55 protein-coding genes (2 of these 55 cut by a window edge) are annotated in these 54,562 nt (G+C 69.5%); 30 read left to right on the top strand and 25 right to left on the bottom strand.

The features are described 5' to 3' along the window. Positions 1-678 carry the 3' portion of a LysR family transcriptional regulator gene (locus I8E28_RS14270; protein ID WP_239027245.1) on the top strand. 225 nt of this gene lie to the left of the window's left edge, so 678 of the gene's 903 nt are visible here — the last part of the coding sequence; its start codon lies beyond the left edge, outside the window; it ends in the stop codon at positions 676-678. Between the two features lie 6 nt (positions 679-684). Here the strand turns inward: I8E28_RS14270 and I8E28_RS14265 are convergent, their stop codons facing one another. Next, on the bottom strand, positions 685-1,725 hold the full coding sequence (locus I8E28_RS14265; RefSeq protein WP_200788707.1) for a PxKF domain-containing protein: 1,041 nt from the start codon (positions 1,723-1,725) through the stop codon (positions 685-687). A 316-nt stretch (positions 1,726-2,041) separates the two neighbouring features. Here I8E28_RS14265 and I8E28_RS14260 point away from each other — a divergent pair, with 316 nt between their 5' ends. From I8E28_RS14260 to I8E28_RS14230, 7 genes are all read left to right on the top strand, one after another. Continuing rightward, positions 2,042-3,550, top strand: a complete 1,509-nt coding sequence (locus I8E28_RS14260) for a UbiA family prenyltransferase (RefSeq protein WP_200788706.1) — start codon at positions 2,042-2,044, stop codon at positions 3,548-3,550. An 8-nt stretch (positions 3,551-3,558) separates the two neighbouring features. Further along, a complete protein-coding gene (locus tag I8E28_RS14255; protein ID WP_338050786.1) occupies positions 3,559-3,960 on the top strand; it encodes a GtrA family protein in 402 nt (133 codons plus the stop codon). Next, a complete protein-coding gene (locus I8E28_RS14250; protein WP_200788705.1) occupies positions 3,957-5,246 on the top strand; it encodes an FAD-binding protein in 1,290 nt (429 codons plus the stop codon). The genes I8E28_RS14255 and I8E28_RS14250 overlap by 4 nt, the downstream gene beginning before the upstream one ends. Next, complete coding sequence (locus tag I8E28_RS14245; RefSeq protein ID WP_200788704.1) at positions 5,243-5,980, top strand: SDR family oxidoreductase; 738 nt, start codon at positions 5,243-5,245, stop codon at positions 5,978-5,980. Before I8E28_RS14250 ends, I8E28_RS14245 begins: the two co-directional genes overlap by 4 nt. After that, positions 5,977-7,563, top strand: a complete 1,587-nt coding sequence (locus tag I8E28_RS14240) for a hypothetical protein (RefSeq protein WP_200788703.1) — start codon at positions 5,977-5,979, stop codon at positions 7,561-7,563. Before I8E28_RS14245 ends, I8E28_RS14240 begins: the two co-directional genes overlap by 4 nt. Before the next feature lie 515 nt (positions 7,564-8,078). Next, positions 8,079-8,435 carry a SpoIIAA family protein gene (locus tag I8E28_RS14235; RefSeq protein WP_200788702.1) on the top strand — a complete coding sequence of 119 codons (357 nt, stop codon included), beginning with the start codon at positions 8,079-8,081 and terminating at the stop codon, positions 8,433-8,435. A gap of 181 nt (positions 8,436-8,616) precedes the next feature. Further along, entirely contained in the window at positions 8,617-9,558 is a 942-nt protein-coding gene (locus tag I8E28_RS14230) for a Tim44 domain-containing protein (RefSeq protein ID WP_200788701.1), read from the top strand. A gap of 43 nt (positions 9,559-9,601) precedes the next feature. On the opposite strand, the gene I8E28_RS14225 is transcribed toward I8E28_RS14230, so the two are convergent. Continuing rightward, the gene (locus tag I8E28_RS14225) at positions 9,602-10,498 is read right to left on the bottom strand and encodes a LysR substrate-binding domain-containing protein (protein WP_200788700.1); all 897 of its coding nucleotides are present in this window, start codon (positions 10,496-10,498) and stop codon (positions 9,602-9,604) included. A 223-nt stretch (positions 10,499-10,721) separates the two neighbouring features. Between I8E28_RS14225 and I8E28_RS14220 the strand changes: the two genes are divergently transcribed. Both I8E28_RS14220 and I8E28_RS14215 read left to right on the top strand, forming a co-directional pair. Further along, a complete protein-coding gene (locus I8E28_RS14220) occupies positions 10,722-11,303 on the top strand; it encodes a nucleotidyltransferase family protein (RefSeq protein ID WP_200788699.1) in 582 nt (193 codons plus the stop codon). A 44-nt stretch (positions 11,304-11,347) separates the two neighbouring features. Continuing rightward, positions 11,348-11,572, top strand: coding sequence for a DUF3820 family protein (locus tag I8E28_RS14215; protein WP_200788698.1), 225 nt, complete (start codon positions 11,348-11,350; stop codon positions 11,570-11,572). 12 nt (positions 11,573-11,584) lie between these two features. On the opposite strand, the gene I8E28_RS14210 is transcribed toward I8E28_RS14215, so the two are convergent. Continuing rightward, a complete protein-coding gene (locus tag I8E28_RS14210) occupies positions 11,585-11,857 on the bottom strand; it encodes an SWIB/MDM2 domain-containing protein (protein WP_200788697.1) in 273 nt (90 codons plus the stop codon). A gap of 173 nt (positions 11,858-12,030) precedes the next feature. Here I8E28_RS14210 and I8E28_RS14205 point away from each other — a divergent pair, with 173 nt between their 5' ends. Next, positions 12,031-12,489, top strand: coding sequence for a protein-tyrosine phosphatase family protein (locus tag I8E28_RS14205; RefSeq protein WP_200788696.1), 459 nt, complete (start codon positions 12,031-12,033; stop codon positions 12,487-12,489). 61 nt (positions 12,490-12,550) lie between these two features. Here I8E28_RS14205 and I8E28_RS14200 read toward each other — a convergent pair whose 3' ends face one another. Then, the gene (locus I8E28_RS14200; protein WP_200788695.1) at positions 12,551-13,924 is read right to left on the bottom strand and encodes an NAD-dependent succinate-semialdehyde dehydrogenase; all 1,374 of its coding nucleotides are present in this window, start codon (positions 13,922-13,924) and stop codon (positions 12,551-12,553) included. A gap of 174 nt (positions 13,925-14,098) precedes the next feature. Between I8E28_RS14200 and I8E28_RS14195 the strand changes: the two genes are divergently transcribed. From I8E28_RS14195 to I8E28_RS14185, 3 genes are read left to right on the top strand one after another with little or no spacing between them, the layout of a single operon-like run. Next, a complete protein-coding gene (locus tag I8E28_RS14195) occupies positions 14,099-14,992 on the top strand; it encodes a reductase (RefSeq protein WP_200788694.1) in 894 nt (297 codons plus the stop codon). Positions 14,993-15,051: 59 nt separating this feature from the next. Beyond that, the gene (locus I8E28_RS14190; protein WP_200788693.1) at positions 15,052-15,309 is read left to right on the top strand and encodes a hypothetical protein; all 258 of its coding nucleotides are present in this window, start codon (positions 15,052-15,054) and stop codon (positions 15,307-15,309) included. Positions 15,310-15,314: 5 nt separating this feature from the next. Continuing rightward, positions 15,315-15,917, top strand: coding sequence for a DUF938 domain-containing protein (locus tag I8E28_RS14185; RefSeq protein WP_200788692.1), 603 nt, complete (start codon positions 15,315-15,317; stop codon positions 15,915-15,917). A 5-nt stretch (positions 15,918-15,922) separates the two neighbouring features. Here the strand turns inward: I8E28_RS14185 and I8E28_RS14180 are convergent, their stop codons facing one another. Beyond that, positions 15,923-16,210: a hypothetical protein gene (locus I8E28_RS14180; protein ID WP_200788691.1), complete on the bottom strand. Its 288-nt coding sequence runs from the start codon at positions 16,208-16,210 to the stop codon at positions 15,923-15,925. A gap of 179 nt (positions 16,211-16,389) precedes the next feature. On the opposite strand from I8E28_RS14180, the gene I8E28_RS14175 reads away from it, so the two are divergent. After that, positions 16,390-16,827, top strand: coding sequence for a PACE efflux transporter (locus I8E28_RS14175; RefSeq protein ID WP_200788690.1), 438 nt, complete (start codon positions 16,390-16,392; stop codon positions 16,825-16,827). Between the two features lie 4 nt (positions 16,828-16,831). Here I8E28_RS14175 and I8E28_RS14170 read toward each other — a convergent pair whose 3' ends face one another. Further along, positions 16,832-17,698: a hypothetical protein gene (locus I8E28_RS14170; protein ID WP_200788689.1), complete on the bottom strand. Its 867-nt coding sequence runs from the start codon at positions 17,696-17,698 to the stop codon at positions 16,832-16,834. Between the two features lie 17 nt (positions 17,699-17,715). After that, positions 17,716-18,882, bottom strand: a complete 1,167-nt coding sequence (locus I8E28_RS14165; protein WP_200788688.1) for a lipid A deacylase LpxR family protein — start codon at positions 18,880-18,882, stop codon at positions 17,716-17,718. 119 nt (positions 18,883-19,001) lie between these two features. Between I8E28_RS14165 and I8E28_RS14160 the strand changes: the two genes are divergently transcribed. Further along, entirely contained in the window at positions 19,002-19,508 is a 507-nt protein-coding gene (locus I8E28_RS14160; RefSeq protein WP_200788687.1) for a M15 family metallopeptidase, read from the top strand. A gap of 95 nt (positions 19,509-19,603) precedes the next feature. Here the strand turns inward: I8E28_RS14160 and I8E28_RS14155 are convergent, their stop codons facing one another. The 4 genes from I8E28_RS14155 to I8E28_RS14140 form a co-directional block, all read right to left on the bottom strand. After that, a complete protein-coding gene (locus I8E28_RS14155) occupies positions 19,604-19,987 on the bottom strand; it encodes a cupin domain-containing protein (RefSeq protein WP_200788686.1) in 384 nt (127 codons plus the stop codon). A gap of 121 nt (positions 19,988-20,108) precedes the next feature. Beyond that, positions 20,109-21,059 carry a CAP domain-containing protein gene (locus I8E28_RS14150; RefSeq protein ID WP_200788685.1) on the bottom strand — a complete coding sequence of 317 codons (951 nt, stop codon included), beginning with the start codon at positions 21,057-21,059 and terminating at the stop codon, positions 20,109-20,111. 52 nt (positions 21,060-21,111) lie between these two features. After that, complete coding sequence (gene fghA / locus I8E28_RS14145) at positions 21,112-21,945, bottom strand: S-formylglutathione hydrolase (RefSeq protein WP_200788684.1); 834 nt, start codon at positions 21,943-21,945, stop codon at positions 21,112-21,114. After that, positions 21,945-23,054: an S-(hydroxymethyl)glutathione dehydrogenase/class III alcohol dehydrogenase gene (locus I8E28_RS14140; protein WP_200788683.1), complete on the bottom strand. Its 1,110-nt coding sequence runs from the start codon at positions 23,052-23,054 to the stop codon at positions 21,945-21,947. Before I8E28_RS14140 ends, fghA begins: the two co-directional genes overlap by 1 nt. 127 nt (positions 23,055-23,181) lie before the next feature. On the opposite strand from I8E28_RS14140, the gene I8E28_RS14135 reads away from it, so the two are divergent. Further along, positions 23,182-24,627, top strand: a complete 1,446-nt coding sequence (locus I8E28_RS14135; protein ID WP_200788682.1) for an RNB domain-containing ribonuclease — start codon at positions 23,182-23,184, stop codon at positions 24,625-24,627. Positions 24,628-24,712: 85 nt separating this feature from the next. On the opposite strand, the gene I8E28_RS14130 is transcribed toward I8E28_RS14135, so the two are convergent. Both I8E28_RS14130 and I8E28_RS14125 read right to left on the bottom strand, forming a co-directional pair. Then, positions 24,713-25,030, bottom strand: coding sequence for an RNA recognition motif domain-containing protein (locus tag I8E28_RS14130; protein WP_200788681.1), 318 nt, complete (start codon positions 25,028-25,030; stop codon positions 24,713-24,715). A 185-nt stretch (positions 25,031-25,215) separates the two neighbouring features. Beyond that, positions 25,216-26,850 (bottom strand): ABC1 kinase family protein, encoded by a 1,635-nt coding sequence (locus I8E28_RS14125; protein WP_200788680.1) that lies wholly within the window; start codon positions 26,848-26,850, stop codon positions 25,216-25,218. A 161-nt stretch (positions 26,851-27,011) separates the two neighbouring features. Here I8E28_RS14125 and I8E28_RS14120 point away from each other — a divergent pair, with 161 nt between their 5' ends. Beyond that, a complete protein-coding gene (locus I8E28_RS14120; RefSeq protein WP_200788679.1) occupies positions 27,012-28,532 on the top strand; it encodes a methyl-accepting chemotaxis protein in 1,521 nt (506 codons plus the stop codon). On the opposite strand, the gene I8E28_RS14115 is transcribed toward I8E28_RS14120, so the two are convergent. After that, a complete protein-coding gene (locus tag I8E28_RS14115; RefSeq protein ID WP_200788678.1) occupies positions 28,520-29,803 on the bottom strand; it encodes a hypothetical protein in 1,284 nt (427 codons plus the stop codon). The genes I8E28_RS14120 and I8E28_RS14115 overlap by 13 nt on opposite strands. Before the next feature lie 231 nt (positions 29,804-30,034). Between I8E28_RS14115 and I8E28_RS14110 the strand changes: the two genes are divergently transcribed. Then, on the top strand, positions 30,035-31,132 hold the full coding sequence (locus I8E28_RS14110) for a hypothetical protein (protein WP_200788677.1): 1,098 nt from the start codon (positions 30,035-30,037) through the stop codon (positions 31,130-31,132). 6 nt (positions 31,133-31,138) lie between these two features. Here the strand turns inward: I8E28_RS14110 and I8E28_RS14105 are convergent, their stop codons facing one another. Both I8E28_RS14105 and I8E28_RS14100 read right to left on the bottom strand, forming a co-directional pair. Further along, the gene (locus tag I8E28_RS14105) at positions 31,139-31,438 is read right to left on the bottom strand and encodes a hypothetical protein (RefSeq protein WP_200788676.1); all 300 of its coding nucleotides are present in this window, start codon (positions 31,436-31,438) and stop codon (positions 31,139-31,141) included. 10 nt (positions 31,439-31,448) lie between these two features. After that, on the bottom strand, positions 31,449-32,723 hold the full coding sequence (locus I8E28_RS14100; protein WP_338050785.1) for a TIGR03862 family flavoprotein: 1,275 nt from the start codon (positions 32,721-32,723) through the stop codon (positions 31,449-31,451). A 265-nt stretch (positions 32,724-32,988) separates the two neighbouring features. Here I8E28_RS14100 and I8E28_RS14095 point away from each other — a divergent pair, with 265 nt between their 5' ends. Both I8E28_RS14095 and copM read left to right on the top strand, forming a co-directional pair. After that, complete coding sequence (locus I8E28_RS14095; RefSeq protein WP_200788675.1) at positions 32,989-34,131, top strand: N5-glutamine methyltransferase family protein; 1,143 nt, start codon at positions 32,989-32,991, stop codon at positions 34,129-34,131. Between the two features lie 44 nt (positions 34,132-34,175). Beyond that, positions 34,176-35,615 carry a CopM family metallochaperone gene (gene copM, locus I8E28_RS14090; RefSeq protein WP_200788674.1) on the top strand — a complete coding sequence of 480 codons (1,440 nt, stop codon included), beginning with the start codon at positions 34,176-34,178 and terminating at the stop codon, positions 35,613-35,615. On the opposite strand, the gene I8E28_RS14085 is transcribed toward copM, so the two are convergent. Together I8E28_RS14085 and I8E28_RS14080 are read right to left on the bottom strand one after the other, a co-directional pair. Beyond that, positions 35,612-36,274: a hypothetical protein gene (locus I8E28_RS14085; protein ID WP_239027243.1), complete on the bottom strand. Its 663-nt coding sequence runs from the start codon at positions 36,272-36,274 to the stop codon at positions 35,612-35,614. The genes copM and I8E28_RS14085 overlap by 4 nt on opposite strands. Beyond that, complete coding sequence (locus I8E28_RS14080; RefSeq protein WP_200788673.1) at positions 36,271-37,674, bottom strand: selenium-binding protein SBP56-related protein; 1,404 nt, start codon at positions 37,672-37,674, stop codon at positions 36,271-36,273. Before I8E28_RS14080 ends, I8E28_RS14085 begins: the two co-directional genes overlap by 4 nt. Positions 37,675-37,830: 156 nt before the next feature. On the opposite strand from I8E28_RS14080, the gene creB reads away from it, so the two are divergent. From creB to I8E28_RS14045, 6 genes are all read left to right on the top strand, one after another. Further along, the gene (creB, locus tag I8E28_RS14075) at positions 37,831-38,550 is read left to right on the top strand and encodes a two-component system response regulator CreB (RefSeq protein ID WP_200788672.1); all 720 of its coding nucleotides are present in this window, start codon (positions 37,831-37,833) and stop codon (positions 38,548-38,550) included. Continuing rightward, entirely contained in the window at positions 38,547-39,992 is a 1,446-nt protein-coding gene (creC, locus tag I8E28_RS14070) for a two-component system sensor histidine kinase CreC (protein ID WP_338050784.1), read from the top strand. The genes creB and creC overlap by 4 nt, the downstream gene beginning before the upstream one ends. A gap of 194 nt (positions 39,993-40,186) precedes the next feature. After that, positions 40,187-42,223 (top strand): VIT and vWA domain-containing protein, encoded by a 2,037-nt coding sequence (locus I8E28_RS14065; protein WP_200788671.1) that lies wholly within the window; start codon positions 40,187-40,189, stop codon positions 42,221-42,223. A 15-nt stretch (positions 42,224-42,238) separates the two neighbouring features. Continuing rightward, the gene (gene xrtQ, locus I8E28_RS20745; protein WP_239027242.1) at positions 42,239-43,723 is read left to right on the top strand and encodes an exosortase Q; all 1,485 of its coding nucleotides are present in this window, start codon (positions 42,239-42,241) and stop codon (positions 43,721-43,723) included. A gap of 98 nt (positions 43,724-43,821) precedes the next feature. Continuing rightward, positions 43,822-45,060: a biosynthetic peptidoglycan transglycosylase gene (locus I8E28_RS14050; protein WP_239027241.1), complete on the top strand. Its 1,239-nt coding sequence runs from the start codon at positions 43,822-43,824 to the stop codon at positions 45,058-45,060. 50 nt (positions 45,061-45,110) lie between these two features. After that, positions 45,111-45,824: a spermine/spermidine synthase domain-containing protein gene (locus I8E28_RS14045; RefSeq protein WP_200788670.1), complete on the top strand. Its 714-nt coding sequence runs from the start codon at positions 45,111-45,113 to the stop codon at positions 45,822-45,824. Here I8E28_RS14045 and I8E28_RS14040 read toward each other — a convergent pair. The 6 genes from I8E28_RS14040 to I8E28_RS14015 are packed head-to-tail and all read right to left on the bottom strand — an operon-like array spanning position 45,821 to position 51,729. Next, entirely contained in the window at positions 45,821-46,585 is a 765-nt protein-coding gene (locus I8E28_RS14040; protein ID WP_200788669.1) for an enoyl-CoA hydratase-related protein, read from the bottom strand. The genes I8E28_RS14045 and I8E28_RS14040 overlap by 4 nt on opposite strands. Continuing rightward, on the bottom strand, positions 46,582-47,805 hold the full coding sequence (locus tag I8E28_RS14035) for a CaiB/BaiF CoA transferase family protein (RefSeq protein WP_200788668.1): 1,224 nt from the start codon (positions 47,803-47,805) through the stop codon (positions 46,582-46,584). Before I8E28_RS14035 ends, I8E28_RS14040 begins: the two co-directional genes overlap by 4 nt. Beyond that, positions 47,802-48,722 carry an alpha/beta hydrolase gene (locus I8E28_RS14030; protein ID WP_200788667.1) on the bottom strand — a complete coding sequence of 307 codons (921 nt, stop codon included), beginning with the start codon at positions 48,720-48,722 and terminating at the stop codon, positions 47,802-47,804. Before I8E28_RS14030 ends, I8E28_RS14035 begins: the two co-directional genes overlap by 4 nt. Before the next feature lie 4 nt (positions 48,723-48,726). Then, a complete protein-coding gene (locus I8E28_RS14025; protein WP_200788666.1) occupies positions 48,727-49,524 on the bottom strand; it encodes an enoyl-CoA hydratase in 798 nt (265 codons plus the stop codon). Between the two features lie 5 nt (positions 49,525-49,529). After that, a complete protein-coding gene (locus I8E28_RS14020) occupies positions 49,530-50,747 on the bottom strand; it encodes an FAD-dependent monooxygenase (protein ID WP_200788665.1) in 1,218 nt (405 codons plus the stop codon). A gap of 7 nt (positions 50,748-50,754) precedes the next feature. Beyond that, positions 50,755-51,729, bottom strand: coding sequence for a tripartite tricarboxylate transporter substrate binding protein (locus tag I8E28_RS14015; RefSeq protein WP_200788664.1), 975 nt, complete (start codon positions 51,727-51,729; stop codon positions 50,755-50,757). Between the two features lie 94 nt (positions 51,730-51,823). Here I8E28_RS14015 and I8E28_RS14010 point away from each other — a divergent pair, with 94 nt between their 5' ends. Then, positions 51,824-52,597 carry an IclR family transcriptional regulator gene (locus tag I8E28_RS14010; RefSeq protein ID WP_200788663.1) on the top strand — a complete coding sequence of 258 codons (774 nt, stop codon included), beginning with the start codon at positions 51,824-51,826 and terminating at the stop codon, positions 52,595-52,597. A gap of 10 nt (positions 52,598-52,607) precedes the next feature. Here the strand turns inward: I8E28_RS14010 and I8E28_RS14005 are convergent, their stop codons facing one another. After that, on the bottom strand, positions 52,608-53,366 hold the full coding sequence (locus I8E28_RS14005; protein WP_200788662.1) for an IclR family transcriptional regulator: 759 nt from the start codon (positions 53,364-53,366) through the stop codon (positions 52,608-52,610). A gap of 95 nt (positions 53,367-53,461) precedes the next feature. Here I8E28_RS14005 and I8E28_RS14000 point away from each other — a divergent pair, with 95 nt between their 5' ends. Continuing rightward, positions 53,462-54,256: an enoyl-CoA hydratase gene (locus I8E28_RS14000; RefSeq protein ID WP_200788661.1), complete on the top strand. Its 795-nt coding sequence runs from the start codon at positions 53,462-53,464 to the stop codon at positions 54,254-54,256. Further along, positions 54,253-54,562, top strand: the 5' portion of a protein-coding gene (locus I8E28_RS13995) for an acetate--CoA ligase family protein (protein WP_200788660.1). The gene runs 1,790 nt beyond the window's last position; 310 of the gene's 2,100 nt are visible here — the first part of the coding sequence; it begins with the start codon at positions 54,253-54,255; its stop codon lies beyond the right edge, outside the window. Before I8E28_RS14000 ends, I8E28_RS13995 begins: the two co-directional genes overlap by 4 nt.

Here is a 54,562-nt window from a genome sequence, read left to right as displayed (position 1 = left end):
TTGAACGAGACCTTGGCCAACGTGCTGAGCGGCACCGCACCGCGTGGCGGGACCGTCACGTTGGCATGCATCCCGTCGGCGGGGAGCCAGTTCCTGCCGCCACTGATTGCCGGCTTCAACCTGGAGCATCCGACGGTGCGCATCGACCTGCGCGACGCGATGACGGAGAACCGCGAAATCGTCCGCATGGTGCGCGCGGGGGACATCGACTGCGGCGTCGCCAGCGCGATGCCGGATGCGGCCGAGCTGCAGTTCCGGCACCTGTACGACGACGAGCTCGTCGCGATCGTGCCCGCCGCCTACGGTGACGACAGCCTCACCCGGCTCACGTGGAAGGACTTCAGCGCCTTGCCGCTCGTGGGCATGGCGACCAACAGCTACGTGCGGCTGCTGGTGGACCAGACGTTCGCGGCCATCGGCGTGTCGAAGCGGCCGGTGGCCCAGGTCAGCCTGATCACGACCGCCATCGGCATGGCGCGTGCCGGCATCGGTGCCACCGTGTTGCCACTGCGCGCTGCGCGCGCGTGCGACCTGTCAGCTGTCAAGACGTTGGCGCTCGTGGAGCCGACGGTGCGCCGACCGATCGGGTTCCTCTACCGCTCGATGGCCGAACTGTCGCCGGCCGCGAAGCTGTTCCTGAGGTACGTGCTCCAGCACCCGCCGGCGCCGGTGGGCTAGGCGCCGCTACCGAAACTGGAACCTCGCCCGCTGCGTGCTCCCGTCCTTGAAACGCAGCACGAGCTGCCGGCAGGAATTCGCCCAACTCGCTTCGGTCTGCCACAAGTACGTGTACTGCGTGGTGCGCGGGTCGTAGCGAAGCGCCGACTGTCCGGGGCTTGCAGCGGATTCGACGGCAGGGACTGGTGTCGCCGCTGCGTCGCAGTCGGTGGCCACGGACGACGGCGCGGCGCTGAAGATGTCGAGCCCCTTGTCGGCGCCGAAGCTGAACTTCACGGGAAGCGCCGCGCCGGCCTGCAACCGGTTGATCGCCGGCCACGCTTTGACGGGCGGCAGGAAGCCGCTGAACGTCCACGCGGCTGTCGGCACCACGTAGGTCTTGAACCGCATCCGGTAGCCGAACAAGTCGCTCTGTGATCCCTGGTAGGTCATCAGGACCAGCCAGTTGTCGGGCGTGGGGTCCCTGTTGCCGTTGAAATCCCCGAACCAGTTCTCGCCGGCAGATGCAGGCACAGCGTTGGCCAGCGCGATGCTGTACTCCTCGCCCGCGGTGAGGTCGACGTTCGAGCCGCTGAGGTCGAACGTCACTTCGGCTTGCGCGTTGCCAGCCAGGTCGCCGGCGCCCGGACATTGCGCAGAACCCCACAGGGGGCTGGTCGCCCGCGGCACTTGCGCCGTGGCGATGACAGGGGCCAGGAATGCGGCCGTGCGCCGGACCTGGAGGACGGTGCTGCCCGACGTGCCCGACACGCACAGATTCAAGGAGACTCGCGCCAGCCGCCCGCTGGCGATGGCCTTGACGGGCTGCAGGATGGAGGGGGGATTGAGCGGGTCGTTGAGATACGTCGACAAGTAGCCGTAGGGCGCGGTCGCGGGCCAGTGGGCCGCGTCGAGCGTCGCATCGGCGGCCAGCACCTGGGCTCGTGCGACGGTGAACGTCGCCGCCGGCTGGCTTTCAGCCGGACCGCCGTCGCCGCCTCCACACGACACCAAGGCGGCGCACGCGGCCACCGCCAGACAGTCCCGTCGCATGCTGAACTTCCACATACCGACCTCCTGCTCGATGGGAGGTCCATGCTGGCGCAAGCTGCGCTTCGGCGCCCGGTAGATCCGTCCTGTCCTGCAGGGGCGAAGTGCCCTGCGCCGGTGGGATGCGCGTGCGATCGGCCGCGTACGGCTGAGGCAGCAGGACGGCACGGCAGGACACCAGTACAAGTCCGGGACCTTCATCCTATGGACCTGCTCGGGGGCGCCCCTAGCATGGCTCGATGCTTCCCGAGCGCTCCGTGTTCAATCGACGTCGTGCCGACCTGGCCCTTGGTGCCCGGCAGCGCGTCGCGACCCCGATCCCTGCGGCGGTCCCATGAAGGCCGACTTCCAGGAGCTGGATGCGACCGCCGGGCAGGCCGCCTACGGGCCGGGGCTCGCAACGGTGCTGGTCGTGGACCTGGACGGGACCCTGACGTTCACGGACACCCTGCATGAGCTCGCGATCGGCCTGCTGAAAGACAAGCCGCTGCTCGTGTTCGCATTGCCGCTGTGGCTGGCGATGGGCAAGGCCGCGCTGAAGGCGAGGCTGGCCGCCACGACGTCCATCGACGCGTCGACCCTGCCGTACAACGACCAGCTGCTCGCGTGGCTGAAGACGGAGAGGGCCAGCGGCCGCAGCATCGCCCTGTGCACGGCCGCGGATCGCCGCGTCGCGCAGCAGGTCGCCGACCACCTGCAGGTGTTCGACGAAGTCATTGCCAGCGACGGTTCCGTCAACGTCACCGGCAAGGCCAAGCGCGCGGCGCTCGAGGCCAAGTTCGGCTCCCACGGGTACGACTACGCCGGCAATGCGTCCGCCGACGTTGCGGTGTGGGCCGGTGCGAGGCGCGCCATCCTGGCCAATGCGCGTCCGTCCGTTGCCGCGCAGGCGGCGAAGGTGGCCGACGTCGCCAAGCAGTTTCCGCGCGAGCGCGCCGACCTGCGCCAGTGGGTCAAGCTCATTCGCGCGCACCAGTGGCTCAAGAACCTGCTGCTGTTCGTGCCGCTGCTGGCCGCGCACCAGCTGGGCGACCTGGCCACGGTCGGGACGCTGGCCCTGGCGTTCGTGGCCTTCAGCCTGTGCGCCTCCGCGGTCTACGTGACCAACGACCTGCTCGATCTCGAGAGCGACCGCCGGCATCCGAGGAAGCGGCACCGTCCGCTGGCCTCCGGCGCCGTGCCCATCGCGCAGGGGGCGGCCCTCGTCCCGGTGCTGCTCGCACTGTCCGTGCTGGTCGGTGCGTTCGTCGGCGCCGATTTTCTCGGGTGGCTGGGCCTGTACTTCGTCGTGACCACCCTGTACTCGCTGCACCTCAAGCGCATTCCGCTGGTCGACTGCCTCACTTTGGCGGCGCTCTACACGCTGCGGGTCATCGCCGGCGGCGAGGCGGCGGAGATCGAGTTGTCGTTCTGGCTGCTGGCCTTCTGCGTGTTCATCTTCCTGTCGCTTGCCTTCGTCAAGCGGTACGCCGAACTGCAGGTCGAAGCGCAGGCGCACGGCAAGCGGGCGCACGGGCGTGGCTACGAGGTGGCCGACGCCAACCTGCTGCAGACGCTGGGCATCGCAGCGGGCTACGCGTCGGTCATGGTGCTCGCGCTCTACCTGAACAGCGATACCGTCGCCGCGATGTACGAGCACCCGCGCGTCATCTGGCTGGCGATCCCGCTGATGCTGCTCTGGGTGAGCCGCGCGTGGATGAAGGCGCACCGGGCCGAGATGCACGACGATCCGGTGGTGTTCGCCATCAAGGACCGGGGCAGCCTGGCCATCGTGGCCATGATCGCCCTGGCTTTCGTGCTGGCCGCGGGAACGGCGGACTGGGTATGGCAGGGCGTGCGCTGAGCATCGCCGTGCTTTACACGTTGTTCGCGGCGATCTCCACTGCGATCAACCTCGGTGCCCAGATGGCCAGCATGTGGATCTACGGCGGCCCCCGCGCGGTGGAAGTGTCGATCCTAGTGGGAACCGCCGCGGGCCTGCCGCTGCGCTACGTGCTGGAGAAGCGCTTCATCTTCGATTTCAGCAGCCGCAGCCTCGTGCACGACGGCCAGCTGTTCACGCTCTACAGCTTCATGGGCGTGTTCACCACGCTGATCTTCTGGAGCGTGGAGTACGCCTTCCATCTGGCCTTCGGCAGTGCCTCGATGCGCTATGCCGGTGCCGTCGTCGGCCTGGGGATCGGGTTCTACGTGAAGTACCAGCTGGACAAGCGCTACGTCTTCGTGAGCGCGCCGGCCGCGAGGTTCCCATGATGATCAGCGGCTGGGGCGGCTATCCGGTCCAGGACGCCCGCGTCCTGCAACCGCTGGCGCTCAGCGGCTTCCGCGAGTGCCTGGAGGAGCCCTTCATCGCCCGCGGCATGGGCCGCAGCTACGGCGACAGCGCCACCGCCGCGACGGTCGCGCAGACCGGCCACGTCGACCGCTTCATCGCATTCGACGAAGGCACGGGCCTGCTCACCGGCGAAGCGGGCCTCACGTTGCGGGACATCCTGCGGCGGGTCGTGCCCAGGGGATGGTTCCTGCCGGTGACGCCCGGCACCAGCTACGTCACGCTGGCAGGCGCGGTCGCGAGCGACGTGCATGGCAAGAACCATCACGTGGCCGGCACGTTCGGCCAGCACGTGGTGGGCCTCACCTTGATGCTCGGCACCGGCGAGGTCGTGACGGCGTCGCCCAGCGAGCACGCGGACCTGTTCCATGCCACTTGCGGCGGGATGGGCCTGACGGGCGTGATCCTCACGGTCACCGTCCGGCTGATCCCGATCCGGTCCGCGCAGATCCGCCAGTCGACCCTCAAGGCGACGTGCCTCGAACACGCTTGCGAACTGCTCGACGCGCACGCCGGCTCGACCTACAGCGTGGCCTGGATCGATTGCCTCGCCAGCGGCAAGAGCCTGGGCCGGAGCGTGCTGGCGCTGGGCGAGCATGCCGAGGAGGGCGGGCTGGCGTTCCAGCTGCCGGAGCCCGCCGACGTGCCCTTCCACGCGCCGTCGCAGGTCCTGAACAAGGTGACGATGCGCGCGTTCAATGCGGTGCATTACGGCAGCGCGCGCCCGGGCATGGCCAGCGTTCCCTTCTTCCCGTTCTTCTATCCGCTCGACGCCGTCGGGCAGTGGAACAGGCTGTACGGCCGGCGCGGCTTCGTGCAGTACCAGTTCGCGCTGCCGCGTGCGGGCGGGCTGGCCGTCATGCGGCGCGTGCTCGAAGAGATCGCCGGCAGCGGCCGTGCGTCCTTCCTGGCGGTGCTGAAGCAACTGGGTCCGCAGAACGACAACCTCCTGTCGTTCCCGATCGAGGGCTACACCCTGGCCCTGGACTTTCAGCTGACCGCGACGACCGTCGCCTTCCTGCGCGGCCTGGACGACCTGGTCACCGCCGCGGGCGGACGCATCTACCTGGCCAAGGACGCCGTCATGGCGGAATCCACGTTCAAGGCCGGCTATCCGCGCTGGCGACAGTTCGAAGCGGTGCGGGAGAAGTACGGCGCGATCGGCCGGTTCCGTTCCGCGCAATCACGAAGGTTGGGCTTGCAATGAAGCGGATCCTCGTCATCGGCGCGACCTCGGCGATCGCCGAGCAGTGCGCGCGGCTGTGGGCCGAGCGGGGCGACGCGCTGCTGCTGGTCGGGCGCAACGAGGAGCGGCTCGCGGCCATGGCCGGCGACCTCGACGTGCGCGGCGCGTCCAAGGTCGCGACGGTCGTGCTCGACCTCAACGACTTCGGCAAGCACCAGGCCGTGCTGGACGAGGCGGATCGCGTGCTCGGCGGCACCGACGTGGTGCTCATCGCGCACGGCACCTTGTCCGACCAGAAGGCTTGCGAGCGCGACGTGGACCTGACGATGGCCGAGATCCGGACCAACGCGCTGTCCACCATTGCGCTGCTGACGCTGGTGGCCAATCGGCTGGAAGCGCAGCGCAGCGGGACCATCGCGGTCATCTCGTCGGTGGCCGGAGACCGGGGCCGGGCGAGCAACTACGTGTACGGGTCGGCGAAGGCGATGCTGACGGCGTTCGCGTCCGGCCTGCGGCAACGGCTGCACAAGTCGAACGTGGCGGTCGTGACGCTGAAGCCCGGACTGGTGGACACGCCCATGACCGCGGGCTTCAAGAAGGGCCCGCTGTGGGCCCGGCCGTCCGCGGTGGCGAAGAAGATCGTGAAGGCCGTCGACTCCGCCAACGGCGAGGTCTACCTGCCGGGATTCTGGCGCACGGTGATGCTGGTCATCCGGTCGATCCCCTCGCCATGCTTCGTGAGGTTGAAGATATGAACACCATCGTCATGCCTCGGCCGGCCAGCATGCCGGTCCTGGTGTCCAGGGCCTTGACCGCCACGCTGGCGCTGCTGTTCCTGCTCGCCTACCTGTACACGATCCCGGCCGAAGACGCGGTCATCCTGTACGACTACGCGAAAAATCTCGCCAGCCGGGGGATCATCACCTACAGCGTCCACGCGATGCCGATCGAAGGTGCCACGGACTTCCTGTGGATGGTGGTCATCGCCGGCTTGAAGGCGATGGGGGTGGACGAGTTCGCGTCCGCGATGGTCCTGAACGCCGTCGGGGTCCTGCTGGTGCTGCACGCCTTCCGCGAGCCGAAGGAGCGCATCCTGGTCGGCGTCGCGCTGCTGCTCACGCCTTACCTGTACGCGAGCCTCAACGGCTTCAGCGCGATCTTCTTTTCCGCCTGGTACGTGCTCGTCCTGCGCTGGACGCTGACCGGGAGCCGCTACGTCTACCTGTCGGTCCTGGTCCTGTGCCTCATCCGGCCCGATGGCGTCGTGTGGGGTGCGGGCTGCCTGCTCTATCGCGCCATCACGGGGTCGGGGGAGCGGCGCCTGGGCGACGAGATCCGGAATGCGCTGCTGTGCCTGGTCCTGCCGGGCGTGCTCTATTTCGCGTGGCGCTGGTGGTACTTCGGTGAATTCCTGCCCTTGCCCTTCCTCGTCAAGGCCGCGGCGCCGCGCGACCTGCTGCTCTTCTATTCCGATTCGGTCCGCGACGTCCTGATGGTGCTGCTGCCCGGCGCGCTTGCCATCCTCCTGTCCAGTCGCCGCAAGCGACTCGCCGTCGAATTCCTGGCGCTGTTCATCCTGCCCGCCGCCTTCTATTCGGCGATGCGGCTCGAGCAGAACATCGGCAACCGGTTCCTGGCGCCCATGTTCGCCGGCATCGCCTTCGTGCTGGCGCAAAGCGACACGGAGCGGCGTGCCTTCCTGGCGTTCCTGGCGCTCGCGATCGTCGCGCAGTTCAAGTTGACCGTCGTCACGTTCGCGGAGCTGGCCTCGTCGCGGCAGGAGAACATCTACGGCGTGTCGAAGGACCTGGGCGGATTGCAGGGACGCATGCTGGTCACCGAGGCCGGCCGGCTGGCCTACTACAGCAACTGGTTCGCCGAGGACAGCTGGGGACTCGACACGCCGCGGTATGCGCATGCCCTGATCACGCCGCAGGACGTCTCGCAGGGCCACTACGACCTGATCGTGGCGCATTGCGAACTGGCGATGCTGCGCCCCGGCACCGACCTGGCGCACGATCGCTCGCGGACGTGGCACAACCAGTGCCGGAGCATGGCGGCGGCCATTCGCGAGGGTCCCTTCGACGTCTACCTGGTGCCGTTCTACGACGGGATCACGATGCGCGAGCGCGTGAAGCTGTGGATGAAGAGGGATGCCGCGACCGCACCTTGCCTGCGGCACGACATTTATGCCGTTTCGAAGCATTACGCGCAGGCCGGACGGCTGGAAAGCATCCTCGCGAGGTACGGCGCCCGCAAATACGATCCTCGCCTCGAGGTGCAAGAGGACATGGTGTGCGGAGGGGCGGGGCAGTCCGCCGGTGGTCCGTCGCTCTGATGGCAGGGAATCCCGCCTGCGGGCTCCTGGGAACTGGCTGCAGTCGTCCGTGAGGAGAGCGACGGCCGCTCAAGGGGGCGCAGCGCCTCCATCACCGCGCGACGCAGCCGCAGCTGGCCCCAGCTGCCCCGCAGTCGACTGGCCCTCTTCACGATGCACCGGCGCGCGGACGTTCCGGGCGCGGGCGCGCTGCGCGCTGATGAGGGCGGTTGCCGCGGCCCGTGCGCTCTTGGGATTGCAGACATGCGCGACCAGTTCGGCGTGGCCGATCAGCAATTCGACGTAGCCGTGCGTGAAGGATGAACGGAACGAGCACAGAGCGCGCAGCCGTTGGATCTGATCCCCCAACCGCGCGAGCACCGGGAACTGGGAGGCAGCGCTGGACGCAGCAAGTTCATCGAGCGCTTCCAGGTACGCGTCGATGGCAGCATCAAGTTCTTGGGAGAGGGCAGCCCTGGAGGACGCCCCGGAATCGGACCAGTGGGAACCATCGACCGAACATCTACACTGGTTCCATGCTCCTCAGCTTCAATGTGCACGAGAACGCGGCGTTTCTGCACTGCGAGACGGCGGGAAAGGCGACTCTGCAGGACATGTTGGCGAGTGTGGATTTCATCAAGTCCCTTGCGGCCGGTCGGCGCCATAGGCGGGTGCTCATGGACATGCGGGCAGTCGAACACGATCTTCCGTTCACGGAGCATCTGCAGCTGGGGAGCTATCTCGTGGATCACCTTTCCGACATCGAGCGGTTGGCCTCCGTGGTCCGTCCCGGCCGGCTTGTCGGCGTCGCTGCCAAGGTTGCCCAAAAGCTCGGCGTCGAGGTGCGCACGTTCGACGACCAGGCCGAAGCGGAACGCTGGCTGACGTCGTGAGTTGCTGACTGCCTGGACGCAGGGGGCTGCAAGCGCAGCGTCGAGGATGCGCGCCACCACGCCGAGTCGATGCGCCGCCGAGGTTCGGTTTTTCCTGAGTGATCTGCAGTCACTGTCTGCTTTTTCTTGGCGTCCTAAGCGGTTATTTTCGTTCCCTGACCCATTCCCGAAGGAGTTCACCATGAGGAAGTCCCTGGCCATGATGGCCGTCGTGCTCGCCGTCGGCCTGACCGCCGGGCTGGACGCGGAAGCGCGCCGCCTGGGCGGTGGCAAGTCCGCCGGCATGCAGCGGCAGAACACGACTGCGCCCGCCCACAACACGCCTCCGCCCGCCACCCCGGCGCAGCAGGCACCCGCGGCTGGTGCCGCCGCGACCGCGCCGGCGGCCGCGGCCACCGCCGCGCCCAAGCGCAGCTGGATGGGCCCCGTCGCAGGCCTGGCCGCCGGCCTGGGCCTGGCCGCGCTGGCATCGCACTTCGGCTTCGGCGAAGCGCTGGCCAACATGATGACCATCGCCCTGCTGGTGATGGCGGTACTGTTCGTCATCGGCTTCGTGATGCGCAAGCGCGCGGCCGCGCAGGGCGGCGGGCTCGCCGGTGCTGGCGGTGTCGGCCCGCTCGGCGGCGCGGCGCGCTCCGGCGAGCAAGGGCAGGGCATGTTCCGCAGCGCGAACACGGGGCGCACCGGCTCGCTGATCGGGTCCGGCATCGGCGCGGGCGTGGCCTCGACGGCAACGTCCACGGGCACGCTCCCGGCCGGCTTCGACAAGGCGGGCTTCGAGCGCACGGCGCGTGACCAGTTCATGGCGCTGCAGGCCGCCAACGACGCGCGCGACCTCGACCGGCTGCGCGACTACCTGAGCCCGGAGATGTTCGACGCGGTGCGCGCCGAGATCGCCGAGCGCGGCGACGCGACGCAGAAGACCGAGGTGTTCGGCCTGGAAGCGCAGGTGCTGGACGTGGTCGAAGAAGGCGACCGCTACGTCGCCAGCGTGCTGTTCACGGGCAGCGTCCGCGAGCAGTTCGGCGCCGAGACCGAAGACTTGCGCGAGGTGTGGCACCTGGCCAAGCCCAAGGCCGGCTTCGGCGGCTGGGTCATCGCCGGCATCCAGCAGGCGCAGTGATCGCCACCGGCACAGCCCGGTAGCGACTGGTCGCCAGGCCGCCTCAATGGGGCGCCTGGCGCGCGGCCTCCACCAGCTGCTGCACCAGCGGGTGGTGGATGCGGCGCTCGGCCGAGATCAGGTGGAAGTGCTCCTGCACCTCCGGCGTCTCGCCCAGCAGCCGCACCCGCTTGTCCTGCAGCAATTCCTCGTGCGACCAGCGCGAGGCCGGGAACGCGCCCATGCCGCTGCGGCCGAACGCCGCCAGCAGCGCGCTGTCCTCGAATTCCCCCGTGATGCGCGGGCGCAGGCCGTGGCGCTCGAACCACTGGTCCAGCGACGCGCGCACGGCCGCATGGTGCGTGGGCAGCAGCACCGGCAAATCGTCCAGGCACTCCGGGAATGGACGCTTGGAGCGCCGCACCATGTCCGCCGGCGCGAACCACGCCATCGGCGCATCGCCCAGCTTGTGCCCGTACAGGCGCAGGTTCGGGTTGAGCGGCACCGGCCGGTCCGACAGCACGGCGTCCAGCTTGTGCAGCGCCAGGTCGGCCAGCAGCCGGTCGAACTCGTCGTCGTGGCACAGCAGCCGCACGCGCGGATCCTGCAGCGCCGGCTGCAGCAGGTGGCGCACCACCAGCTTGGGCAGGCCGTCCGAGATGCCCACCGCCAGCCGCATGCCGCCGCCGCTGACCGCATCGCTCACCGCCGCGGGCAGCTGCTCGCCCAGCTGGAAGATCTGGTCGGCGTGCGCCATGGCAGCCATCCCCGCCTCGGTGAGGGCCAGGCCGCGGCCGGACGGCTTGAGCAGCGAATGGCCCAGCCATTGCTCGAGCAGCCGCACCTGCGCGCTGACGGTCTGCACCGCCATGTCCAGCCGCGCGGCGGCGCGGGCCATGCCGCCTTCCTTGGCGACGACCCAGAAGTAATAGAGGTGGCGGTAGTTCAATGGCGTGGTCACGGGGCGAGTGTGCCCCGGGTCGGCCCGCCCCGAGTCGCCACCATCGCTAGCACACCATGCACTCCGCGCTGCCCACAGCGGACGGGGAGAAGGTTGTGAACAAGCATGTGGACACCCCGCGCAGCCCGCGCCAGTGCTGGATTTGCCGAGGGTGCCACTCTGTTGGGCAGTCGCTTGCGGTCGGCTGACGGTGTGCATTTTTCCTGTCGCCTATGCTGGCGTGATGCCCATTCCAGCGCCCGACGATGCCCGGTTCCTCGAGGACATCCTGGCCAATCGCTGCAACCGGGCGATCCTGGACGCCTGGGAGGCACTCGAGCTCGAGGACGGATGGCTGGTGGCGGGCTGCCTGTTCCAGACCATCTGGAACCTGCGGGACGGCCGCGCGCCCGGGCACGGCATCAAGGACTACGACATCTTCTACTTCGACGCCGCCGACCTCTCGGTCGCGGGCGAAGCGCGCGTGCAGCAGCGCGTCGATCGCGTGCTTGGACCATTGGGCGTTCCGGTCGAAGTCAAGAACCAGGCGCGCGTGCACCTCTGGTACGAGGAGCACTTCGGCTATCCGTACCCGCAGCTGGCCAGTGCGAAGGAGGGGATCGACAGGTTCCTCATTCCGTCGACTTGCGTGGGTGTGCGCTGGCTCGGGGGGCGGCATGAGCTCTACGTCCCCAACGGGCTGTCGATCCTCTACGCCGGCGTGCTCACGCCCAATCCGCTCACCTGCCATCTGCCGCTGTTCCGGGAGAAGGCGGCTTCGTACAAGAGTCGGTGGGAGTGGCTGCAGGTGTGCGAGGAGGCCTGAGGTCCGGTTCCGGAATGCTGCCCCGGCCCGACGACAATCGATGCATGGCCGACCCGCTGGAACTCCTCGTGAAGACCGAGATGCCGTACGGGAAGTACAAGGGCACCCTGGTCGCCGACCTGCCGGGCAACTACCTGAACTGGTTCGCCCGTGAAGGTTTCCCCCCGGGGCAGCTGGGTCGACTGCTCGCGTTGATGCACGAGATCGACCACAACGGGCTCAAGCACTTCCTCGAGCCCCTCCGCGCCGGCGGCGCTGCGCCGCGGTAGGGGCGCGCGCGTTCAGGCCGCGTGCAGGTGCTTGCCCACCAGGCCGGTCATCTCGAACATGGTGACCTCGCTCTTGCCCATCACCGCCTTGAGCTTGTCGTCGCAGAGGATGTTCCGCTTGTTCGCCGGGTTCTGCAGGTTGTGGGCCTTGATGTACTCCCACAGGCGCTTCGTGGCTTCGGTGCGGGGCACGGGCTCGGGGCCGATCACTGCGGCCAGCTCGGGGCTCGGTTTCAGCGCCTTCATGAAGGCAGAGTTCTTCTTGGGCTCGTCGGCTTGGGTCATGTGATCTCTTTCCTGGGTCGAAGCCGGGCAGCATACAACGTGGTCCGGTGGGCAGCAGCCTCAGCCGAGTTGCCTCAGGAAGAAGGCCCGCACGCTGGCGTTTCCAAACGTCGACCCACCGGAGCATCATCTGGACCGGGGCATCCGGCCCCGCCACTCCGAAAGGCACCGCCATGGCCGATTTCCGATTGCCCGCCGACCTGAAGTTCAACCGGGCCCGCATCGACGACCCGATCGCCTATGCGAAGGAGCAAGGCGTCCGGTCCTGGCTCTACATCGTCGGCGACGAGTTCGCGTCGATGCCGGGCGGCATGTCGTACGCGCAGGTGCAGCAGGCGGTCGACCACAGCGCCCGGGTGGTGAGCGATCCGCCGCGGGTGCTCGACCTGAACCTCGCGCGCCAGCACGTTGCGGCCCTCGATGAATTGCCGCGGCCCACGCTGGTCACTTGCCGCGCCGGCCCGAGGTCCTCGGCCGTGGCCTACATGTATGCGGGGCTGAAGGCGGGCGCGACGCCCGACGACGTCATCCGTGCGGCCGAACTCGACGCAGCACCTTTCTGCGCGTTCGAGGACTACAAGGCGTGGGTCCGCTCGTCGATGCAGGCGTTGTCGGGGCAGGCCAACGCATGAATGTCGAGGCGGCCGCCTCACGTCCGCGGCGTTCCTGGTCCCTGCGGCCGGTTTCGCTGCCTCACGCGCGATTCACCACCACGCTCTTCACGTTCACGAACTCGCGGATCCCGAACGCGGACAGCTCGCGGCCGTAACCGCTTTGCTTGACGCCACCGAAGGGCAGCCGGGAGTCGGACCGCACCGGCTCGTTGACGAACGCGCAGCCGCACTCGAGCGCCGCCGCGACGCGTTCGCCGCGCGCGAGGTCGCGGGTGATCACGCCGCCGCCGAGGCCGAACATCGAATCGTTGGCGACCTCGATGGCGTGCGCTTCGTCGCGCACGGCGATGACGGCCGCGACGGGGCCGAACACTTCCTCGTCGTACGCCGGCATGCCCTTGCGCACGTCGGCCAGCACGGTGGGCGGATAGAACGCACCGGGTCCTGGCGGAATGCTGCCGCCCAGCAGGCAACGCGCGCCGCGCTCGATGCTGGCGGTGACCTGCCGGTGCATCTCCTCGCGCAAATCGCGGCGCGCCATCGGGCCGATCTCGGTCGCCGGGTCGAGCGGGTCACCCTGGCGCACGGCCTGCATCTTCGCGACGAAGCGCTTCTCGAACTCGGCGCGGATCGCCTCGACGACCAGGAATCGCTTGCCCGCGATGCAACTCTGGCCGCCGTTGACCAGGCGCGCCTTCGCGCAGACCGTGACCGCGACGTCCAGGTCGGCGTCCTCGAGCACGATGTACGCGTCGCTGCCGCCCAGTTCCAGCACGCATTTCTTCAGCACCTGGCCCGCCTTGCTGGCCACCGCACGGCCCGCCTCGCTGCTGCCCGTGAGCGTGACGGCGCGCACCAGCGGATGCTCGATCACGGCGTCGACGTGCTTGCTGCCGATCAACAGCGTGCGGAACAGGTGCTGGGGCGCGCCGGCCTCGCGCAGGATGCGCTCCAGCGCAATCGCGCAGCCGCACACGTTGGACGCGTGCTTCAGCACGATCGCATTGCCCGCCATCAGCGCTGGCGCAAAGGCGCGCACGGCCTGCCAGAACGGGAAGTTCCACGGCATCACGGCCAGCACGACCCCCAGCGGCTGGAAGAGGACGAAGCTGTCGTGCTTGTCGTCGGTGCGGACCGACTCGCGCTCGAGCATGGCGGCGCCGTTTTCCGCGAACCAGTCGCAGCAGTCGGCGCACTTCTGCGCTTCCGCCACGCCATCGCGCAGCGGCTTGCCCATCTCGGCCGCCATCAGCCGCGCCCACTCGTCGGCCCTCGAGCGCAGCAGGTGCGCCGCCGCGCGCAGCACCTTGGCGCGCTGGTCGAAGGAGGTCGTCCGCCATTGCAGGTGGGCTGCGTGCGTGGCGTCGACGATGCCGGCCACTTCAGCCGCAGACATCTCTTCGTACGTGGCGATGACGGCGTCGGTGGCGGGGTTGATGGATTGCAGAGGCATGGGCGCTCCGGTGGCAGGACGGGATGCGGTCGTTATAGCGAGATCGGGGTCGCGGCGGACCTCATCCGGTCGCTGAAGACGTTGTCATTGCGGGCTCGACCCGCAATCCGCACGAAGGCGCGCCAGCGGCGCACGGGCATGGATTCCGGCTCCCGCCGGAAAGACAATGGACACATGCACCCCGACGCCCCCATCGACTACATCCAGCGCACGCACGCGTGGTACCGGGCGCTCGGCTATGAGCAGGCCTACCGCTACGCGCACTTCGACGACGTCCCGTTCCACCCGCTGTCAAAGCCGCTGCGCGAATCGGTGTTGGCACTCGTCACCACCGCCGCGCCGTACCAGCCCGACAAGGGCCCGCAAGGCGCCGGCGCGCCGTACAACGCCGGCGCGAAATTCTTCGTGCCCTACACCGGCGACACCGCGCAGGACCACGACCTGCGCATCTCGCACGTCGCCATCGATCGCCGGCACGCCAACATGGAAGACGCGAACTGCTGGTTCCCGCTGCCGCTGATGCGGCGGTGGGCGGCCGAAGGGCGGTTCCGCCTGTCGCCCCGCTTCCACGGCATGCCGACCAACCGCAGCCAGCGCCACACGATGGAAGTGGACGTGCCGGTGCTGCTGCAGCGCTGCGAGGACGACGGCGTCGACGCCGCCGTGCTGGTGCCGAACTGCCCCGTGTGCCACCAGACGCTCAGCCTCGCAGCGCGCGCACTCGAAGCCGCCGGCATCGCGACGGTGGTCGTCGGTTGCGCCAAGGACATCGTCGAACATGTGGGCGTGCCCCGCTTCCTGTTCTCGGACTTCCCGCTCGGCAACGCCTGCGGCAAGCCGTGGGATGCGGCGTCGCAGGAGGCGACGCTGGACCTCGCGCTCGAGGTGCTCGAGACCGCGTCCCAGCCGAGAACGACGGTGCAATCGCCGCAACGCTGGAGCGACTCGGCCGACTGGAAGCTGGACTACTGCAACCCGGCGCGCGTGGCGCCGGAGGAACTGGCGCGCCGGCGCGCGGAGTTCGATGCCGGCAAGGCGGTGGCGAGGGCGGGGAAGCCGGTCGAATAACGCTTCCAGCCGCGCTGCCCACGACCCCGCTCGCCGCCAGTGCTGGGCACAATCCTTCGGTGTCCGCGTCCACCCCTTCGCGCGCTGCCGAGCGATCCACCGAGCAGCGCTTCCAGACGCTGTTCGACCAGGCGCCCTTCAGCGTCCAGCTGCAACTGGAAGCCAAGGGCGTAACGCAGCACCTGCGGCTCGCGTTCGCGGGTGAGGCGGTGCGGCTGCCGGCCATCCACTACGACGGCGGCCAGGCCGGCTTCGACCACTACCTCGTCAAGCCCGCCGACCTGGACGAACTCGCGCGGCTGGTGCAGCACGCGTAGGTGCGATGGCCATGCTCCCCCACAGCCCGGCGGCCGACCGCAACAAGGAGCCGATCCTCGCGCAGCTGCAGGCCATCCTGGGCGAACGCGGCACGATTCTGGAGATCGCGTCGGGCACCGGGCAGCACGCCGCCTGGTTCGCCGCTGGCCTGCCCGGCTGGACCTGGCAGCCGACCGACGCCGACCCGGAGATGCTGCCCGCCATCGCCGAGCGCGCCACGGAGGCCGGGTTGTCCAACGTGCTGCCGCCGCAAGCCCTGGATGTGACGCGCCCATGGCCCGCGTTCGCGCAGAAGTTCGATGCGATCTTCTGCGCCAACATGCTGCACATCGCGCCGTGGCAAGCCTGCATCGGCCTCATGGCGGGCGCCGCGCGCCACCTTGCGACGGGCGGGCTGCTGGTCACCTACGGTCCGTACTTCGAACGCGACGTCGCGCCGGCGCCGAGCAATCTCGCTTTCGACGCCAGCCTGCGAGAGCGCGATCCGGCCTGGGGCATTCGCGAACTCGATGAAGTCGTCGCCGAAGCCGCGCGCAACGGACTCGTGTTGGCGCAGCGGCAGGCGATGCCGGCCAACAACCTGCTGCTGGTGTTTCGGCTCGCGTAGCGCTGCTACACGTCCGCTGAACCGGAGCGCTGGACGGCGCTGCCCGCGACTCGCGTCGCCAGGTTGAAGCCGACGGCGGCGAACAGGGCGAAGAAGAAGCCGACAACGAACAGGAAGACGGCCGTGAGGACGGGCATGGCGATCCAGCCCCACCAAGCCGTCTCGGCATGCCCGGGCCGTGAGTCGAACTGCTTGAAGAACACCACGATGAGACCGAGCGGAACGCCGACGGCGGCTGCGACGAGGGCCGACTTGAGCGCGGCGCGCCACGGCCGGAGGTAGATGGTGCTCATGCGGAGAGTCTAGTCAACGGCCTGGATCGAGACACCGTCGAACGTTGCGCCGCAACCACCCAAGGAGCCGCGGGCTGCTTCCGCGCCTCGCCGCACCAGCGGCTGCAAGCCAGTAATCTCGTGCTGTCCACCCGCTTCCCCTGCGATGTGGCACTCGCCGCATCCACCGCCCATCCCCGATGTCCCCCACCACCCGCCGCGTCCTCCAGGCCGTTCTCTACGAAGCCATCGCCATCGCGGTCGTCGGCCCCGGGCTCAGCCTGGCGTTCGACGAGCCGCCGACGTCCACCTTCGGCCTGGCCGTCGTGCTGTCCACGATCGCGCTGACCTGGAACTACGTCTTCAACTGGCTGTTCGAGAAGTGGGAAGCGCGGCAAGCCGTGCGCGGGCGGTCGTTCGCCCGACGCCTTGCGCACGGGGCCGGCTTCGAAGGCGGACTGGCGGTGATCCTGGTGCCGGTGATGTCGCTGTGGCTCGGCATCACGCCGGCCGCCGCGTTCGCCGCCAACCTGGTGCTGCTCGCGTTCTTCTTCGTCTACGCCATCGTGTTCACGTGGGCGTTCGACCGCGTGTTCGGGTTGCCGGCGTCGGCGGCCGTGCGCGAACCAACCCGCTAGCCATTCACTGCGGCTGGTTGGCGAGGCAGAACTCGAGGGCGGTGGGGTATTTCTCCAGTGCGACCAGGTACTGGGTCTTCTTGTAGGCGAGCTCCGAGTCGGAGAAGTTGAGTTGCTTGGCCATCGCCTCCTTGTCTTTCGGATCGATCTTGGCCAAGGCGCCAATACGGCTCTGGACGTTCGCAGGCTTGTCGGTGGACGTCGTGAGCAGCGTCCTCGCTGCGGTAGAAGCTCTTGCCTCCGCGGCCCTGGACCGGTCCACGAGTGACTCCAACTGCTCCTTGGTGGGCGGTTCGAGCTTGATGGCCTGCAGCGATGTGGCGAGCTCCGCGCGCTGCTTCGCGATGAACGAACGCGTCTGCTCCGGGACGCGGTCGATCTTGTCGGCCATCGTCGCCAGTTCTGTGGGACTGAAGAGAACGTCCTCGCGGGCCACAGCCATGGGCGCGACGGCTCGTTCCGCGCATTCGAGACGGTCAGCCGCCTTCCTGAACGCCGTGAGTTGCAATTCAGGCTGGTAGTGGGAGGTGAACAGGCTGCTGCCTCCCACGGCGGCGGCGCCGACGTTGCGCACCTGGTGGGCGTGATGGAAGCCACCGGCAGTGCCGGCGAATGCCAGCAGTGTTCCGTAGAACAGAATCTCGCTGGTGGCCACTTTGGCCGCTTGCCGATCGCCGGCCGCACTTTCCAGCGCGGCACGCCAGCCGGAAATGAGGTGGGCGGAGCCGAGGACCGAGAGTGGCGCGAGATTCTTCCCGCTCCCTGTGTCGACCAACTTCGCTTCGTTGTACTTGGGTTCCACGGGGTACACGGAGCACCCGCCGCCGAGCAAGCTCGCCAATGCCAGTCCTGCGATGGACGCTTCCTTCATGGCTCATCCCTCCGAATCTAGAAATCGGTTCCCACCGTCAAGGCTCCGAAACGCTGCGAGGCGACAGGTGCCGGCGACTTGAACTCCGGCGTGCGACGCGTAGCCTTGAACTGGACGTACCACGGCCCGGTCCAGGCATTTCGGGTTTCGGGAAAGTCGAGACGTGCGCCGAGCGCCATGTCGGCAACCAGTCGCCGGGGTGTGACGTGCGGCCCGGACCTGAACAAGGGGCCGTCGAGGAAGATGTTCCTGGCCATCAGGCGAACTTCCACGGTGGCAAAGGCGGAGCACCTGAGCCAGGACACGATGCAACTGTCGTCGCCGGCTGGCCCCGCCCCCATCAGTGCGTTGTCAAGGCCGACGGGTGGAGCGGCGGTGACTTTCTTGTCCTTGATCACGTCGCCAGCTTCATCGCCGACTTTCGGCAGCCCCTTGCCGAAGCGCGCCGTGAGACCGGCTGCGCCGTAAGTCATGATGTTGCCGAGTGCGACGCGCCAGTGGCCGTCCACACGTCCCTGCAATCCGTTCGTGTCTGCAACGAACCCGCCCAGCGCGTGCTTGCGCTGAACGGACACGAGGAGCCCGAGTTCACCCGGAACCTGGTTCGACCAGCCTCGAGGGGGCTGCCCCGTGAATGTTCGGTGCACCCACTTCTGCGTCTGCTCGACGTGAGACGCCGGCCCGGTGACACCCACTTCACCTGTCAGCGTGGTGAGTGTCGATGCATCCGGCGATAGGTAGTTGTAGTCCGATGCCAGGTACAGCAGGCCGGCCCACGGGCGGTCCAAGGGCTGGGGCCTCGACACCGTGATCTGCCGCGGCGTGTACATCAATTGCCCGAAGCGGATCTGGCTGGAGCGGAAATCGTCCTTCGAGCAACCAGCTCCCTGGCAGAACGTGTCCAGGAGCCGCTTCGTCAGGTCTGCACGTTCGTCCACGCGGCTGCGAATTGTCAGTTGCACGCCGTCGGTGTAGTAGCGGTCCGTATTGAAGAAGAGGTCGTTCTCGAACGTGAATGAAGCCGCGTGGTCCTTCAAGTTGCCTGAGTCGGCCAGCACGTGCTGCGGCGTGACCATGCACAGCGCTGCTGCGAGCAGCGCGGTCCAGCATCGATGGATTCCGGCGAATGCACCCGTTCGCATGGAGTGCTCCAACGGCCCGATGTGGTGGGCCTCGCCGGGCATCCTGCAGAGGGTCGGTGCGGATTGTCTTAGGGCTAACCCCTCACACCAACCAAAAGGGGGAGGCGGTGTCCTGGCAGGCTTGACAGGATGGATCGCCCCATGACGTGAAGGAGAGCCGAATGCCCTCAGGCAACTATGTTCACCCGCTCATCGGCAGCACGGAATTCGAGACCCAGTCCCACGATTGGGTGCGCGGCGACGTCATCACGTTCACGAGTGGCTTCAACGTGACCGAAAGCATCGGCGTCGTCGTGGTGCCGCAACTCGTCGCGATCAAGCAGGCGCATCACGGCCGCATTCATTTCCACGTGCGTGCACACGCGCAGTTGCTCTCTGCCTTCGCGGATATAGAAAAGCGCGGGCTTCTGCACCTTGTCCAGAAGGTCAGCCGTGGCTTCCACCCGCGCTTGCGCAAGCCCACCGACGGGAGCATCAGCCACAAGCCTTCCAATCATGCTTTCGGCCTGGCAATCGACCTCAACTCCGACGATGGATCGAACGGAGGCTCCACGGCGCCACTGCATGGGATCTTCGAGGCACATGGGTTCGCGTGGGGGAACAACTTCCCCAGCCCCGATCCCATGCACTACGAGGTCGTGACGTTCCTGGATGAAGCAGCTGGCTGACGGCCGCGGTTCGGGGACGCTTTCAAGCGGCGCTGAGTGACGGCCGCACCGACCCGCGCGGCGCGCAGCAACGGCACTGGCGGCGCACGGGCGCGTCAGCGCTTGGCGTACTGGTCGGCGCTCAGCACCTCGAGGCCCACGAAGGGCTTGTCGCCCTCCACCCAGGCGTCGTGCCCGGGCGGGATGGTGTACGACTCGCCGGCGCTGATCGACTGCTCGGTGCCGTCCTGCATGCGCACGGTCAGGCGGCCCTGGATCGCGTGGCCGACGTGCGAGAGCTGGCACTGCTCGGTCTTGACGACGGGCTTGACGCATTCGGACCAGCGCCAGCCCGGCTGGAACGTCATCCGGCCGATGGTGTAGCCCTCGAGCTTCACGACCTCGACGCGCGTCTTGTCGGGTGCACGCACTTCGTCCGGCGTGGCGTGCGACTTCACCTGCAGCTTCTCGACTTCGACCGGGGACAGGGTGGCTTCCATGGCTGGCCTCCATTCGTTGGGCAACGGAAGTCCAGTCTAGGAAGTGCAACGCACGCGGCGCACCAGGAGTGCGTCTAGGTGTCACGGCGCGCGTGCGCCGGCGCACGCACGGTGCGCAGCGTCAGTGCGCTGCGGTGGTGAAGGTGAAGCGCGTCGACCCCGCCGTGCCGCCGGCCGTGTAGTCGATCGCGACGGCATAGCTCGTCGTCGGCTGCAACACGTCGGGGATGACGCTGAACCATCCGCCCGTGAACTCGCCGTTCGGATCGGTGGTCGCGCCCGTGCCGTACAGCGCGAGCACCCGTACCGGACCCGACGGGCCGGTGATGGTGGCGGACGTGATGCGCAGGTTGTTGGGACCGGCGACGGTGATCGGCTGGCCCCACGCGGCCGAAGGATCGTTGGGGAAGGGCGAGGGCGTCTCGTTGGTGGCGCGCGGCACCGCGTCGGGCGTGCCTTCGCACGGGAAAGTCGCAACGCCTTGCGGGCCCTGGAAGGACGCGGACTGTTGCACGCCGAGGTTGGCCACCAGCGTGTCGCGCGCATTGACGGCGGTCCAGGCCAGGCCGACGTCGCGGAACCCCGTGAGCAGCGACTGCGCGTGGTACGGCGCCGCCAGCAGGTTGCGGATGGAGTCCGCGGCCGTCGAGCCCACGAAGAAGCCGCCGGTGGACAGGTCCTCGCCGACGGAGCCCGCGGGGTAGCCCGCGGCGACCGCACGCTCCAGCGCCGACGCGCCCGTGAAGCCGGGCTTGGACGGGTCTTCGCCATGGCCGAACTCGCCGTTGCGCGCCATGTAGCTGGCGTGCGCGGTGGCGGCCTGGTCGAGCGGGGCCGATTGCGCCAGCACCCCGAACCCGCAGCGCTGACGCGAAGCGTTCAGCTGGTCGAAGGCCAGCCGTTGCGCGCTGCCCGCCGCGTAGGTGGCGCCGGCAGCCGAGCTGGCGGGCGGCGGAGTGGTGGTGGCTGTGCTGGGCGGTGGCGCATCGCCGCCGCCACCGCCTCCGCAGGCGGCGAGCAAGGTGGCAAGGATGCTGGCGGCTGCGGCGAGGCGGAGGCGGTGGAACTTCATGCCTGCTAGACCCCACCGCCGGGCAAGGGTTCAGCTCGGCAGCGGAACTCCGTTAGCTGCGCAGCGCGGTCCCATGGTGCGCGAAGTGGTCGCCCAGGAAGCTGGCGATGAAGTAGTAGCTGTGGTCGTAGCCCGGCTGCAGGCGCAGCGTCAGCGGGTGGCCCGCGGCGGCGCACGCATCGCGCAGCAACTCGGGACGCAAGTGCTGCTGCAGGAACTCGTCGTCGGTGCCTTGGTCGACCAGCAGCGGCAGCCGCTCCTTCGCGGTCGCCACCAGGTCGACCGCATCCCACTCGCGCCAGGCGTTGCGGTCGTCGCCGAGATACGCGGTGAACGCCTTCTGCCCCCAGGGCACCTGCGAGGGCGCGACGATGGGCGAGAACGCGGACACGCTGCGGTAGCGGCCGGGATGACGCAGCGCCGTGACCAACGCGCCATGGCCGCCCATCGAGTGGCCGGCGATGCCGCGCGCCTCCGATGCGGGGAAGTGCTGTTCGACGAGCGCCGGCAACTCCTGCGCGACGTAGTCCTGCATGCGGTAGTGCCTGGACCACGGCGGCTGCGTCGCATCGAGGTAGAAGCCCGCGCCTTGCCCAAGGTCGTACGCCGGATCGTCGGCGACACCATCACCGCGCGGGCTCGTGTCCGGCGCGACGACGATCAGCTGGTGCCTGGCCGCGTGCCGCTGCGCGTCGGCCTTGGTGATGAAGTTCTGCTCGGTGCAGGTCAGGCCCGACAGCCAGTACAGCACCGGGCAGCGCTCGCCGCGCAGCGCCGCTTCGGGCAGGTAGACGCCGAAACGCATCTCGCACCCCAGCACCGCCGACGCGTGCTTCCACACGTCCTGGCGCCCGCCGTAGCTGGCGTGTTGCTCGACGGGCTCCATCAGAAGTGCACCACCGAGCGGATCGACTTGCCTTCGTGCATCAGGTCGAAGGCCTCGTTGATGCCCGCCAGCGGCATGGTGTGCGTCACGAAGGGCGCCAACCGGATCCGGCCGGCCATCGCGTCTTCGACCATGCCGGGCAGCTGGCTGCGGCCCTTGACGCCGCCGAACGCGGTGCCCATCCACTTGCGGCCCGTGACCAGCTGGAAGGGACGCGTGGAGATCTCCTGCCCGCTGCCGGCCACGCCGATGATCACGGACTGGCCCCAGCCGCGGTGCGCGCATTCGAGCGCGGCGCGCATGACGTTGACGTTGCCGATGCACTCGAACGAGTGGTCCACGCCCCAGCCGGTCATCTCGACAATCACCTGCTGGATCGGCTTGTCGTGGTCCTTCGGGTTGACGCAGTCCGTCGCGCCGAAGGTCTTCGCCAGTTCGAACTTCGCCGGGTTGGTGTCGACGGCGATGATGCGGCCCGCCTTGGCCATCGCGGCGCCATGCACCACGGCCAGCCCGATGCCGCCGAGCCCGAACACCGCGACCGAATCGCCTTCCTGGACCTTGGCCGTGTTCTTCACCGCGCCCAGGCCGGTGGTCACGCCGCAGCCCAGCAGGCACACCTGCTCGGGATTCGCGTCGCGGTTGATCTTCGCCAGCGACACCTCGGCCACCACCGTGTACTCGCTGAAGGTGGAGCAGCCCATGTAGTGGTACAGCGGCTTGCCCTCGTACGAAAACCGGCTGGTGCCGTCGGGCATCACGCCCTTGCCCTGCGTCGCGCGCACGGCGACGCACAGGTTGGTCTTGCCGCTCTTGCAGAACAGGCACTGCCCGCATTCGGCGGTGTAGAGCGGGATGACGTGGTCGCCGGGCTTGACGCTGGTCACGCCTTCGCCGACCTCGACGACGATGCCGGCACCCTCGTGGCCCAGCACGACGGGGAAGAGGCCTTCAGGGTCGTCGCCCGACAAGGTGAACGCATCGGTGTGGCAGACGCCGGTGTGCGTGATCTTCACCAGCACCTCGCCCTGCTTCGGCGGGGCGACGTCGATCTCGACGACCTGCAGCGGCTGGCCGGCTGCGAACGCGACGGCGGCTCGGGACTTCATGCTTGGGTTCTCCGGTGAGATGGTCGACGTGGATTGTCGCCCCCGCGAAGGCGGGGACGAGGCAAGGCGGAAGCGATGGATTCCCGCCTACGCGGGAACGACGAACCTGCTCGGCAGAATGATTCGCATGGACGCACCACCCCTGCTGGACCTCGCGATCGAAGCCATGCGCTCGCGTGGCCTGGAGCCCGATTTCCCGCCCCGGGTGGTGGCCGACGCCGAGTCGGCCCGGCCTTCCCGCAGCGGGAACGACGTGCGCGACCTCCGCAAGCTGCCCTGGTTCTCCATCGACAACGCCGACACGCGCGACCTCGACCAGCTCAGCGTGGTCGAGCCGATGGACAACGGCGCTGTCCGGCTGCTGGTGGCGGTGGCCGACGTCGACGTGCTGGTGCCGAAAGATGGTGCGATCGACCAGCACGCGGCCGTCAACACGACGTCGGTCTACACCGCGGCCGGCGTGTTCCCGATGCTGCCGGAGGTGTTGTCCACCGACCGCACTTCGCTGCACGAAGCGGTGGAGCGCGCCGCGGTGGTGGTGGACATGGAAGTGCAGGCCGACGGCCGCCTCGGCGCGGCGACGCTGTACGAAGCGGTGGTCGTCAATCGCGCCAAGCTCAGCTACGACGACGTGTCCGCGTGGCTCGACGGCCGCGGCGAGATGCCGGGGGATGGCAGCCTGGAGGCGCTGGAGGCGCAACTGCGCGTGCACGACGACATTGCGCGCCGCATGCGCAGCTGGCGTCGCGCGCACGGCGCGCTGGAGATCGACACCGTCTCCGCGCGTCCCGTGTTCCGCGACGGGGTGCTGGTCGACCTGCGCGCCGACGAGCGTGGCCGCGCCAAGGACCTGATCGCCGACCTGATGATCGCGGCCAACACGGTCACCGCGCGCTTCCTCTCGGACATGGGGTTTCCGTCGCTGCGCCGCTTCCTGCAGTCGCCGCGGCGCTGGGACCGCATCGAAGCACTCGCGACGAGCTACGGCGAGACACTGCCGGCCGAGCCGGATGCGATCGCGCTGCAGCGGTTCCTCGCGGCGCGGCGCGACGCCGAGCCGCGCGCCTTCGAGGACCTGTCGCTCAAGGTCGTGAAGATGCTGGGGCCTGGTGCCTACATGGCCGTGCAGGGCGACGGCGCCGATCCCGGCCACTTCGGCCTGGCCGCGAGCCACTACGCCCACTCGACGGCGCCGAATCGGCGCTATCCGGACCTGGTCACGCAGCGCCTGATCAAGGCTGCGATTGCCGGCGACCCACCGCCGTACGACCTGGACGCGCTGCGGGCGATCGCGCAGCACTGCACCGACCAGGAGAGCCACGCCGACGCGGTGGAGCGCCAGGTGCTCAAGGCCGCCGCGACGCTGCTGCTGCAGGACCGCATCGGTGACACCTTCGACGCCATCGTGACCGGCGCCGCGCCCAAGGGCACATTCGTGCGTATCGCGCAGCCGCTGCTGGAAGGGCGGCTGGAGCGCGGCTTCGAAGGCGCCGACGTCGGCGACGAACTGCGGGTGCGCCTGATCCGGCTGGACCCGAAGCAGGGGCACATCAACTTCGAGCGCGTCCCATGAAAAAACGCCCCGCGGCAGGGCCGTGGGGCGTCGTTCCTTGCGGGCATCAAGCGGCCGGTGAGGGCCGCGCGATGCTCAGCCGGCTTCAGTAGCGGTTGCCACCACCGTAGCCACCGCCGCCGTAGCCGCCGCCGCCGCTGCGCGGGGGGCGCGATTCCATCGGCTTGGCTTCGTTGACGACCATGTCGCGGCCGCCCATGTCCTGGCCGTGCAGGCCCTTGATGGCCGCCGCGGCTTCTTCCTGGGTGGCCATTTCGACGAAGCCGAAGCCCTTGGAGCGGCCGCTGTCGCGGTCCATGATCACCTTGGCGCTGTTGACGGAGCCGTAGGCGCTGAACGCGCGCTCCATGTCGCTGTCACCGAAGGAATAGGGCAGGTTGCCCACGTAGAGTTTGTTTCCCATGAAGATCTCCTGAAGGGAAATGGCCGCGCGGCGACATGCCGTGCGGTTGCACAACGCCAGAGAACATCGGGAGGGATTCGACGACGACGCGCCGGTTGCTAATCGGCGGAAGGGGAGACGAGACCTGGAGAACGACGATCTGTTGGAACGTCCAGCGGGCCGCATCTTACCAGCTTCCGCCGCGATCAGCCACGTGTTTTTCGGTATGCGCGGTCCTGCAGGTAGATGTTCACCAGCAGGTACACGCCGCCCAGCGCCGCGCCGATGAAGAACAGCATCGCCAGGCCCGGGTAGCCGAGCAGGCGGAAGTCGGTCTCCACCCGCATCAGCAGCGCGGCGCCGACGATCAGCGCGGCGAGCACCAGCCCGGTGGTGACGCGGTTGGCGATCTTCTGCATGCCCTCGATCATGTCGGCCGCGTCGGTGCGCACCTTGATCTCGAGCTCCTTCTCCGCCACCGCATCCATGATGCGGTTGACGCGGCGCGGCAGGCCGGCGGCGAAGTTCTTGAACTCCATCGCGGCGGTGAGGAGGCTGCCTTCGGTCGCCTCGCGCTTCATGCGCGTCGACAGCAACTTGCCCGCATGGCGGCGCACCGCGGCGTTGGGGTCGAACTGCGGATCGAGCACGCGCCCGATTTCGTCCAGTTGCAGCAGCGTCTTGGCCAGCAGCGCCAGTTCGCTGGGCACGAAGAAGCCGCAATCGGCGGCCACGGTGCTGATGTCCAGCAGCGTCTGCCCCACGCTCACGTCCTTCAGCCCGCGTCCCTGCTGGCGCGCGACCAGCAGGCCCATGCGGCGGCGGAAGTCGGCGACGTCCGCGTTCTCGGTGCGCTCGCTGACCTGGATGAGCGATTCCGCCGCCTGTTCGCTGCGCCCGTCGCTCACCGCCAGCAGGATCTTGAGCAACTGCTCCTGCATGCCGGGCGTCGTGCGGCCCACCATGCCCAGGTCCAGCAACGCGAGCCGGCCGTCGTCGGTGATGAACACGTTGCCCGGGTGCGGGTCGGCGTGGAACAGGCCGTCCACCAGCACCTGCTTCAGGTAGGCGTGGAACAGCTCGTCGAGCAGCGTAGTGCCGTCCACCTCCAGCCGCGTGTAGCCCGAGAGCCTGGTGATCTTGGTGCCGTGCACGCGCTCCATCGTCAGCACGCGCTTCGTGCAGTAGTCGGGGATGGGCTGCGGCACCGCCAGGTGCTCGAACTCGCGCAGGCTGCGGCCGACCGCCACCAGGTTCTCGGCCTCGCGCTCGTAGTCCAGTTCCTCCTGGATCGAGACGCGGAACTCCTCCAGCATCAGCCGCAGGCGATGCCGCCGGCCGACGTCGGTGTGGGCGTCGAGGAACTGCGCGATCTGCGTCAGCACGTCGAACTCCTCGGCGACCTGCTTGACCACGCCGGGGCGCTGCACCTTCACCACGACCGGCGTGCCGTCGCGCAGCGTGGCCGAGTGCACCTGGCCCAGCGACGCGGCCGCGATCGGCTCCGGGTCGAAGGTCTCGAACGCCTTGGAGATGCGGGCGCCGAGCTCTTCCTCGACGATGGCGCGGACCTCGTCGAACGCGAACGGCTTCACGTCGTCCTGCAGGCGCGCCAGCGCTTTCACGTAGACCGCGGGCAGCAGGTCGGGGCGGCTGGACAGCACCTGTCCCAGCTTGACGTAGGCCGGCCCCATCGACTCGAGGTCGTCGGCCAGTTGTTCGGCGCGTTCGCGCGTGGCATCGTCGCCGGAGGCATCGTTCGCGCGAACGGCTCGCCCGTGTTTCCACATCAGGCCGGCGATCTGCTTCCAGCGCTGCAAGTGTTCCATCTTGGCTGTCATGCGGGACCCGCAATGCTTCGTTGCGGCCCAGTGTCGCGGCGCCGCAGGCCCGGCCGTCTAGGTGCGAGGCGCATCGCGCTGTCGGAAATTCGACGGTTGACCGCTCCGGAAGAGGGGGCGAGCTCATCCGGCCGCAGCGGATCAGCGATGATCGGGGACAAATGAAGTTCCCTGGTGTCCCCTCCACCCCGCGGCAGTTCTGGGGAAGCGGGTTGCTGCTGGCCGCAGTCGCCGGCCTTGCTGCCATTCCCTTCGTCGTTCCCGAGGCCGGCTCCTGGGCCGGAGCCTTCGGTGCCGGCGCCGCTTGCGGTGCGGTCATCGCGTGGTCGCTGCGCCCGCGTCGCGAGAGAGCGGTTGCCGCATTGACCGCTGCCGCGCAGCGGCTGGCGGCGGGCGACGTCGGCGTCCCGGTGCGGGTGCCGGACGCCCATGAGCTCACCGAACTGGCCCGGGCTCTGGAGCAACTGCGCGAAGGCCTGTTCCGCGTGATCGGCCGCGTGCGGGTCGGCACCTCATCGATCGCGTCCGCCGCGGGCGGCTTGAGTACCGACAACACGGCGCTCGCCGAGCGCACCGATGGCCAGGCGGGTTCGCTGGAAGAGACGGCGTCGGCCATGGAGCAGTTGGCCGCCACCGTGCGCCAGAACGCCGACAACGCCCACGAAGCCAGGGCCATCGTCACGCAGGCGCGCGACTCGGCCGCCCGCGGCAGCCGCGTGGTGGCCGAGGTGGTCGACAGCATGGGCGTGATCCAGGAGCGCTCGCGCCGCGTCGCCGAAATCATTGCGGTGATCGACGGCATCGCGTTCCAGACCAACATCCTGGCGCTCAACGCGGCGGTGGAGGCGGCGCGTGCCGGCGAGGAGGGCCGCGGCTTCGCGGTCGTCGCCGGCGAGGTGCGCTCGCTGGCCAAGCGCGTGGCCGACGCCGCGCGCGAAGTCCGCGGCCTGATCGCCGATGCGGGCCAGCAGGTGCAGGCCGGCGGCGAGCGCGCGGGCCACGCGCGGGTCGCGATGGACGAGATCGTGGGCGATGTCACCCGGGCGGCCGCGCTGGTGAACGACATCGCGGCGGCCAGCTCGGAGCAGAGCGCCGGCATCGAGGAGATCAACCGCGCGGTGCTGCAGATCGACGGCACGACGCAGCAGAACGCCGCGCTGGTGCAGGAGCTGGCGCGGTCGGCGGCCGTCCTGCAGCAGGAGGCGGAGCAACTCACGGATGCGGTCGGTGGCTTCGACCTGGGCGAGCGCGAATTCGCGCACGCCGACGAGGCCGTCGCCATGGTGCGCGCCGGCGTCGCATTCGCGCGCGAACGTGGCCGCGACGCGCTGGTGCAGGAGGTCAACCGGCTCGCGAGGGGGCGCTTCGTCGACCGCGACCTCTACCTCAGCGTGTACGGGCTCGACGGCCGCGTGTCCGCGCACGGCACCAACCCGCGCCTGTGGAACATCGACTGGACCACCTACCGCGGCAGCGATGGCCGGCTGTTCATCGCCGAGATTGTCGCCGGCGCGCAGTCCCGCGGTCACGGTTGGATCGACTACCAGTGGAAGCACCCGGTGTCCAAGCGGATGCTGGTCAAGACGGCGTACTTCGAACGCTGCGGCGACGTGGTGGTCGCCTGCGGCGTGTTCAAGCAGGCATCGCAGCGCCGTCCAGCACTCGCCCGTCAGCAGACGTAGCGCGACCAGTAGGCCGTGTTGGTCGGCACGATGTTCCGGAAGTTCGTGGCCGTCGCGATGTAGTTGAGGCCGTTGTACGACACGATGCTGCCGGTCGTGTACCTGGTGCCCTGCTTGTAGGGCGCGATCACGCCGCACGACGAGGGCGCGGGTGTCGGCGCCGGAGTCGGAGCTGGCGTGGGAGCTGGTGTCGGAGCTGGTGTCGGAGCTGGCGTGGGTGCGGGAGTCGGGGCCGGGGTGGGTGCAGGTGCACCGGCCATGGCCAGGTAATCGAACACCGAGACGTCGCCCGTGCCCACCACCGGCTCGACGCCCAGTTCGGTCGAGACGAGGTACTCGTTGCCCACCGCCCAGGGCTGCCCGCACGGATCCTGGCGCCCGATCATGTAGTTCACCAGGGCCGCGAAGTCGATGTCGCCCGTGACCGGGCCATCGGGCACGAACGCGATCATCTTCCAGCCCGTCCTGCCGTAGGCGCCGTTGAGGCTGCCGAAGTCATAGCGCCAGCACCCGTCCGCGCCCTTCGTGATGTAGACGTGCCACAGGCGGCCGCCGATGGTCGCGTCGTGGTCGTACCACGCCGGGTTGCGGCCGTTCGGGTACGCGCCGTACCCGCCCCAGTTGCCCAGCGGCACCATGATTTCATGCGTGATCGACGAGGCGGCGAAGCCCACGTCCTGCTTCGGGCTGGACTGCAGCCACAGGTCGTACGTCAGCTGGCCTTGCCCCGTGGGCGCCACCGCGTGGCGCCAGTTGGCTTTCGCCGTCACGCCCGAGAGCGGCAACTGCCGAGGCAGCCCCGTGCCCGGGGTCCCGCTGGTGGGCGCCTGCGTGCGCACCGTGCCATCAGGCAGCTTGATGTCGTACGAGCCCGCGAACTTCGACGTCGAGGAGTAGTGCCCGGGCTTCGCTCCGTGGATGGCCGCCGGATAGCCCTTGACCTCGGTCGTGCCTTGCGGCCAGTTCCAGCGCATCCGGTACGCGACTTCGCCGTTGGGCCCCCAGGCGTTCCAGACGCCGATCTCCTGGCTGAACTGGCCTTCGCGCAGGCGGCCTTGCCCCCACCGGTTGTCGTCGACCCAGTCCGCCTGCGTGGCGGGGCCCGTCTGCAGGACCACCGTGGGCGACGGCGCGGCGGTGATCGGCGGCGGACTGGTCTGCGCGCCCGCCGACGCTGCGACGCCTGCCAGCAGTGTCGCGAGCAGTCCGTCGCACCGCTTGCCGTCCGCTGGTGAACGGGGGCGGGCGGCCCGTGGTGTGGTGCGCGTCATGGTGCTTGCGGGGCGGAGGCGGTGTGCTGGGACGGCAGTCTCCTGCCCGCGTCGCGCCAACGCCAAGCCAGCCGTGCGTAAAACCTGTGCTTGCCGCTCGACGAACTGCATCGACCCACCGGAACCGTGTGTGGAGTGCTGCAAGCGGCAACAACGGGACGTTCGTCCCTTGCCAGCCCGCAACCGCTGGCGCACTCTCGCCGGCCCGAAACCACATCCACGACGGCCGTCATGCCAGCAAGGTCCTTCCACCAACGCCTGCGCACGGCGCTCGCCTGCCTGGCGTGCGCCTGCGTGCCGGCACCCGCCTTCACGCAGGTCGCGCCGAATGCACCCGTGCAGCCGACGTCCCCGGCGACTGCCGCGACGTCCCAGCAGACCGGTGGCCTGTGGCTCACGACCTCGCGTGCCGGGGAACTCGCGCGCAGCCAGCTCGCGCGCCTTGCCGATGGCAGCTACGTGGCCGTGCGCGACAGCAGGGGCCCCGGGCAGGGTGGGGACGGCACCGTGTTCGTCCGGCGTGTAGACGCGAGCGGCACCGTGCTCGGTGCAGAGACCGCAGTCGCTGCCGGCAGCGCGCCGGACGTCGCCGCGTTCCCGGATGGCACGTTCGTGGTGAGCTGGCTGGCGCCGCCCCCGCCAGCGTTCAGCCTGACCGTGCCGGTGCGGGGACAGCTGTTCGACGCTTCGGGCGTCGCGCAGGGAGCCGCGATGGACTTGGGCGAGACTGGGCGGACGGCTACGGTGACGGCGCTGTCCGATGGCAGCTTCGTCGTCGCCACGTTCGGGAACTTCAGCCGCGTGAATGGCCCAGCGGGATTCCTGCGCGCGTACACCCGCAACGGGACCGAGACGGCCTTCCAGGCCGCGTTGCACGAAGACGCTTGCGGCATCGACGGACCGCCTGCGGTGTCCGCGTTGGCTGCCGGCGGCTTTGCCGTGGCGTGGCCCTATGCGTGTGTCGGCGCTCCCCAGGTGCGCATGCGCGTTTACGGTGCCGCCGGCGGTGTCGCGGCAAGCAGCCGCATGACGGTCGGCCAGTCGGGCGACCGGGTCATGGTGGGGTTGGCCGCACTGAGCAGCGGGAATCTCGCGCTCGAATGGACGCTAGGGTCGACCACGGTGCGCCAGCTGCATACGCTGGTCACGACCCTCCGCTTGACGGACTCGCCCGCAGGCGCCACCACCATCCCCCTCCTGCCGGGCCGCACGCCGGGCCAGGTGCAGGCCCTTCCCGATGGTGGATTCGTGATCCCCTGGTCGGCGGCGAATGCGGGCGAAGCGCGGGTGCCCGTCAGCAGGTTCTCCGCTGCCGGCGAGCCGCTGTAGGGGCCCTCAGGGCTGCGAGCCCAGCAGCCCGGCGATGGCCGCCAAGTGCGCGTCCTTCAGCTGCTGCGGCTTGACCTCGTCCTCGGCCGCGGTCTCGTCCTCGTGGCCCTGGATCGCGGCGCGCATCTCTTCCGTGCTGCCCCAGGTGATGACTTCGCCCTTGGGGCACAGGTGCCGCAGCGTGTGGTACCAGTAGTAGCCGTCGGCGCCGCCGAACAGCTTGTCGATGCCGGTCAGGTCGTTGGGCTTGACGCCGTGCTGGCGCAGGAGGTCGTCGAGCACGGCGTGGGACAGGGTGAAGGCCATCGCCCGGATTCTAGGCACTTGCCCGGACGTGCTCATCGAGCCACCGCGCCACGCCCTCGCCGGCCGTGCGGCCGGTCGCCATGCAGGCGGTGAGCAGGTAGCCGCCGGTGGGCGCTTCCCAATCGAGCATCTCGCCGGCGCAGAACACGCCGGGCAGGGCGCGCAGCATGCCGTTGCCATCGAGCGCGTCGAAGGGCACGCCGCCGGCGGTGCTGATCGCCTCGTCGACGGGCCGGGGACGCACCAGCGTCAACGGCAGCGCCTTGAGCAAAGGCGCGAGCTGCTCCGGGTCGTGCAGTTGTTCCGGCGTGAGCAGCTCGTGCAGCAAGGCCATCTTGAGCCCCGCGATGCCCAGGCGGCTCTTGAGGTGCGTCGACAGGGTGCGCGTGCCGCGTGGCCGGCGCGTCTCGGCCAGCACCTGCGCCGCGCCGTGTTGCGGCAGCAGGTCGATCCACCAGGTCGCGCGGCCGTCGCGCGCGATCGCATCCCGCAGCGGCGCCGAGAACGCATAGACCAGGCTGCCTTCGATGCCGGTGTCGGTCAGCACGAATTCGCCCTGCTGGCTGGCTTCGGGTGCTTGGCCCTCGAGGCGCGCGGCCACCGGCTTGACCGGCTGGCCGGCGAAGCGCGAGCGCAGGTGGTCGCTCCAAGCCGTCGTGCCGGGACGCGTGGCTGCGACGTCGAAGCCGCAGTTGGATGGCTGCAGCGGCGCGATGGCCACGCCGCGTTCGGCGAGCAGCGGCACCCAGGCGCCGTCCGAGCCCAGGCGTGGCCAGTTGGCGCCGCCAAGCGCGAGCACGGTCGCGCGGGTGGCGTGGGTGATGCGTCCCGTGGGCGCGTCGAAGACGAGTTCACCCGTCGTCGGGTCCCAGCCTTGCCAGCGATGGCGCGTGTGGAAGCGGACGCCGGCCGCGCGCAGGCGGTGCAGCCAGGCGCGCAGCAGCGGCGCGGCTTTCAGGTCGGTGGGGAACACGCGGCCCGAGGTGCCGACGAAGGTCTCGATCCCCAGGTCGGCGGCCCATTGCCGCACTTCGGCGCTGCCGAAAGCAGTGATCGCGTCCCGCAGCGTGTCGCTGCGATCGCTGTAACGCGCGAGGAAAGGCTCGGGTGGCTCCGAATGGGTGAGGTTGAGGCCGCCGCGGCCGGCCAGCAGGAACTTGCGGCCCACGGAGGGCATCGCGTCGAACAGGTCGACCGCGACGCCGCGCTGCGCCAGCACCTCGGCCGCCATCAGCCCGGCGGGGCCGCCGCCGACCACGGCGGCGCGCTTGGGAGAAGAAGTCACGCGGGGATTGTCGTTGCACCACCGTTGCCATTCCGGCGGAAGCCGGAATCCATGCTCGTGCTTGCAGCGGAGTGCTCGGGCGAGCCGGCGATCACGTCAGGCGGCGCCTGCCGGGTCCTCATTCTCCGTCGTCTCCGTTGCGCGGCCAGCGCTTGGCGCGCTGTCCTCTGCGAACAGTCGCGCTGTGCTTGGCGGGCGCGGGGCCGCGCGGTCCGAACTCGCCGGAATCACAGGCTGGAGGATGACAGGGACGACAATCCCCACGATGACTTCACCGGACGCGACCGTCGTGCAATGGCAGGAGCGCGGCGAGGCGCGGCAGGCGCGCTGGCGGTCCGAATCGGGCTGGCCGGCGCCGAAGCAGGTGCAACTCGCCGACGACCAGCTCACCGCGGACACCGCGTACCGCGCGGCTTGCGAAGGCACGGCGCTGCTGTGGCGCGGCGATTTCCAGAACGCGCGGCAACTCCTGCAAGCGCTGGGACGGCGGCTCGATCGCTCGTCGCGCAAGCGGCCCGATGCGGCGGCATCGCCCGCCGACCTGTTCTACCGCTACCGCCAGGAGCAGGGCCGTCGCGCGCGCGTGCTCGGCTTGCTGGTGGTCGAAGTGCAGGGCGATCACGTGATCGACCTGCGGCGCGCGCCCGACCTGCGGGTCGCGTGCACCGAAGCATGGGGACCGCCGGACGGGCAGCCGTGCGTCGTCGCGTTGCGTGAACTGATCGGCCTGGTCGGCGCGCACGAGTGGCGCAAGAACGGCGTCGAGGTGCCGGTGCTCGGCGCCCGCATCCACCCGCACTACGGCGTGTTCTCGCCGGTGCGCGGCGAATACCTCGACCTGGTCGCGAAGGCGCCGCTGCCCGCGGACAAATCCCTGTCCTGGGACATCGGCACCGGCACCGGCGTGATCGCCGCCTTGCTCGCGAAGCGTGGCATCGAACGCGTCGTCGCGACCGACCTCAGCCCACGCGCGCTCGCTTGCGCGCGCGACAACATCGGCCGCTTGCACTTGCAAGACCGCGTCGAGATCGTCGAAGCCGACCTGTTCCCGCAAGGCACCGCGCCGCTGATCGTCTGCAACCCGCCCTGGCTGCCCGGCAAGCCCAGCAGCCTGCTGGACCAGGCGATCTTCGACCCGGCAAGTCGCATGTTGCGCAGCTTCCTGGCGGGATTGCGCTTGCATCTCGCGCCGGGCGGCGAGGGCTGGCTGGTGCTGTCGGACCTGGCGGAACACCTGGGCCTGCGCACGCGCGAGGATCTGCTTGGCTGGATCGCGGCGGGCGGCCTCGTCGTGCGCGAACGCCTCGACGTGCGGCCGCGCCATCCGAAGGCCGGCGATCCCACCGATCCACTGGCCCAGGCCCGCAGCCGCGAAGTCACTTCTCTGTGGCGACTCGCCCCCGGTTGACCACTGTCAACCACGGGAGGGCCGCGTCGTGGCAACCTTCCGGCATGGATTCCACGAGCTCCCGCATCCGCCGCCTGGCGACGCGCGCGCTGCCCGGCCTCGCGCTCGGCGCGCTGCCGCTGCTGGCCCAGGCCCACGTCAAATGGTTCGCGCCCTACATCGTCGAGGCGCCGCCGCAGCGCATCAGCGAAACGCTGCACGACCCCTGGTTCTGGACCGGCATCGGGCTGGTGCTGGTGTTCTTCCTCGCCACGCGCGCCATCGAGCGCACGAAGCTGGGCGAAGGCATCCTGCACGGCTTCGACGTGGTGACCGGTCCGCTGTGGTCGCGCAACGACGACTTCATGCGCTTCATCATCGCGGCCTTCTTCGTCGCGATCTTCGCGGTCGGGGGCGTGTACCTCACGCCGGACCTGAAGACCTCGAGCGAGTGGGTCTCGTGGATGCAGCTGGTGATCGCCGGCCTGGTGTTCTCGCGCCGCACGATGCCGCTGGCTGCCGCCGGAATCATCGGGCTGTGGCTGCTGGCGCTGTCGCAGTACCAGCTGTTCCACCTGCTGGACTACCTGGCGCTCGGCGTCGGCGTCGCGGCCTACCTGGTGCTGGCCGCGTCGGACAACCCCGAGTGGAACCGGTACCGCTTCGTCGTCCTGCGGTGGGGCGTGGCCATCGCGCTGATGTGGTCCAGCCTGGAGAAGTTCGCCTATCCCGACTGGTTCTACCCGCTGGTGGAGGAGAAGCCTTTCCTCACGTTCGGCATGCCGCGCGACGCGTTCATCCCGATGGCGGGTGTCGCCGAGTTCACGATGGGCTTCGGCCTGCTGTGGACGGCGCTGATCCGGCGCCTGTCGGCGCTGACGCTGTTCATCATCTTCAACATGGCCGTGTACCCGTTCGGCCGGCTGGACATGGTGGGCCACGCGCTGATCATGGCGGTGATCGTGGTCATCTTCGCCGACCCGACGCCGCAGGTGCGCTTCGCGATCCGGCGGACGCTCAGCGCCATCCCGGTGACGCTGGTCGCGACGATGGCCGCCTTCACCATGGGCTACTGGGGCCTGCACCACGCGCTGTACGAGGACGACGCCAATGCCGCCGTCGCCTCCGCCGCGGCGCGCTCGACCCACACGCATGACCCCGAGCGGCCGCATGCGGCGCTGCCGGCGGCTGAACCGAAGCAGGAGCCCGCGGGGCACGCCGGCCACGGCGCGCCGGCGGCCGCTTCGAGCAGCACGGCACAGGAGGCCTACCTGGCCAGCATGTCGCGCATGCACGGCGACATGGAAGCCGGCGTGCGGCATCCGGATGCCGACCAGGCCTTCGTGCGCGGGATGATTCCGCACCACCGGGCCGCGGTGGACATGGCGAAGATCCAGCTGAAGTACGGCAAGGACCCGGGCATGCGCCAGCTCGCGCAGCAGATCATCGCGGCCCAGGAGCACGAGATCGCCGACATGCAGGCCTGGCTGAAGGCGCGCGACTAGAGCGCCGCGAGCACGCCCGCGCCGCCCGCGACCACCAGGCTGGCCGCCCACACGAGATCCAGGTTGAGCCAGGCGCGCCTCAGCGCCTCGAGCCCGAGGTAGCGATACACGGCCCACGCCGCGGCCAGGCCGGCGGCCATCATGGCGAGCGTATGCACGGCGGCGACGGACACCGCGGTGGCCAGGTTGGACTGCGCCAGGACGGCGTCCACCGTCGCATGCGCGGTGCGGACGGCGCCCGCGTCAGGCGCTTGCGCGCACAGGCCCAGCATGAAGGGCAGCAGCATCAACCCGGCCCCGTGCGCGGTGGCCATCAGGAACGACCACCACGCCAGCTGCGTCGGGCGGACGCGGGCCAGCGCGCGTGGATGGCGGCGCTGGACCAGGCGCCAGGCGCCGAACAGGATGACGGTGACGCCGGCCGCGAGCTGGATCGTGCGGCTCCACGCCGCATACGCGGCGAGCCAGGCAAAGGGGACCAGCACGACGGCCATGGCCGCCAGGTGCCCGCCGCCCAGTGGCAGCACCGTGGCGACCACGGCACCCCCGCGCCGCGCCATCAGCCCGTTCGCCACGGCCAGCGGCCAGCCCATCGCGGGGTTCAGCCCGTGCCACGCGCCCAGCGCGATGATCGTGAGCCACAGCGCCGGGGTGCTCAAACCGACGGGTAGCAGAAGGAGTCGGTCGAGCAGTCGCCGCCTTGCAGCCGCACCTGGTGGGCGCCGTAGCCGTCGCCGAACTCGACGTAGAAGCCGGGGTCCAGCTCCATGCCGCCGCCCGGCTGCACTCGGCACATCACCTGCACGCCCGGAATGCCATCGGGATAGAACTGGGCGTCCCACGTGCTGTACAGCGAGTTGGTGAAGTACACGCGGCGGCCGTCGCGGCTGATCTCCGTCATCTGCGGGCCGCCGCCGAAGGGCTTGCCATTGGGATGGCCGTAGCGGTTGGCGATGCCGCCCAGGCGCACGCTGCCGGCCAGGCGCGGCGCCATCGGGTCGCTGACGTCGTACTGCCTCAGCTCGCCCGTGCCCCAGCAGGCGACATAGAGGAAGCGGTCGTCGAGCGACAGGTCGATGTCGCTGACCAGCGGCGGCACCGCGCCGAAGCCCTTGAGCAACGCCGGCAGCTTGGCAGCGTCCGCCGGCTCCGCCGGCACCGTGGCGGTCTTGCGGGCGTGGAACTTGCCGTCCTCGCGCCACCAGGTCCAGATCGAGGCTTCCAGGTTGGTCGTGTCCACGACCACGCCGACGAAACCGTACTCGCGCGTCGGGTCGTGCGCGGGCCGCACCTCCAGCGCCATCTGGTGGTTCTCGCCCAGGTCGATCGTCTGCACGTGGCGGCGATCGCGCAGGTCCCAGAAGTGCAGGCGGTGGCCGTACTTGTTGCCCAGGAGGTCCTCGGCGACCAGGCCCTGCTCGAACTGCGGCGGCAGTGCCCACTCGCTGGACACCATGTAGTCGCGCGGCAGGTTCCACCAGAAGTCGTAGTGCAGCTGCTGCGGGCCGCGGTCGATCTCCCAGCGGCCCAGCACCTCGAAGGTCTGGCAGTCCATGATGAAGACGCCGGGCGGGCCGATCGCGCCGTCGGTGCCGCCGCCGCCCAGCGTGCTCACGTAGATGCCCTCCGGGCCGCAGTGCACGGTGTGCGGGCGCGAGTAGCCGGTCTTGCTGCGGATCTCGTCCGGCTCGATGGTCTTGACCAGGCGCGGCTGGGTCGGGTCGGGCTGGGTGTCGAAGATGTACATGCGCGACGTGCGCATGCCGGGCACGATGAGGTAGCGGCGCTGCAGGAACGCATGGCCGGTCAGCGGCGACAGCGAGGAGCTGCAGGCGTTCCAGCCGAAGTGGTGCAGCTCGTCGCCGCGATTGGGCAGCTCCGCGCGGCTGAGCACCTTGCCGTAGGTGGACGATGTCTCGTCGACGTCGACCACGGCCAGCGCGTCGGGCCGCGAGCGGTCGGGCGACAGCAGCGCCGTGTACGCCAGGCGTTCTTTCTCGGCCTGCATCGCCAGCTTGGGCGAGGGATGGAACGTCGGGTCGGGTCGCAGGGTGTCCATGGCGGCCTCCTGGTCGGCTGCTTGAATCGCAGAACCCTAGGCCGCGGGGTGCGGATGTCAAGGAGACAGATGTCCTGTGCGCGTCGGCCCCGCCGTTCCCTGCGTCGACAGGGCGCGGCGGCTCGTGCATCATCCCGCCACCTCTGCAGTCCCGGCATGACCAAACCCCGCATCCTCGTCGTCGAAGACGAATCCGGCATCGCCGACACGATCCAGTACGTGCTCGCGACCGACGGCTACCAGCCGGTGTGGTGCGCCACCGCCGAACAGGCGATGGCCGAATTCCAGGCGCAACTGCCAGCGCTGGCCATCCTCGACGTCGGCTTGCCGGACCGGAACGGCTTCGAGCTGTTCAAACAGCTGCAGGCGTTGCCCGGTGGCGCCGACGTGCCGATGCTGTTCCTCACCGCGCGCAGCGACGAGATCGACCGCGTGGTCGGCCTCGAACTGGGCGCCGACGACTACATCGCCAAGCCGTTCTCGCCGCGCGAGCTGGTCGCCCGGGTGCGCACGATCCTGCGGCGAAGCAACGGCCGCGCGCCGGCGGCCGCGGCGGCAGCGCCGGCACCCGTGGTGCCCTTCGCCGTCGACGTCGAGAAGCGCCAGATCCGTTACTACGGCCGCCCGCTGGAGCTCTCGCGCTACGAGTTCGGCCTCTTGCGCCTGCTGGTGCACAAGCCCGGCCGCGTCTACACGCGCGACGAATTGCTGGCGCAGGTGTGGGACGACCACAGCGACAGCTTCGATCGCACGGTCGACGCCCACATCAAGACGCTGCGTGCCAAGCTGAAGGCCGTGGCGCCCAACGTCGAGGCGATCCGCACGCTGCGCGGGACCGGCTACGCGCTGGCCGAGGACCTGCCGCCCGCGCCGTGATCGCCGTCAGCAAGCGCAACCGCATCTTCGTCGGCATCCTGCTGATCTACGTGGTCGGCATCGCGTTCCTGCTGTACCGCGTGCTGGCCGACCTGGACCCGCGCTACCGCGAGTCGGCCGAGGAGTCGCTGGTCGAGACCTCGCAGGTGCTGGCCAGCCTGGTGGAGCAGGACGTCATCTCCGGCGCCATCGACCCGTCGCGGCTGGATCCGCTGTTCCGCTCGGTCTACGCGCGCCAGTTCCAGGCCCGCATCTACGGCCTGACCAAGGAGAAGGTCGAACTGCGCATCTACGTCACCGACCGCGCGGGGCAGGTGGTCTACGACTCGTTCGGCAGCAACACGGGCAAGGATTTCTCCAACTGGCGCGACGTGAAGCTCGGGCTCAAGGGCGAGTACGGCGCGCGCACCACGCCCGACGTGGCCGACGACCCGCTGACGTCGGTGATGTACGTCGGCGCGCCGGTGCGTGCGGGCAACGAGATCGTCGGCGTGGTGACGGTGGGCAAGCCGGTGCAGAGCTTCGGCCAGTTCGTCGACGCGGCGCGGCGAAAGACGCTGTACGTCGGCCTGTATTCGGCGGCGGCCGTTCTGCTGCTGGCGGTGATCGTGTCGGTCTGGCTGGTGCGGCCGTTCGGGTTGATCGGCGACTACGTGCGCTACGTGCGGTCGCAGCGGCGGCTGAACCTGCCGCGGCTGGGACGCCGCGCGCTCGGCGTGATCGGCGCCGCGTTCGACGAGATGCGCGACGCGCTGGCCGGCCGCAACTACGTCGCCGACTACGTGCAGACGCTGACGCACGAGGTGAAGAGCCCGCTGTCGGCGATCCGCGGCGCCGCCGAACTGCTGCAGGAGCCGGGCATGCCGCCCGAGCAGCGGCAGAAGTTCCTGGCCAACATCACACGCGAAACGCAGCGCATCCAGGAGCTGGTCGACCGGATGATGGAGCTCACCGCGCTGGAGTCGCGGCGCTCGCTGGACCACGTCGAGCCGGTGGCGCTGGCGGCGCTGCTGCAGGAGGTGGTGGCGACGGCCGCCGATGCGGCCTCGACGCGGCAGGTGCACGTGCAGCTGGCGGTGCAGGACGACGCGGAGGTCGACGGCGACCCGTTCCTGCTGCGGCGCGCGGTGAGCAACCTGCTGGACAACGCCGTGGACTTCTCGCCGGCGCAAGGGGTCGTGCAGGTCACGCTGCGGCGCCGTGGCCGGTCGGCCGTGATCGAGGTGGCGGACCAGGGACCGGGGATTCCGGATTACGCGCAGGACAAGGTGTTCGAGAAGTTCTATTCGCTTGCCCGGCCGCAGACGAAGAAGAAGAGCACGGGCCTGGGGTTGTCGTTCGTGCGCGAGATTGCGGCCCTGCACCTGGGGAAGGTGGAGCTGGTGAATGCGCCCGAGGGTGGGGCGGTGGCGCGGTTGTCTGTGCCTGTGGGGACGGCCTAGTTGTCATTCCGGCGAAAGCCGGAATCCATCGTCGTGCGGCGCTTGCGCGCCTTCGTGTGGATTGCGAGTCAAGCCCGCAGACAAACAGCCCGACTTCACACCGACTTCACACAACCCGCTCCTCCACTTCCCACTCCCTCCCCACTGCACCGCGAATCTCCTGCCCGTGCACCCCGCACGGACCGGAGACCACGATGCAGCACCCCACCTTCTCGCAAGCCGCCTGGCGCTGGCTGGCGATCGCCACCGCCAGCGCCGCCGCCGCCGGCTTCCTCGCCACCTCGCCCGCGCGCGCCCAGGACATCGCGCCGCGCCTGCAGACCGAGAGCCCGTACTTCTTCGTCAAGAGCCAGGATCCCAGCGTCGACAAGCTGCCGCTGAAGGCCACCAACGTCGACGTGCGCATCTCCGGCGTGATCGCGGACGTGACGGTCACGCAGCAGTACCGCAACGAGGGCACGCGGCCGATCGAAGCGAAGTACGTGTTCCCCGGCTCCACGCGCGCGGCGGTGCAGGGCATGAACGTGCGGCTCGGCGACCGGCTGGTCACCGCGCAGATCAAGGAGAAGCAGAAGGCGCGCATCGAGTACGACCAGGCGAAGAACGAGGGCAAGACCGCGGCGCTGCTGGAGCAGCACCTGCCCAACGTGTTCCAGATGAACGTCGCCAACATCCTGCCCGGCGACGACGTGAAGGTGGAACTGCACTACACCGAGCTGCTGGTGCCGCAGGCGGGCAACTACCAGTTCGTGTTCCCGACCGTCGTCGGCCCTCGCTACAACAGCCCGCAGTCCGGGAACGCCGGCGCCAGGTGGGTGGCGCAACCCATCCTGCCCGCCGGCGAGCCGACGCCGTCGAAGTTCGACATCAAGGTCGACGTCGCCAGCCCGATCGGGATCAAGGAGGTCCGCTCGCGCACGCACCCGGTCGAAGTGACGGCGCAGGGCGACCAGCGCGCCAGCGTGGCGCTGGTCGGGGGCGCGGCGGCGAACGACCGCGACTTCATTCTCGACTACCGCCTCGCGGGCGACCGCATCGAGTCGGGCGTGATGCTGTACCGCGGCCCGGACGAGAACTACTTCCTCGCGATGGTGGAGCCACCCAAGCACGTGCAGCCGCAGGCGATCAGCCCGCGCGAGTACATCTTCGTGGTCGACATCTCGGGCTCGATGCACGGCTTTCCGCTCGACACCGCCAAGGCGATGCTGCGCAGCCTGATCGGCGGCCTGAAGCCCAGCGACAGCTTCAACGTGCTGGTGTTCGAGGGCAGCAACAAATTCCTGGCACCGAAGTCGGTGCCGGCGACGCGCGCGAACATCGAGCGGGCCATCGACACGCTGGAGCGCTTCCGCGGCGGCGGCAGCACCGAGCTGATCCCGGCACTGAGCCGCGTGTACGCCGAGCCGAAGGCGTCGCAGGACGTCGCGCGCACGATCGTCGTCGTCACCGACGGCTACGTGACCGTGGAGCGCGAAGCATTCGAGCTGGTGCGCAAGAACCTGTCGCAGGCCAACCTGTTCGCGTTCGGCATCGGCAGCTCGGTGAACCGGCACCTGATCGAAGGCCTGGCGCGAGCCGGCATGGGCGAGCCCTTCGTGATCCTCAACGCCGGCGAAGCGCCGGAGAAGGCCACGCGCTTCCGCCAGATGATCGAGTCGCCCGTGCTCACCAGCGTGAAGGCGCGCTTCGACGGCCTGGACGTGTACGACGTCGAGCCGAAGCAGCTGCCCGACGTGCTGGGCGAGCGCCCGGTGCTGGTGTTCGGCAAGTGGCGCGGCGAGCCGGACGGGCAGGTGGTGATCGAAGGCCGCACGCCCGACGGCCCCTACCGCACCGTGCTGCCGGTCGCCGGCAACGTGGCGCAGGACACGCCGGCGCTGCGCTCGTTGTGGGCCCGCCACCGCATCGCGAGCCTCACCGACCAGGAAGCGCTGGAAGGCGGCGACCGCCTGCGCGCCGAGATCACGGAGCTGGGCCTGCACTACAGCCTGCTGACGCAGTACACGAGCTTCCTCGCCGTCGACAGGATCGTGCGCAACACGCAGGTGGGCGACACGCCGTCGGTGGACCAGCCCTCGCCGATGCCGCAGGGCGTGAGCAACCTGGCCGTCGGCGCCGAAGTGCCCGGCACGCCGGAACCCGCGTCCTGGGGCGCGGTGCTGGTGCTCGCGTCGGTGCTGGCGATGCTGGCGCGACGCGCCCGTCGCCAGCGGCACGGGTTCACGGCCTGAGCGCAGGAGGACGCCATGCTTCGTGCTCGCCTGCTCGGCACGCCGAGTGCGCTCTCGGCGGGGATCGCGATCGACCGTGCCCCGCCGCTGATGTGGCTCGGATTGCTGGCCGCCGCGCTGCTGCCCACGTGGATGTGGATGGCGCGGCGGCTGGTGGATCGCTCCGACGATCCGCTCGGGATCCTCGCGTTGGGGGCGCTGCTCGTGCTCGGCTGGTGGTGGCGCGATTCGCTGCGCGCGTCGCCCAGGCTCGGGTGGATGGTGCTGGCGCTGGCGGGCGCCGTGCTCGCGAGCTTGGGGCAGGGCGCGCTGCCGCCACTGCTGTGCGCGCTGGCCGCGCTGCTGGCTGTCGGTTGCGCGCTGGCGGCCTTCCTGCCGTGGTGGGTGCCGAGCGGGCCGGTGCTCGGGCTGTCGGTGCTGGCGCTGCCGCTGCTCGCGTCGCTGCAGTTCTATGCCGGCTACCCGTTGCGGGTCGTGACGGCGGAGGCGAGCCGCTGGCTGCTGGCGCCGTTCTTCATGGCCGAACGCACGGGGACCGCGCTGCGGGTCGACGGCCAGCTGGTGATCGTCGATGCGCCGTGCTCGGGCGTGCAGATGCTGTGGATGGGCGAGTTCACCGCCTGCGTCGTCGCGCTGCTTGCGTGGCGCGGCGACCGCGCGTTCCTCACGCGGCTGCCGCTGGTGAGCGCGATCGTGCTGGTCGGCAATGTGGTGCGCAATGCGGTGCTCGTGGCATTCGAAGCCAGCGGCGCCGCTCTGCCGGCCTGGGGGCATGAAGGCGTCGGATTGGTGGTGCTGGCGGTGGTGTGCACCGCGATCGCGTGGGTGATGCAGGTGCCTTTCGTCATTCCCGCGAGTAGTAGGCCTGCCCCCGCGAAGGCGGGGGCGGGAATCCATCGCTTACGCCTTCTTCGAGGTCGGAATGGAAGCGATGGGTCCCCGCCCCCGCGGGGACGATGGATGGTGGAGAACACCTTCGTCCGCCGGGTGGCGGTGAAGGTCGCGTGGGCGCTGCTGCTGCCCACGTGCCTCGCCACGGGCTGCTGGCGCGCGTTGCATGCGAGCACGGTGACGCCGGCGATTGTTCCGCAGGAAGCGCCGATGGAATGGCACGGCAACCCGCTGCGCCCGCTCGCGCTCTCCGACGTCGAGGTGCGGTTCGCGCAGCGCTTTCCCGGCTCGCTCGCCCGCCTGACCGACGGCCACGACGTGCTGGTGCTGCGCACCGTCCAGCGGCCCACGCGCATGCTGCATCCCGCGGCTGACTGCTACCAGGGGCTGGGCTGGCGCGTGGCGGAGCAGAAGCTGCAGCAGGACGGGGCGGGCGAGCTGTGGCGCTGCTTCATCGTCGAGCGCGGCGGCGTCCGCCAGCGCGTGTGCGAACGCATCGTCGACGCGCAAGGGCGCGGCTTCACCGACGCGTCGGCCTGGTATTGGGCCGCGGCGCTCGGGCAGTCGCAGGGGCCGTGGCAGGCGTTCACGGTGGCGAGTCCGCTATGAAGGCCCCGTCACTGTCGTCGTCCATGCGGGGCTGGCGCCCCTTCGTGTGGATTGCGGGTCAAGCCCGCAATGACAACTTCCACGGAACACGCATCCTCATGTGGTTCGCCATCCTTCTCACGCTGCTCGTCGCCGCCGTGCTCGGCGCCTTCCTCGCCATCCGCGCCGCGCTCGCGCCGCTCCCTGGCGAGTGGTCCGTCCCCGTCGCGGCCGGACCCGTCCGCATGACCGTCGGCGTGCCCTCCGCGATCCGGCTTGCGACTTCGTGGTGGGGCGGACCGCTGCTCGCCGGCCACTCACTGCCGACGCGCCACGGTCGCCTCGCGTTCGCCTGGCGCGACGGCGTCCTGCACGTGCGCTGCCGACCCTGCGTGCTGCAGCCGCCGGGCCTGGGCACGGAGGCGCTGCAACTGGACGAGGTCGCGTTCACCGTACGGCGGGACATGGACCGGCTGGCGGGCGAGATCCACGCCGGCCGGGTGCAGGGCCAATGGCGCGGCTCCCTGCAGGCCGACCGCATGCAGGTGCGGCTCGACGTGCCTTGGACCTCGCTGGCCGACGGCTATGCGTTGGTCGCCGCGCAGGTGCCGGAGGTCCGGCGCGCGCACATCGAAGGCCGCTTCTCGCTCACCGCAGAGTTCTCGCTGCCGGCCGGCACGCTCGCGATCAGCCCGCGGATCGAAGGCTTCCAGGTCGCAGGGCTCGGCACCGAGAGCTGGGCGAATGCGGTCAACGCCTGCGGCCGCCGCGACAGCCGCCTGACGGCCGACCACTGGATCGCGCGCGCGGTGATCGCCGCCGAGGACCAGCGCTTCTGGGAGCACCCCGGCTACGACCTGCGCGAGATGGCGGCGGCGCTGGTGCGCAACGAGGAAGCGCAGCGGGTCGAGCGTGGCGCCAGCACCTTGTCGCAACAGGTGGCCAAGCTCCTGGTCGCCGGCGGCGAGCGCAGCCCGGTGCGCAAGCTGCGCGAGCTGCTGTACGCCGTGGAGATGGAGCGTACGCTGGGCAAGGCGCGCATCCTGCGGCTGTACCTCGACACCGCGCCTTGGGGCGAAGGCCTGTGCGGCGCAGACGCAGCTGCGATGCACTACCTGGGCGTCCGCGCACGCGACCTGAAGCCGGGGCAGGCGAGCTGGCTGGCGGCGATGCTGCACAACCCGCAGCAGGAAGCGCGGCGCTGGGCGGAGACGGGGCAGATCAACCTCGCACGTACGCAGTGGGTGGCGCTGGCATTGAAGGGGATGTCGCGCGAGCGGAAGCTGGTGCTGGCGCAGGCGATCGCCGGGGTGGATTGGGCGCCGCGGTGGGCGGAGCCGAAGGCTGAGGTGAAGTGATGGCGAGAATGGACGCCTTGGATTCCCGCCTCCGCGGGAACGACAGATCGATGATCCGGATCCGCGAACAAGACGGCTTGCGACTGCTCGACTTCGGCACGCCTTGGTGCCAGGGCGCGATGCGCCTCGACGACCCCGACGCGCTGGAGATGGCGTACGCGGTGCGCATGTTCGGCTGGCTGCTCTTCCATGACGTGGACACGCTCGGGCGGCAGCACGTCGTCACGCTCGGGCTGGGCGCGGGGTCGCTGACGAAGTTCGCGTGGCGCGTGCTCGGGATGCAAGCGACCGCGGTGGAGATCGACCACGAGGTGATCGAGGCCTGCCATGCGCATTTCGACCTGCCGCGCGAGGGCGACGGCCTGCGCCTCGTGCATGCGGATGCGCGCGACTACGTCACGGCCTGCCAGCGAGGCGCCGACGTGATCCAGGTCGACGCGTACGACGCGGCGGTCGAGCGGCCTGCGCTCGACGACGAACCGTTCCACGCCGCGTGCCGGACCTGCCTGCGCGAGGGCGGCACGCTGGCGGTGAACCTGGTGGGTGCTGCGATGGATGCGCGAGCCAGCGTGGCCCGGTTGCGCGTCGGCCTGCAGCCGCGCGCGGTCTGGCAGTTCCCGCCTACCGCGGCCGGTAACGTGGTCGTGCTGGCGCATCGCGGCGACGTGCCGCCGGAAGACGTGCTCGCTGCGCGCGCCGAAGCCATCGAGGACCGCTGGGATCTGCCTGCTGCGCAGTGGCTGGCGATGGCGCGGCGGACTTAGCGCTGCAGGGCGCGCGCGAGTGCAGCGCGATGCGCCTCGCTCGTGCGGCACGCGGCCTGGGCCAGCGCTTCCTGCGCCTGCACCTGCTCGCGCGAGCTTTCGAAGCTCCGGTTCATGATCGCCTTGGCCATGCCGGTGGCGGCGGGAGGCAACTGGCTGAACGCCACAGCGGTGGCGATCGCGGCGTCACGGACGTCGTCCGCCATGCGATGCGCCAGGCCGATCGCGACTGCTTCCTGCGCTTCGACGACGCGCCCCGTGAACACCAGGTCCTTGGCGCGCGCCAGGTCGACCTGGCGCGGCAGCAGGTACATCGCCGCCGCGTCGGGCACCAGGCCGATGCGGCCGAATGCCGCGCACAGCTTCGCGCGTGGCGAGACGATGACGTGGTCGGCTGCAAGCGCCAACGACAGGCCGGCGCCGAACGCGGCTCCATCGACGGCGGCGACCACCGGCTTCTCGAGATCGACCAATTCACCGAACCAGCCGTGCAGCGCCTGCATGCGCGCGCGCGTGGCGAGCGCCAGGTCCGGGTCGTCGCCCATGGCCTGCAGCGTCTTCACGTCGCCGCCCCCGCAGAAGTGGCCACCGGCGCCGGTGAGGACCACGGCGCGGACCTGCGGGTCGTCGCGCGTGCGGCGGATGGCGGCGGCCAGCGCGTCACGCAACGCATCGTCGAGCGCGTTACGCTGCTCCGGCCGGTGCAGCGTCAGGACGGCCGTCGTGCCCGCGAGTTCGTAGCGCAGGACGTCCGAGCTCACACGATGCCCATCTCGCGCAGCCTGGCGATCTGCGCGTCATCCAGTCCTGCCTGCGTGCGCAGCACGTCGTCGGTGTGCTGGCCCAGGCGCGGGGCGGCTTCGCGGTACTGGATCGGCGAGTCGGAGTAGCGGATCGGGCTCGCGACCGCCGGCGAGTCGACGCCCGACGCGTGCGGCAGGTCGAGCTTGAGGCCCCGGTGGCGCACTTGCGGATCCTCGAACACCTGGCGCAGGTCGTTGATCGGCCCGCACGGCACGTTCGACGCTTCCAGCAGCGGTACCCACTCCGCCATGGTCTTCTGCAGCATCGCCTCGGCGACCAGGGGCACCAGTGCCTCGCGATTGCGGCTGCGTTGGGCGGAACTGGAAAAGCGCGGGTCCGCTGCCAGCTCGGGCCGGCCGATCAGCTCGCAGAACGTGCGGTACTGGCCATCGTTGCCGACGGCGATGATGATGTCGCCCTGCTTGCAGCGAAACACCTGGTACGGGACCATGTTCGAGTGGCCGTTGCCCAGGCGCTGCGGCACCTTGCCGGACAGGAAGTAGTTCAGCGATGCGCAGGCAGTGACGTTCACCAGGCAATCCAGCAGCGCGATGTCCACGTGCTGGCCGCGGCCGCTCACGTGCCGGTGTTCCAGCGCGCCGAGGATCGCCGTCGCGGCGTAGATGCCGGTCACGATGTCCGTGATCGGGATGCCGGTCTTCAGCGGCCCGCCGCCGGGCTCGCCGTCGGGCAGGCCGGTGATGCTCATGAGCCCGCCCATGCCCTGGAAGATGTAGTCGTAGCCGGGCAGGTGGGCGTAGGGGCCGCTCTGGCCGAAGCCGGTGATGCTGCAATAGACCAGCCGCGGGTTCAGTTCACGCAGCTGCTCGTAGCCCAGGCCGTAGCGCGCCAGCGTGCCGACCTTGTAGTTCTCCACCAGCACGTCGGCTTCGGCGGCGAGCTTGCGGATGATCTCCTGGCCCTCGGGCGTGGCGATGTCCAGCGTGACCGACTTCTTGCCGCGGTTGGCGCTGAGGAAGTAGGCGGCGTCGCGCGTCTCGACGCCGTCGGCGTCCTTCAGGAAGGGCGGGCCCCAGGCGCGCAGGTCGTCGCCCGGGCCGGGCCGCTCGATCTTGGTGACGTCGGCGCCGAGGTCCGCGAGGATCTGGGTGCCCCAGGGGCCGGCGAGGACCCGTGTGAGGTCCAGCACTTTGATGTGGCCGAGTGCAGTGGTCATCGGGAAATCCGGTCGGTGTCTCGGGGATGGAGGTGGGTGCGCAGGAACGCGCCTGCCTCCGTGATGGCGGCGTCGGCTTGCCGGAGCCGGCCGGTGAACAGCTGGAAGACGTGGAACATGCCGTCCCATTCGCTGAGCGTGACGGCGCAACCCTGCTCCTGCGCGCGGGCAGCAAGTTGCCTCGCGTCGTCCAGCAGGACTTCATTGCTGCCCACCTGCACCAGGAGCGGCGGCAGGCGCGAGAGGTTGGCGTGCACGACCGAAGCGAGCGGGTCGCGGGGGTCGCCGCTGCGGCCCAGGTAGGTGCGGGCCATGACGAGCAGCACCTCGCGCTGCGTGACCGGATCGTGCTCGGCGTTCGAGCGGAAGGAGTCGCCGTGCGCCTCGAGATCGGCCCAGGGCGACATCGCCACCGCGCACGCGGGCAGGGGCAGCGACTTGTCACGCAGGATGGTCATCAGCGCGATGCCCAGTGCGCCGCCTGCCGAGTCGCCGCAGACCGCCACCTGGCCAGGGGCGAACCCCTGCGACGCCAGCCACTGCCATGCGGCCAACACGTCGTCCACGGCCGCGGGAAAGCGGTGCTCCGGCGCGAGCCGGTAGTCGACGCCGAGGACCGCACAGCCCGACGCGGCGGACAGCGCGGCCATCAGGTTATGGTGGGAGTCGACCGAGCCGATCTGGTAGCCGCCGCCGTGCAGGAACAGGATGGCGTGGCGCGTGTCGCAGCCGGACGCGCGCACCCAGCGGCAGCGGACGCCGTTGGCCTCGACGTCTTCGGTCGCGATCGTGACGCGCTTCGGGGCCACGAAGTGTTCCCACTGGCGGCGCATCTCGGCGATGCCCACGCCCTTGCCCCAGCCGGCGTACAGCTGCCGCACGCCATCCGCGATGGCGCTGGTGTCGTTGCGATCCATCGCCTCAGGCCTTGTCCGCCTGCGGCGTGCGCTGGATCGCGTTCGCCAGGCCTTCAGCCCGGCGGCGCTGGAAGCCCTCGGACAGGTGGCTCAGCTCGTGGGTGTCGAAGTGCGCCTGGATCGCGCTGCGGAAGCCCTGCATGTCCAGGCCGCGGTTGATCGACCGCTTGACCAGGCGCAGCGCGAACGGGTCGCACTGTGCGATGCGCTGCGCCATGGCCATCGCCTCGGCCTCGAGCTGCTCGCGGGGCACGACCTTGTTGACCATGCCCATCTCCAGGCCCTCGCGCGCCGTGATGCGGCCCCCGGTGAACAGCAGCTCCTTCGCCTTGCGCGCGCCGAGCACCCATGGGTGGACCAGCACTTCCACGGCCGCCGCGCCGAGCGTGTGGCACACCGGGTCGGAGAAGAACGCGTCCTCGGACGCAACGACCATGTCGCACATGTTGGCGACCATGAAGGCGCCGGCGATGCACGCCCCGTTGACCTGCGCGATGGTGGGCTTCGGGCAATCCCAGATGTTCATCGCGTAGCCGAGGTAGTAGCGCTCCTCGAAGGCCCAGCGCTCCTCGACCGTGAAGTTGCTGCGCTTCATCGCGGCTTCCTTCAGGTCGTGGCCGGCGGAAAAGTGCTCGCCCTTGCCGGCGATGACGATGACACGCACGGCGTCGTCGGCGACGGCCATCTTCAGCGCATCGTCCAGTTCCTGCAGCAGGCCCTGGCTCTCGGCATTGCGAGCCTGCGGCCGGTTGTGCCAGAGGCGCGCGACGCCGTCCTGGACTTCATAGAGGATGTGTTCCATTGCGTTCACCATGCGCGCAGCGCGCGCCATTTGTCGTCCGTGCCGCGCGCGGCCTTGTCCGCGTCGTAGCCAAACAGCCATTCCTGCTGCGGCAGGAAGCCGCCGCTGTATTGCGCGTCGTACTTGCGGAACTTCGCGTTGCGCTCGGCCACCTCGGCCGGGTCGCTCAGGTGGAAGCGGTGCTCCGCGGCGCGCGACTGGCCCTGCACGCGCGTGGCGCGGTCCATCCGCAGGTCCTGGTAGCGCGCCAGCGCGGTGTCCGCGTTCCGCTCGAGGTCGAGCAACCGGCCCAGCACCCACGCGTCCTCCATGCTTTGCACCGCGCCTTGCGCGTGGTAGGGCAGCATGGCGTGCGCGGAATCCCCGAGCAGTGCGACGCGCCCACGCACCCAGGACTTGAGCGGCGCGCGGTCGTAGAGCGCCGTCACGAACGGTTTCGCGGTGAGCTTCACGAGGTCCAGCACCTCGCTGTTCCAGCCGCGGTATTCCTGCAGCACTTCAGCCACCGTGGCCGTCGCCGACCAGGACTCCTTGCGCTCCGCCGGCGAGCTGCCGATGCAGATCCAGTTGATCTTGCGACCGCCGGACACGTAGTAGATGACGGCGCTGTGGCCGGGGCCCATCCAGATGTGTGCGGATGGCGTGATGCCCAGGTGCTTGGCGTCGTTCGCATCGACCAGGCCTCGCCAGGCGATGCAGCCCGAGGACTGCGGCGCATCGGCTTCGAACAACTGGCTGCGCACGAGCGAATGGATGCCGTCGGCGCCCACCAGCACGTCGCCGGACTCGACCGTCCCGTCCGCGAGCCTCGCGCGCACCTCGCCGCCCGATTGCTCGACCGACGTGATGCGGCAGCCCAGGCGGACGCGGTCCCCTTCGAGCGCGCCCTTGAGCACGCCCAGCAGGTCCGCACGGTGCGCATGGTAGTAGGGTGAGCCGAAATGCTGGTCGATCTGCGGCATGAGCGGGTTGCGCATCAGCACTTCGCCCGACTGCCAGTCGCGATAGAGCAGGTCCTTGGGCTGGAAGGCGACGGCCGCCAGCGCGTCGTGCACGCCCAGGTGCTTGAGCACCGCGACGCCGTTGGGACTGAGCTGGACGCCCGCCCCGACTTCCTCCAGGCGTGGTGCCTGTTCCAGCACCACGTAGTCGATGCCGAAGCGTTGCAGGGCCAGGGCGAGGGCGGCGCCCCCGATGCCGTAGCCGGCGATGACGACTCTCATGCGCGCTTCACTCCGCCTTCAGGCCGATGGCCTGCACGATCGGGCCGATCTTGGCGGTCTGCGCCGTCATGAACTGCGTCATCTGCCCGTTGGTGATCGTCAGCGGCTCGGCGCCGCGGTTGCGCAGGAATTCCCCGAACTCGGGTGAGCTGACCACCGATCGCAGGGTGTCTTCGAGCTTCTTCATCACGTCGCGCGGCGTCCCGGCGGGCGCGAAGAAGGCGATCCACACGGGCAGGTCGGAGTTCTTCGCGCCCGCTTCGACCGTGCTCTGGATGGCCGGGAAGGCCGGGATGCGGTCGGCCTGCAGCGTCGCGAGCGCCTTGAGTTCGCCGGCACGCAGGCGCTGCTGCGCGCTGAAGAGCGTCATGAAGCCGACGTCGACTTCCTTGCCCATGAGCGCGGTGTACACGCCGGCGTCGCCCTTGTACGGAACGTGCGTGGCTTCGAGCCCGAGGTCCTTCTTGATGATCTCCATCCCCAGGTGCGCGCTGGAGCCGACGCCGAACGAGGCGTAGTTGATGCCGCCTTGCTTGGCCTTGCCCATCTTGACCAGGTCGGCCAACGAATTGCCGGCGAATTCGGGACGCGCGACCAGCACCGTCGGCGCGGTGTTCACGGGCGCGATCAGCTGCAGGCTCCCGATGTCGAACCCGAGGTTCTTGTACATGTGGGGCGCGACGTTGAACCCGGTGTTGGAGCCAAGCAGGATCGTGTAGCCATCGGGCGACGACTGCGCCACCGTCTGCATGGCGACGATGTGGCCCGCACTGGGCTTGTTCTCCACCACGATCGGCTGGCCGAGCTTGTCGCCCATGGCCTTGGCCGCCTGCCGCGCGATGACGTCGGTGATCCCGCCGGGGCCGAACGGGACCATCAGGCGGATCGGCTTGGTGGGGTAGTCGGCCGCGCCGGCGAGCGGGGCGGCGAGTGCGGCGCCGGCGCAAACGATCGCATGCAGCACGTGTCTGGCGAAGTTCATGGCTTGTCTCCTTGGGTGTCCACCATGCTAGGAAGCCCCTCGGCGGTGGGGTCCGTGTTTTGACATGCAGAACACGGTTCGACTATCCTGAACCATGCCCCGAGAAAACCCGGACGGCCAGGATCGCCAGTTCGCTTCGACCCTGGCCCGCGGCCTCGAGGTGCTGCGTGCTTTCACGCCGGAGCGCCCCGTGCTCGGAAATGCGGAACTCGCGCAGCGCACCGGCATGTCGAAGCCGACCATCTCGCGCTTCACGTACACGCTGCAGCAACTGGGCTACCTGCAGCAGGAGCGCGAAACCGGCCGCTACCGGCTGGGCAGCGCCGTGCTCACGATCGCGTATCCGCTGCTGGCCAACATCCCCCTGCGCCAGGTCGTGCGCGCGTCGATGCGCAAGCTGGCGGACAAACTGGGTGGTTCTGTCTCGCTGGGCATGCGCGACCGGCTGGACATCGTCTACGTCGAGACCAGCCGCAGCCGGTCGCCTTCGGCGCAGCGCTACTCGGACATCGGCATGTCGCACCCGATCATCGCGGGCTCCAACGGGCGCGCGTACCTAGCCGCGCTGTCGCCCGACGAGCGCAGCGCGCTGATGAACGAGATCCGCGTCAAGACGCCCGAGGCGTACCGCAAGTTCCAGTCGCGCGCGATGGACGCGGTCGAGGACTGGCGGCGGTTGGGCTTCTGCTTCTCGTATGGCGACTACCGCCACGACGTGTGCACGGTGGGCGTGCCGTACCGGCACGAGACGCGGGGAGAGCTGTTCGTCTTCAACTGCGTGCTCGCGGCGTCGGCGGTGAAACAGGGCCAGCTGGAAGCCGAGATCGGCCCGCAGCTGGTCGAGATGGTCGGTGGACTGAGCGGCTGACGCCGCGTGCTCACGCCGCCGGCTCGCGCAGCGCCTCCAGCAGCATCGCCCCCAGCTCCGCGCGCCGCGACGGCGTCATGCGCGGCTTGATCGACGCGATGGAGATCGCGGCGAACGGCGCGCCGCCGGGGTCGGGGATCACCGCACCGACGCCGGCGACACCCTGCGTGACGGTGTCCGTCATCTCGGCGTAGCCCATCTTGCGCGTGCGCGCCACCACCTTCTCGAAGCGGCTGGCCGTCAGGCCGGCGGCGTCGAACGCCTGCGCGTGTTGCGCCCGGATGCGCGCGATGTCCTCGTCGGGCGCTGCCGCGAGCAGCGCCATGCCGCCCACCCCGACGCCCAGCACCCGGGTGTCGCCCACGCGCGTGCTGAAGATCTTGATCGGGAAGGCGCCGTCCTCGCGCCGCACGCACACCGTGTGGTCGCCCTGGCGCAGCAGCAGGTAGACGGTGTCCTCGGACATGCGCGCGAGCCGCTGTACCACGCCCTCGTAGCGGGCCAGCAGCGGCGAGCGGCTGAGCGACGCGAATCCCAGGCGCATCGCTTCCAGGCCGAGGCGATAGCGGCGCGTCGCCGCATCGCGATCGGCGAACCGCTCCTCGACCAGGCAGGTCAGCAGGCGGTGCGCGGTCGAGCGCTCCAGCGACGTCGCGGCCACCACCTCGCTGACGCTCATGCCGCCCTCGTGGTGGTGCCCCAGCACGCGCAGCACCTGCAGCGCGCGGCGCATGTTCTGCGCCCCCGGGGTTTCACTCGGTGTGCTCATGATGTGGGATTTGCGCCGGTTTGTGCTTGTAGCGTGAGCATACCCTCCCGAAGATGCCCCCAGCACTTCACCACCCCACCGCCATTTCCCATCCCATGAGCGAATCCCTCCTGCTGATCGAGCAAGCCGGCGCCGTGCGCCGCATCTGGCTTAATCGCCCCGAAGCCCGCAATGCCCAGAGCCAGCAGATGCTGGACCAGCTCGACGCCGCGTTCCGCGACGCGCAGGCCGATGCCGCGACCCGGGTCGTCGTGCTCGCGGCCAAGGGCCCGCACTTCTCCGCCGGCCACGACCTGAAGCAGGCCCAGGCCGAGCGCGCCGAGTTCACCGTCGAGGAGCGCTGGGCCTACGAGCAGCAGCACTACTTCGACTACTGCATGCGCATCTGGGACTTCCCGAAGCCCACGATCGCGCAGGTGCAGGGCGCCTGCGTCGCGGCCGGCCTGATGGTGGCCAACATGTGCGACCTGGTCGTCGCGGCCGACGATGCGTTCTTCAGCGACCCGGTCACGCACACGCTGGGCGCTGCCGCGACGGAAGTGCTGATCCATCCCTGGGTGCTCGGCCTGCGGCAGGCCAAGGAACTGCTGTTCACGGGCGAGCGCTTCAGCGCCGTGCAGGCGCGCGAGATGGGCATGGTCAACCGGGTCGTGCCGGCCGCGAGCCTGGACGACGAGACGATGGCGCTGGCGCAGCGCATCGCCAAGGCCCCGCCGTTCGCGATGCAGGTGCTGAAGAAGTCGCTGAACCGCTCGGTCGACGTGCAGGGCATGCGCCAGGCGCTGTCGTCGCACTTCGACGTGCACCAGCTCAGCCACGTCACCGAGGAATACAAGCGGTCGAAGAACGCGGGCCTGGCCAGCGCGATCCAGAAGGGCGCCAAGGCATGACGCACCGCCTCGACCCGTTGCTCGCGCCGCGCTCGATCGCGATGGTCGGCGCCAGCAACAACGCCGGCCGCATCGGCGGCATGCCGCTGGACCTGCTGCGCCATTTCGGCTACCAGGGCACCGTCTACCCGATCAACCCGAAGTACGAGGAAGTCTTCGGCTACCGCTGCTATCCGGACATCGAGTCGCTGCCGGAGGCGCCCGACCTCGTGGTACTGGCCATCGGTGCCGAGGACGTGACGCCGATGCTGGAGCGCTGCCACGCCAAGGGCACGCCCGCGGCGATCGTCTATGCGGCCGGCTTCG

The sequence above is a fragment of the Ramlibacter algicola genome (assembly GCF_016641735.1).
Lineage (GTDB): Bacteria > Pseudomonadota > Gammaproteobacteria > Burkholderiales > Burkholderiaceae_C > Ramlibacter > Ramlibacter algicola.
The sequence above is the reverse complement of the archived record's forward strand: the minus strand, read 5'-3'. Positions and strand labels throughout refer to the sequence as shown.

What these genes read in the sequence shown, in the direction of transcription:
- I8E28_RS14265 (WP_200788707.1), bottom strand. Translation starts at nt 1,725, where the DNA reads ATGTGGAAGTTCAGCATGCGACGGGACTGTCTGGCGGTGGCCGCGTGC.
- I8E28_RS14260 (WP_200788706.1), top strand. Translation starts at nt 2,042, where the DNA reads ATGAAGGCCGACTTCCAGGAGCTGGATGCGACCGCCGGGCAGGCCGCC.
- I8E28_RS14250 (WP_200788705.1), top strand. Translation starts at nt 3,957, where the DNA reads ATGATGATCAGCGGCTGGGGCGGCTATCCGGTCCAGGACGCCCGCGTC.
- I8E28_RS14245 (WP_200788704.1), top strand. Translation starts at nt 5,243, where the DNA reads ATGAAGCGGATCCTCGTCATCGGCGCGACCTCGGCGATCGCCGAGCAG.
- I8E28_RS14240 (WP_200788703.1), top strand. Translation starts at nt 5,977, where the DNA reads ATGAACACCATCGTCATGCCTCGGCCGGCCAGCATGCCGGTCCTGGTG.
- I8E28_RS14235 (WP_200788702.1), top strand. Translation starts at nt 8,079, where the DNA reads ATGCTCCTCAGCTTCAATGTGCACGAGAACGCGGCGTTTCTGCACTGC.
- I8E28_RS14230 (WP_200788701.1), top strand. Translation starts at nt 8,617, where the DNA reads ATGAGGAAGTCCCTGGCCATGATGGCCGTCGTGCTCGCCGTCGGCCTG.
- I8E28_RS14220 (WP_200788699.1), top strand. Translation starts at nt 10,722, where the DNA reads ATGCCCATTCCAGCGCCCGACGATGCCCGGTTCCTCGAGGACATCCTG.
- I8E28_RS14215 (WP_200788698.1), top strand. Translation starts at nt 11,348, where the DNA reads ATGGCCGACCCGCTGGAACTCCTCGTGAAGACCGAGATGCCGTACGGG.
- I8E28_RS14210 (WP_200788697.1), bottom strand. Translation starts at nt 11,857, where the DNA reads ATGACCCAAGCCGACGAGCCCAAGAAGAACTCTGCCTTCATGAAGGCG.
- I8E28_RS14205 (WP_200788696.1), top strand. Translation starts at nt 12,031, where the DNA reads ATGGCCGATTTCCGATTGCCCGCCGACCTGAAGTTCAACCGGGCCCGC.
- I8E28_RS14200 (WP_200788695.1), bottom strand. Translation starts at nt 13,924, where the DNA reads ATGCCTCTGCAATCCATCAACCCCGCCACCGACGCCGTCATCGCCACG.
- I8E28_RS14195 (WP_200788694.1), top strand. Translation starts at nt 14,099, where the DNA reads ATGCACCCCGACGCCCCCATCGACTACATCCAGCGCACGCACGCGTGG.
- I8E28_RS14185 (WP_200788692.1), top strand. Translation starts at nt 15,315, where the DNA reads ATGGCCATGCTCCCCCACAGCCCGGCGGCCGACCGCAACAAGGAGCCG.
- I8E28_RS14180 (WP_200788691.1), bottom strand. Translation starts at nt 16,210, where the DNA reads ATGAGCACCATCTACCTCCGGCCGTGGCGCGCCGCGCTCAAGTCGGCC.
- I8E28_RS14175 (WP_200788690.1), top strand. Translation starts at nt 16,390, where the DNA reads ATGTCCCCCACCACCCGCCGCGTCCTCCAGGCCGTTCTCTACGAAGCC.
- I8E28_RS14170 (WP_200788689.1), bottom strand. Translation starts at nt 17,698, where the DNA reads ATGAAGGAAGCGTCCATCGCAGGACTGGCATTGGCGAGCTTGCTCGGC.
- I8E28_RS14165 (WP_200788688.1), bottom strand. Translation starts at nt 18,882, where the DNA reads ATGCCCGGCGAGGCCCACCACATCGGGCCGTTGGAGCACTCCATGCGA.
- I8E28_RS14160 (WP_200788687.1), top strand. Translation starts at nt 19,002, where the DNA reads ATGCCCTCAGGCAACTATGTTCACCCGCTCATCGGCAGCACGGAATTC.
- I8E28_RS14155 (WP_200788686.1), bottom strand. Translation starts at nt 19,987, where the DNA reads ATGGAAGCCACCCTGTCCCCGGTCGAAGTCGAGAAGCTGCAGGTGAAG.
- I8E28_RS14150 (WP_200788685.1), bottom strand. Translation starts at nt 21,059, where the DNA reads ATGAAGTTCCACCGCCTCCGCCTCGCCGCAGCCGCCAGCATCCTTGCC.
- fghA (WP_200788684.1), bottom strand. Translation starts at nt 21,945, where the DNA reads ATGGAGCCCGTCGAGCAACACGCCAGCTACGGCGGGCGCCAGGACGTG.
- I8E28_RS14140 (WP_200788683.1), bottom strand. Translation starts at nt 23,054, where the DNA reads ATGAAGTCCCGAGCCGCCGTCGCGTTCGCAGCCGGCCAGCCGCTGCAG.
- I8E28_RS14135 (WP_200788682.1), top strand. Translation starts at nt 23,182, where the DNA reads ATGGACGCACCACCCCTGCTGGACCTCGCGATCGAAGCCATGCGCTCG.
- I8E28_RS14130 (WP_200788681.1), bottom strand. Translation starts at nt 25,030, where the DNA reads ATGGGAAACAAACTCTACGTGGGCAACCTGCCCTATTCCTTCGGTGAC.
- I8E28_RS14125 (WP_200788680.1), bottom strand. Translation starts at nt 26,850, where the DNA reads ATGACAGCCAAGATGGAACACTTGCAGCGCTGGAAGCAGATCGCCGGC.
- I8E28_RS14120 (WP_200788679.1), top strand. Translation starts at nt 27,012, where the DNA reads ATGAAGTTCCCTGGTGTCCCCTCCACCCCGCGGCAGTTCTGGGGAAGC.
- I8E28_RS14115 (WP_200788678.1), bottom strand. Translation starts at nt 29,803, where the DNA reads ATGACGCGCACCACACCACGGGCCGCCCGCCCCCGTTCACCAGCGGAC.
- I8E28_RS14110 (WP_200788677.1), top strand. Translation starts at nt 30,035, where the DNA reads ATGCCAGCAAGGTCCTTCCACCAACGCCTGCGCACGGCGCTCGCCTGC.
- I8E28_RS14105 (WP_200788676.1), bottom strand. Translation starts at nt 31,438, where the DNA reads ATGGCCTTCACCCTGTCCCACGCCGTGCTCGACGACCTCCTGCGCCAG.
- I8E28_RS14095 (WP_200788675.1), top strand. Translation starts at nt 32,989, where the DNA reads ATGACTTCACCGGACGCGACCGTCGTGCAATGGCAGGAGCGCGGCGAG.
- copM (WP_200788674.1), top strand. Translation starts at nt 34,176, where the DNA reads ATGGATTCCACGAGCTCCCGCATCCGCCGCCTGGCGACGCGCGCGCTG.
- I8E28_RS14080 (WP_200788673.1), bottom strand. Translation starts at nt 37,674, where the DNA reads ATGGACACCCTGCGACCCGACCCGACGTTCCATCCCTCGCCCAAGCTG.
- creB (WP_200788672.1), top strand. Translation starts at nt 37,831, where the DNA reads ATGACCAAACCCCGCATCCTCGTCGTCGAAGACGAATCCGGCATCGCC.
- I8E28_RS14065 (WP_200788671.1), top strand. Translation starts at nt 40,187, where the DNA reads ATGCAGCACCCCACCTTCTCGCAAGCCGCCTGGCGCTGGCTGGCGATC.
- xrtQ (WP_239027242.1), top strand. Translation starts at nt 42,239, where the DNA reads ATGCTTCGTGCTCGCCTGCTCGGCACGCCGAGTGCGCTCTCGGCGGGG.
- I8E28_RS14050 (WP_239027241.1), top strand. Translation starts at nt 43,822, where the DNA reads ATGTGGTTCGCCATCCTTCTCACGCTGCTCGTCGCCGCCGTGCTCGGC.
- I8E28_RS14045 (WP_200788670.1), top strand. Translation starts at nt 45,111, where the DNA reads ATGATCCGGATCCGCGAACAAGACGGCTTGCGACTGCTCGACTTCGGC.
- I8E28_RS14035 (WP_200788668.1), bottom strand. Translation starts at nt 47,805, where the DNA reads ATGACCACTGCACTCGGCCACATCAAAGTGCTGGACCTCACACGGGTC.
- I8E28_RS14030 (WP_200788667.1), bottom strand. Translation starts at nt 48,722, where the DNA reads ATGGATCGCAACGACACCAGCGCCATCGCGGATGGCGTGCGGCAGCTG.
- I8E28_RS14025 (WP_200788666.1), bottom strand. Translation starts at nt 49,524, where the DNA reads ATGGAACACATCCTCTATGAAGTCCAGGACGGCGTCGCGCGCCTCTGG.
- I8E28_RS14020 (WP_200788665.1), bottom strand. Translation starts at nt 50,747, where the DNA reads ATGAGAGTCGTCATCGCCGGCTACGGCATCGGGGGCGCCGCCCTCGCC.
- I8E28_RS14015 (WP_200788664.1), bottom strand. Translation starts at nt 51,729, where the DNA reads ATGAACTTCGCCAGACACGTGCTGCATGCGATCGTTTGCGCCGGCGCC.
- I8E28_RS14010 (WP_200788663.1), top strand. Translation starts at nt 51,824, where the DNA reads ATGCCCCGAGAAAACCCGGACGGCCAGGATCGCCAGTTCGCTTCGACC.
- I8E28_RS14005 (WP_200788662.1), bottom strand. Translation starts at nt 53,366, where the DNA reads ATGAGCACACCGAGTGAAACCCCGGGGGCGCAGAACATGCGCCGCGCG.
- I8E28_RS14000 (WP_200788661.1), top strand. Translation starts at nt 53,462, where the DNA reads ATGAGCGAATCCCTCCTGCTGATCGAGCAAGCCGGCGCCGTGCGCCGC.